Source organism: Cellulosimicrobium sp. GQ32, from assembly GCF_059758455.1.
The window spans coordinates 339,422-396,007 of record NZ_JCAXEP010000002.1 but is presented as its reverse complement, the minus strand read 5'-3'; the positions used below and the strand labels follow the sequence as shown (position 1 = coordinate 396,007).

56 protein-coding genes and 1 riboswitch (1 of these 57 running past the window's edge) are annotated in these 56,586 nt (G+C 74.0%); of the genes, 41 read left to right on the top strand and 15 right to left on the bottom strand.

The annotated features are described in order from the left end of the window. The 4 genes from AC6CH9_RS05520 to AC6CH9_RS05505 all read left to right on the top strand — a co-directional run. Positions 1-489, top strand: the 3' portion of a protein-coding gene (locus AC6CH9_RS05520) for a glycosyltransferase family 4 protein (protein WP_498154128.1). It extends 717 nt beyond the left edge of the window; 489 of the gene's 1,206 nt are visible here — the last part of the coding sequence; its start codon lies beyond the left edge, outside the window; it ends in the stop codon at positions 487-489. Next, positions 486-1,136: a hypothetical protein gene (locus AC6CH9_RS05515; RefSeq protein WP_498154004.1), complete on the top strand. Its 651-nt coding sequence runs from the start codon at positions 486-488 to the stop codon at positions 1,134-1,136. Before AC6CH9_RS05520 ends, AC6CH9_RS05515 begins: the two co-directional genes overlap by 4 nt. A 189-nt stretch (positions 1,137-1,325) precedes the next feature. Next, a complete protein-coding gene (pdxS, locus tag AC6CH9_RS05510; protein ID WP_498154127.1) occupies positions 1,326-2,267 on the top strand; it encodes a pyridoxal 5'-phosphate synthase lyase subunit PdxS in 942 nt (313 codons plus the stop codon). A gap of 59 nt (positions 2,268-2,326) precedes the next feature. Further along, a complete protein-coding gene (locus tag AC6CH9_RS05505) occupies positions 2,327-2,890 on the top strand; it encodes an NUDIX hydrolase (protein ID WP_498154003.1) in 564 nt (187 codons plus the stop codon). Positions 2,891-2,930: 40 nt separating this feature from the next. On the opposite strand, the gene AC6CH9_RS05500 is transcribed toward AC6CH9_RS05505, so the two are convergent. Then, the gene (locus AC6CH9_RS05500) at positions 2,931-3,620 is read right to left on the bottom strand and encodes a hypothetical protein (RefSeq protein WP_498154002.1); all 690 of its coding nucleotides are present in this window, start codon (positions 3,618-3,620) and stop codon (positions 2,931-2,933) included. Between the two features lie 64 nt (positions 3,621-3,684). On the opposite strand from AC6CH9_RS05500, the gene pdxT reads away from it, so the two are divergent. The 11 genes from pdxT to AC6CH9_RS05445 all read left to right on the top strand — a co-directional run bounded on the left by pdxT (position 3,685) and on the right by AC6CH9_RS05445 (position 15,822). Beyond that, the gene (gene pdxT / locus AC6CH9_RS05495; RefSeq protein ID WP_498154001.1) at positions 3,685-4,335 is read left to right on the top strand and encodes a pyridoxal 5'-phosphate synthase glutaminase subunit PdxT; all 651 of its coding nucleotides are present in this window, start codon (positions 3,685-3,687) and stop codon (positions 4,333-4,335) included. 6 nt (positions 4,336-4,341) lie between these two features. Further along, on the top strand, positions 4,342-5,103 hold the full coding sequence (locus AC6CH9_RS05490) for a YebC/PmpR family DNA-binding transcriptional regulator (protein WP_053370897.1): 762 nt from the start codon (positions 4,342-4,344) through the stop codon (positions 5,101-5,103). A gap of 222 nt (positions 5,104-5,325) precedes the next feature. Next, the gene (gene ruvC / locus AC6CH9_RS05485; protein WP_400574074.1) at positions 5,326-5,895 is read left to right on the top strand and encodes a crossover junction endodeoxyribonuclease RuvC; all 570 of its coding nucleotides are present in this window, start codon (positions 5,326-5,328) and stop codon (positions 5,893-5,895) included. Positions 5,896-6,049: 154 nt separating this feature from the next. Continuing rightward, on the top strand, positions 6,050-6,688 hold the full coding sequence (gene ruvA, locus AC6CH9_RS05480) for a Holliday junction branch migration protein RuvA (RefSeq protein WP_064316063.1): 639 nt from the start codon (positions 6,050-6,052) through the stop codon (positions 6,686-6,688). 26 nt (positions 6,689-6,714) lie between these two features. Then, complete coding sequence (gene ruvB, locus AC6CH9_RS05475; protein WP_374059068.1) at positions 6,715-7,767, top strand: Holliday junction branch migration DNA helicase RuvB; 1,053 nt, start codon at positions 6,715-6,717, stop codon at positions 7,765-7,767. A 186-nt stretch (positions 7,768-7,953) separates the two neighbouring features. Continuing rightward, complete coding sequence (gene yajC, locus AC6CH9_RS05470) at positions 7,954-8,406, top strand: preprotein translocase subunit YajC (protein ID WP_498154000.1); 453 nt, start codon at positions 7,954-7,956, stop codon at positions 8,404-8,406. Between the two features lie 81 nt (positions 8,407-8,487). Next, complete coding sequence (gene secD, locus AC6CH9_RS05465) at positions 8,488-10,485, top strand: protein translocase subunit SecD (protein ID WP_498153999.1); 1,998 nt, start codon at positions 8,488-8,490, stop codon at positions 10,483-10,485. Further along, positions 10,485-11,603, top strand: coding sequence for a protein translocase subunit SecF (secF, locus tag AC6CH9_RS05460; protein ID WP_498153998.1), 1,119 nt, complete (start codon positions 10,485-10,487; stop codon positions 11,601-11,603). Before secD ends, secF begins: the two co-directional genes overlap by 1 nt. After that, positions 11,600-12,205: an adenine phosphoribosyltransferase gene (locus AC6CH9_RS05455; RefSeq protein ID WP_498153997.1), complete on the top strand. Its 606-nt coding sequence runs from the start codon at positions 11,600-11,602 to the stop codon at positions 12,203-12,205. Before secF ends, AC6CH9_RS05455 begins: the two co-directional genes overlap by 4 nt. Positions 12,206-12,279: 74 nt before the next feature. Beyond that, positions 12,280-14,625, top strand: coding sequence for a RelA/SpoT family protein (locus tag AC6CH9_RS05450; protein WP_498153996.1), 2,346 nt, complete (start codon positions 12,280-12,282; stop codon positions 14,623-14,625). A gap of 90 nt (positions 14,626-14,715) precedes the next feature. Continuing rightward, positions 14,716-15,822, top strand: coding sequence for an ATP-dependent DNA ligase (locus AC6CH9_RS05445; protein WP_498153995.1), 1,107 nt, complete (start codon positions 14,716-14,718; stop codon positions 15,820-15,822). A 45-nt stretch (positions 15,823-15,867) separates the two neighbouring features. Here the strand turns inward: AC6CH9_RS05445 and ligD are convergent, their stop codons facing one another. The 4 genes from ligD to AC6CH9_RS05425 all read right to left on the bottom strand — a co-directional run bounded on the left by ligD (position 15,868) and on the right by AC6CH9_RS05425 (position 20,361). Then, positions 15,868-16,944, bottom strand: coding sequence for a non-homologous end-joining DNA ligase (ligD, locus tag AC6CH9_RS05440; RefSeq protein ID WP_498153994.1), 1,077 nt, complete (start codon positions 16,942-16,944; stop codon positions 15,868-15,870). Positions 16,945-16,954: 10 nt separating this feature from the next. Beyond that, the gene (locus tag AC6CH9_RS05435) at positions 16,955-17,587 is read right to left on the bottom strand and encodes a hypothetical protein (protein WP_498153993.1); all 633 of its coding nucleotides are present in this window, start codon (positions 17,585-17,587) and stop codon (positions 16,955-16,957) included. A 105-nt stretch (positions 17,588-17,692) separates the two neighbouring features. Beyond that, entirely contained in the window at positions 17,693-19,405 is a 1,713-nt protein-coding gene (locus tag AC6CH9_RS05430; RefSeq protein ID WP_498154126.1) for a DUF349 domain-containing protein, read from the bottom strand. A 197-nt stretch (positions 19,406-19,602) separates the two neighbouring features. Then, positions 19,603-20,361, bottom strand: coding sequence for a peptidylprolyl isomerase (locus AC6CH9_RS05425; RefSeq protein WP_498153992.1), 759 nt, complete (start codon positions 20,359-20,361; stop codon positions 19,603-19,605). Positions 20,362-20,571: 210 nt separating this feature from the next. On the opposite strand from AC6CH9_RS05425, the gene AC6CH9_RS05420 reads away from it, so the two are divergent. The 3 genes from AC6CH9_RS05420 (at position 20,572) to AC6CH9_RS05410 (ending at position 23,535) form a co-directional block, all read left to right on the top strand. Next, the gene (locus AC6CH9_RS05420; protein WP_498153991.1) at positions 20,572-21,357 is read left to right on the top strand and encodes an MBL fold metallo-hydrolase; all 786 of its coding nucleotides are present in this window, start codon (positions 20,572-20,574) and stop codon (positions 21,355-21,357) included. Between the two features lie 73 nt (positions 21,358-21,430). Beyond that, positions 21,431-22,819: a histidine--tRNA ligase gene (gene hisS, locus AC6CH9_RS05415; protein ID WP_498153990.1), complete on the top strand. Its 1,389-nt coding sequence runs from the start codon at positions 21,431-21,433 to the stop codon at positions 22,817-22,819. 47 nt (positions 22,820-22,866) lie between these two features. Beyond that, the gene (locus tag AC6CH9_RS05410) at positions 22,867-23,535 is read left to right on the top strand and encodes a peptidoglycan DD-metalloendopeptidase family protein (RefSeq protein ID WP_498153989.1); all 669 of its coding nucleotides are present in this window, start codon (positions 22,867-22,869) and stop codon (positions 23,533-23,535) included. Positions 23,536-23,565: 30 nt separating this feature from the next. Here AC6CH9_RS05410 and AC6CH9_RS05405 read toward each other — a convergent pair whose 3' ends face one another. The 3 genes from AC6CH9_RS05405 to AC6CH9_RS05395 are packed head-to-tail and all read right to left on the bottom strand — an operon-like array spanning position 23,566 to position 26,907. Then, a complete protein-coding gene (locus tag AC6CH9_RS05405; RefSeq protein WP_498153988.1) occupies positions 23,566-24,354 on the bottom strand; it encodes an energy-coupling factor transporter transmembrane component T family protein in 789 nt (262 codons plus the stop codon). Next, positions 24,351-26,207 carry an ABC transporter ATP-binding protein gene (locus AC6CH9_RS05400; RefSeq protein WP_498153987.1) on the bottom strand — a complete coding sequence of 619 codons (1,857 nt, stop codon included), beginning with the start codon at positions 26,205-26,207 and terminating at the stop codon, positions 24,351-24,353. Before AC6CH9_RS05400 ends, AC6CH9_RS05405 begins: the two co-directional genes overlap by 4 nt. Further along, complete coding sequence (locus AC6CH9_RS05395; protein ID WP_498153986.1) at positions 26,200-26,907, bottom strand: ECF transporter S component; 708 nt, start codon at positions 26,905-26,907, stop codon at positions 26,200-26,202. The genes AC6CH9_RS05400 and AC6CH9_RS05395 overlap by 8 nt, the downstream gene beginning before the upstream one ends. Before the next feature lie 109 nt (positions 26,908-27,016). Further along, positions 27,017-27,136, bottom strand: a riboswitch (TPP riboswitch). 155 nt (positions 27,137-27,291) lie between these two features. Between AC6CH9_RS05395 and AC6CH9_RS05390 the strand changes: the two genes are divergently transcribed. Genes AC6CH9_RS05390 through AC6CH9_RS05375 form a run of 4 tightly spaced genes read left to right on the top strand, consistent with a single transcriptional unit; the run spans position 27,292 to position 31,742 of the window. Next, a complete protein-coding gene (locus AC6CH9_RS05390) occupies positions 27,292-28,263 on the top strand; it encodes a hypothetical protein (protein ID WP_498153985.1) in 972 nt (323 codons plus the stop codon). Next, positions 28,260-28,832 (top strand): hypothetical protein, encoded by a 573-nt coding sequence (locus tag AC6CH9_RS05385; protein WP_498153984.1) that lies wholly within the window; start codon positions 28,260-28,262, stop codon positions 28,830-28,832. The genes AC6CH9_RS05390 and AC6CH9_RS05385 overlap by 4 nt, the downstream gene beginning before the upstream one ends. Continuing rightward, positions 28,820-30,049: a hypothetical protein gene (locus tag AC6CH9_RS05380; RefSeq protein ID WP_498153983.1), complete on the top strand. Its 1,230-nt coding sequence runs from the start codon at positions 28,820-28,822 to the stop codon at positions 30,047-30,049. Before AC6CH9_RS05385 ends, AC6CH9_RS05380 begins: the two co-directional genes overlap by 13 nt. A gap of 31 nt (positions 30,050-30,080) precedes the next feature. After that, entirely contained in the window at positions 30,081-31,742 is a 1,662-nt protein-coding gene (locus AC6CH9_RS05375) for an Rv2578c family radical SAM protein (protein ID WP_498153982.1), read from the top strand. Positions 31,743-31,815: 73 nt separating this feature from the next. Here the strand turns inward: AC6CH9_RS05375 and AC6CH9_RS05370 are convergent, their stop codons facing one another. Both AC6CH9_RS05370 and AC6CH9_RS05365 read right to left on the bottom strand, forming a co-directional pair. Further along, positions 31,816-32,130: a DUF1330 domain-containing protein gene (locus tag AC6CH9_RS05370; RefSeq protein WP_498153981.1), complete on the bottom strand. Its 315-nt coding sequence runs from the start codon at positions 32,128-32,130 to the stop codon at positions 31,816-31,818. 35 nt (positions 32,131-32,165) lie between these two features. Further along, positions 32,166-32,633 carry a PPOX class F420-dependent oxidoreductase gene (locus AC6CH9_RS05365; RefSeq protein WP_498153980.1) on the bottom strand — a complete coding sequence of 156 codons (468 nt, stop codon included), beginning with the start codon at positions 32,631-32,633 and terminating at the stop codon, positions 32,166-32,168. A gap of 234 nt (positions 32,634-32,867) precedes the next feature. Between AC6CH9_RS05365 and aspS the strand changes: the two genes are divergently transcribed. The 3 genes from aspS (at position 32,868) to AC6CH9_RS05350 (ending at position 36,784) form a co-directional block, all read left to right on the top strand. Further along, positions 32,868-34,682, top strand: coding sequence for an aspartate--tRNA ligase (gene aspS / locus AC6CH9_RS05360; protein ID WP_498153979.1), 1,815 nt, complete (start codon positions 32,868-32,870; stop codon positions 34,680-34,682). A 258-nt stretch (positions 34,683-34,940) separates the two neighbouring features. After that, entirely contained in the window at positions 34,941-36,401 is a 1,461-nt protein-coding gene (locus tag AC6CH9_RS05355) for a glycosyltransferase family 2 protein (RefSeq protein WP_498153978.1), read from the top strand. Next, a complete protein-coding gene (locus AC6CH9_RS05350; protein ID WP_498153977.1) occupies positions 36,398-36,784 on the top strand; it encodes a hypothetical protein in 387 nt (128 codons plus the stop codon). The genes AC6CH9_RS05355 and AC6CH9_RS05350 overlap by 4 nt, the downstream gene beginning before the upstream one ends. Here the strand turns inward: AC6CH9_RS05350 and AC6CH9_RS05345 are convergent. Further along, positions 36,760-37,518 carry a response regulator transcription factor gene (locus tag AC6CH9_RS05345; protein WP_498153976.1) on the bottom strand — a complete coding sequence of 253 codons (759 nt, stop codon included), beginning with the start codon at positions 37,516-37,518 and terminating at the stop codon, positions 36,760-36,762. The genes AC6CH9_RS05350 and AC6CH9_RS05345 overlap by 25 nt on opposite strands. A 104-nt stretch (positions 37,519-37,622) precedes the next feature. Then, positions 37,623-39,869 carry an MMPL family transporter gene (locus tag AC6CH9_RS05340; RefSeq protein ID WP_498153975.1) on the bottom strand — a complete coding sequence of 749 codons (2,247 nt, stop codon included), beginning with the start codon at positions 39,867-39,869 and terminating at the stop codon, positions 37,623-37,625. 125 nt (positions 39,870-39,994) lie between these two features. Between AC6CH9_RS05340 and AC6CH9_RS05335 the strand changes: the two genes are divergently transcribed. From AC6CH9_RS05335 to AC6CH9_RS05300, 8 genes are all read left to right on the top strand, one after another. Continuing rightward, positions 39,995-41,467, top strand: coding sequence for a replication-associated recombination protein A (locus AC6CH9_RS05335; RefSeq protein WP_498153974.1), 1,473 nt, complete (start codon positions 39,995-39,997; stop codon positions 41,465-41,467). Positions 41,468-41,662: 195 nt separating this feature from the next. Further along, the gene (rpsD, locus tag AC6CH9_RS05330) at positions 41,663-42,289 is read left to right on the top strand and encodes a 30S ribosomal protein S4 (protein ID WP_047234514.1); all 627 of its coding nucleotides are present in this window, start codon (positions 41,663-41,665) and stop codon (positions 42,287-42,289) included. A gap of 249 nt (positions 42,290-42,538) precedes the next feature. After that, positions 42,539-42,934 (top strand): DUF948 domain-containing protein, encoded by a 396-nt coding sequence (locus AC6CH9_RS05325; protein WP_498153973.1) that lies wholly within the window; start codon positions 42,539-42,541, stop codon positions 42,932-42,934. Then, positions 42,934-43,293 (top strand): hypothetical protein, encoded by a 360-nt coding sequence (locus AC6CH9_RS05320; protein ID WP_498153972.1) that lies wholly within the window; start codon positions 42,934-42,936, stop codon positions 43,291-43,293. Before AC6CH9_RS05325 ends, AC6CH9_RS05320 begins: the two co-directional genes overlap by 1 nt. Before the next feature lie 72 nt (positions 43,294-43,365). Then, entirely contained in the window at positions 43,366-46,053 is a 2,688-nt protein-coding gene (alaS, locus tag AC6CH9_RS05315; RefSeq protein WP_498153971.1) for an alanine--tRNA ligase, read from the top strand. Continuing rightward, positions 46,050-46,586 (top strand): Holliday junction resolvase RuvX, encoded by a 537-nt coding sequence (gene ruvX, locus AC6CH9_RS05310; protein WP_498153970.1) that lies wholly within the window; start codon positions 46,050-46,052, stop codon positions 46,584-46,586. The genes alaS and ruvX overlap by 4 nt, the downstream gene beginning before the upstream one ends. Continuing rightward, a complete protein-coding gene (mltG, locus tag AC6CH9_RS05305) occupies positions 46,583-47,737 on the top strand; it encodes an endolytic transglycosylase MltG (RefSeq protein ID WP_389270539.1) in 1,155 nt (384 codons plus the stop codon). The genes ruvX and mltG overlap by 4 nt, the downstream gene beginning before the upstream one ends. Then, entirely contained in the window at positions 47,734-48,612 is an 879-nt protein-coding gene (locus tag AC6CH9_RS05300; protein WP_498153969.1) for a shikimate dehydrogenase, read from the top strand. Before mltG ends, AC6CH9_RS05300 begins: the two co-directional genes overlap by 4 nt. 50 nt (positions 48,613-48,662) lie before the next feature. On the opposite strand, the gene AC6CH9_RS05295 is transcribed toward AC6CH9_RS05300, so the two are convergent. Beyond that, on the bottom strand, positions 48,663-49,358 hold the full coding sequence (locus tag AC6CH9_RS05295) for a prepilin peptidase (protein ID WP_498153968.1): 696 nt from the start codon (positions 49,356-49,358) through the stop codon (positions 48,663-48,665). A gap of 172 nt (positions 49,359-49,530) precedes the next feature. Here AC6CH9_RS05295 and aroC point away from each other — a divergent pair, with 172 nt between their 5' ends. From aroC to aroB, 3 genes are all read left to right on the top strand, one after another. Then, positions 49,531-50,748 (top strand): chorismate synthase, encoded by a 1,218-nt coding sequence (gene aroC / locus AC6CH9_RS05290; protein WP_498154125.1) that lies wholly within the window; start codon positions 49,531-49,533, stop codon positions 50,746-50,748. Next, positions 50,748-51,338 (top strand): shikimate kinase, encoded by a 591-nt coding sequence (locus tag AC6CH9_RS05285; RefSeq protein ID WP_498153967.1) that lies wholly within the window; start codon positions 50,748-50,750, stop codon positions 51,336-51,338. The genes aroC and AC6CH9_RS05285 overlap by 1 nt, the downstream gene beginning before the upstream one ends. 71 nt (positions 51,339-51,409) lie before the next feature. Continuing rightward, entirely contained in the window at positions 51,410-52,528 is a 1,119-nt protein-coding gene (gene aroB, locus AC6CH9_RS05280; protein WP_498154124.1) for a 3-dehydroquinate synthase, read from the top strand. A 40-nt stretch (positions 52,529-52,568) separates the two neighbouring features. Here aroB and AC6CH9_RS05275 read toward each other — a convergent pair whose 3' ends face one another. Together AC6CH9_RS05275 and AC6CH9_RS05270 are read right to left on the bottom strand one after the other, a co-directional pair. Continuing rightward, on the bottom strand, positions 52,569-53,354 hold the full coding sequence (locus AC6CH9_RS05275) for a glycerophosphodiester phosphodiesterase family protein (RefSeq protein ID WP_498153966.1): 786 nt from the start codon (positions 53,352-53,354) through the stop codon (positions 52,569-52,571). Next, a complete protein-coding gene (locus AC6CH9_RS05270) occupies positions 53,351-53,497 on the bottom strand; it encodes a hypothetical protein (RefSeq protein ID WP_498153965.1) in 147 nt (48 codons plus the stop codon). Before AC6CH9_RS05270 ends, AC6CH9_RS05275 begins: the two co-directional genes overlap by 4 nt. 119 nt (positions 53,498-53,616) lie before the next feature. Here AC6CH9_RS05270 and AC6CH9_RS05265 point away from each other — a divergent pair, with 119 nt between their 5' ends. The 5 genes from AC6CH9_RS05265 (at position 53,617) to nusB (ending at position 56,419) form a co-directional block, all read left to right on the top strand. After that, on the top strand, positions 53,617-54,063 hold the full coding sequence (locus AC6CH9_RS05265; RefSeq protein WP_498153964.1) for a type II 3-dehydroquinate dehydratase: 447 nt from the start codon (positions 53,617-53,619) through the stop codon (positions 54,061-54,063). 93 nt (positions 54,064-54,156) lie between these two features. Then, entirely contained in the window at positions 54,157-54,807 is a 651-nt protein-coding gene (locus AC6CH9_RS05260) for a hypothetical protein (protein WP_498153963.1), read from the top strand. Continuing rightward, positions 54,804-55,295, top strand: coding sequence for a hypothetical protein (locus AC6CH9_RS05255; protein WP_498153962.1), 492 nt, complete (start codon positions 54,804-54,806; stop codon positions 55,293-55,295). The genes AC6CH9_RS05260 and AC6CH9_RS05255 overlap by 4 nt, the downstream gene beginning before the upstream one ends. 112 nt (positions 55,296-55,407) lie before the next feature. Beyond that, positions 55,408-55,971 carry an elongation factor P gene (gene efp / locus AC6CH9_RS05250; RefSeq protein ID WP_021482610.1) on the top strand — a complete coding sequence of 188 codons (564 nt, stop codon included), beginning with the start codon at positions 55,408-55,410 and terminating at the stop codon, positions 55,969-55,971. A 28-nt stretch (positions 55,972-55,999) separates the two neighbouring features. Beyond that, a complete protein-coding gene (gene nusB, locus AC6CH9_RS05245; protein WP_047234233.1) occupies positions 56,000-56,419 on the top strand; it encodes a transcription antitermination factor NusB in 420 nt (139 codons plus the stop codon). Positions 56,420-56,586 lie beyond the last annotated feature (167 nt).

Sequence of the window (56,586 nt, the reverse complement as noted above, 5' to 3'; positions counted from 1 at the left end):
GAGGCGCTGGGGGAGCACGCCGGGTCCGTCGAGTTCCTCGGCGGCGTGAGCGACGAGGACAAGGCGAGCATGCTCGCGTCCGTCGACCTCTACATCGCGCCGCAGACCGGGGGCGAGAGCTTCGGCATCGTGCTCGTCGAGGCGATGAGCGCCGGCGCGTGCGTGGTCGCGAGCGACCTCGGCGCGTTCCGGCGCGTGCTCGACGACGGCGCGGCCGGGGCGCTGTTCGCCGTGGGCGACCCGGACGCGCTCGCCGCCGCCGTGCTCGACGTGCTCGCCGACCCGCCGCGGCGCGACGCCTACCGGGCCCGCGCGAGCGAGTTCGTGCGGCGCTTCGACTGGTCCGCCGTGACCGCCCAGGTGCTCGCCGTCTACGAGACCGTGCTCGCGGCGTCCGAGGCGGTCATCCCGGTCCACGAGGACCCGCGCTCGCGCCGGGGCGGACGCCTCCTGGGCCGGGCGCGTGACGACGAGGGAGGCCGCCCGTGACCTGGTCCGAGATCACCGTCCTCGTCCTGGTGGTCGCCGCGCTCGTGGCGTGGCTCCTGTGGGTCGCCGCGTCGCGGCTCGACCGGCTGCACCGCAAGGTCATGGCCTCCCGGCTCGCGCTCGACGCGCAGCTCGTGCGCCGGGCGTCGGCCGCCGTCGACCTGGCTGCCTCCGGCGAGCTCGACCCCGCCAGCTCGATCCTCGTCGCCGAGGCGGCGCACGCCGTGCTCGACGACGACGACGACACGAGCCGGCTCGCCGACCAGGTGCCGGGTCTGGCGGCCCCCGAGGGACCGCGGCCCCGGCGGCTCCTGGGCGGCATGGCAGAGTCTCGCGCCCTCGCCGAGAGCGACCTCACGGCCACGCTCCGCTCAGCCCTCGAGGACGCGGACGACGTGGCCGAGCTGCGGTCCGGGTCCGCCGGTGACGAGCTCCTCGGCTCGCTCTCTGCGGCCTGGTACCGCGCGCAGCTCGCCCGCCGGTTCCACAACGAGGCCGTCGCCCAGGCGCAGCGCGTGCGGCGCAAGTGGTGGGTGCGGCTCTTCCACCTCGCCGGGCACGCGCCGATGCCCGCGACGGTCGAGCTCGACGACGCCGCGCCCGACGTCCTCGTGCGCCCCGCCGCGTCGGCGGGCACGCCGGACTGACTCCTCGGCGGACCGCCCGCGCGGCTCTGCGCGCGGGTCGGGGGCGGTCTTCGGGCCGGGGTCGGGTGGACGCCCCGGCGATAGGATGGGAGCGCGTGGGAGCATGTGCCGTCGAGCCTGTTCGACGGCGTCCGTGCGCGTGCGCGCGACGTTCCCCTGACCTGAAGGTGTGAGGTACCGGTGACCAACGTGGCCGACCAGAACGTCCCTGCCGAGAGCGCCCCGGGCGCCGCGACCGCGGAGGGCGCCGGCGCCGTCGGCACCGCCAAGGTCAAGCGCGGGATGGCCGAGATGCTCAAGGGCGGCGTCATCATGGACGTCGTCACGCCCGAGCAGGCGAAGATCGCCGAGGACGCCGGCGCGGTCGCGGTCATGGCCCTCGAGCGCGTGCCCGCGGACATCCGCGCGCAGGGCGGCGTCTCGCGCATGTCCGACCCCGACATGATCGACGGCATCATCGAGGCCGTCTCGATCCCGGTCATGGCGAAGGCCCGCATCGGCCACTTCGTCGAGGCGCAGGTGCTCCAGTCGCTCGGCGTGGACTACGTCGACGAGTCCGAGGTGCTCACGCCGGCCGACTACGCCAACCACATCGACAAGTGGCAGTTCACGGTGCCGTTCGTGTGCGGGGCGACGAACCTCGGCGAGGCGCTGCGCCGCATCACCGAGGGCGCGGCGATGATCCGCTCGAAGGGTGAGGCCGGCACGGGCGACGTCTCCAACGCGACGACGCACATGCGCACCATCCGCGCCGAGATCCGCCGACTCACCTCGCTCCCGGAGGACGAGCTCTTCGTCGCGGCCAAGGAGCTCCAGGCGCCGTACGAGCTCGTCAAGGAGATCGCCACGACGGGCATGCTGCCCGTCGTCATGTTCACCGCCGGCGGCATCGCGACGCCGGCCGACGCGGCGATGATGATGCAGCTCGGGGCCGAGGGCGTGTTCGTCGGCTCGGGCATCTTCAAGTCCGGCAACCCGGAGCAGCGTGCCGCCGCGATCGTCAAGGCGACGACGTTCTACGACGACCCCGACGTGATCGCGAAGGTCTCGCGCGGCCTGGGCGAGGCGATGGTCGGCATCAACGTCGACGACATCCCCGTGCCGCACCGCCTCGCCGAGCGCGGCTGGTGACGGAGCGTCCCCCGGCACAGCCGTCCGTCGTCGCGCCGGCGACGGACGGCTGAGCCGTCGTGGCCGAGGCCGCCGGAGCGCCGTCGTCCCTGGGCCCCGACTGGGTGCTCGGGGACGACGGGCTCTACTTCCGCCGGGGCGCGCGCGTCCTCCTGCTGGACGACGCGGACCGTATCCTCCTGGCCCGCGGGCACGACGTGGACCAGCCGGAGCGCTCGTGGTGGTTCACCATCGGCGGGGGCGTCGACCCCGGTGAGAGCGACCGCGACGCCGCGCTGCGGGAGGTCCGCGAGGAGACCGGGATCCGGCTCGACCCGGGCACGCTCGTCGGGCCGGTCTACACGCGCAGCGCGATCTTCGACTTCTACCGCCAGCACTGCCGCCAGGACGAGGTGCTCTTCCTCGCGCGCGTTCCGGGCGTCGGGGGTGGGGGCGAGCTGAGTCGCGACGGGTGGACCGACGTCGAGCACGACGTCGTCGACGAGATGCGGTGGTGGGCGCTCGGCGACCTGCGCGGCGTCGAGATCGAGGTGTTCCCGGAGGGCCTGCCGGACCTCGTCGCCCCCCTGCTGGGCGGGTGGGACGGCGTGACGCACCACCTGGGGATCGCGCGCGAGGACTGAACCTCCACCGCGCGTCCCCTCCGCGCAGGACGCGCGGTCGCTACGACCGGCGCGCGACGACGCGCCACACGATCCCGCCGACGAGCAGCCCCAGGCCCACGATCACCCCGCCGATCGCGACGAACCACAGCAGGACCGTGCCGCCCACGGTCGCGAAGAACTCGCCGAACCTCCACCCCTCGGTGACGACGAACGTCGTCCCGGGCGAGGTGTCCCCCTGCGCGACGGACACCGTGCAGGTCTGGGCCGACGGCGAGGTCACCTCGGCGACGGTCGTCGCCTCGTGCGAGCCGAAGCCGGAGCTCCCCGAGACGGACGGCGCGCGCACCCCGAGGTCGCCATCCGGGCACGAGACGGTGACGTCGTCGGTGTCGAAGCCCTCGGCGCCGATCGGCACGACCGCCCACACGCTGTACGGCTGGTCGCCCGACAGCGCGACGTCCGCCTCGCCCGGGACGTCGCCGGACGCGAGGGCGGCCGAGCCCGGGGCGCCGGTGCCGTCGACCACGCCCGTGGGCAGCGCCCGCACGAACGTCGTGACACCGACGACGCCCGCGACGAGCGCGACCACGAGGAGGACCGCGCCGACCACGATCAGGACCGTCGCGCCGCGCGTGCTCCGCGGCGGACGGGGCGGGAGACCCGGGTACGGGGTCGAGGGCCCGGGGTACCCGGACGGCGGCCGCGTGGGGTAGGGCGGTGTGGGTCCGGGGCCGGGCGGTGTGGTCACGACGGCGAGGCTAGCAACAGGCCGGGACCGGGCGCGGGCGCAGACGGACGTATCATTCCCGTTCGTGACGATCACGATCGGAGTCCTGGCCCTGCAGGGCGACGTGCGCGAGCACCGCGCCGCGCTCGAGGCCGCGGGCGCGCGCACGGTCGGCGTACGGCGCCCCGAGGAGCTCGCCGCGGTCGACGGGCTGGTGCTCCCCGGGGGCGAGTCGACGACCATCGACAAGCTCCTGCGCATCTTCGAGCTCGACGAGCCGCTGCGCGCCAGCATCGCCGGGGGCCTGCCGGTCTACGGCTCGTGCGCGGGCATGATCCTGCTCGCCGACCGCATCCTCGGCGGGACCGCCGACCAGCGGACCCTCGGCGGGCTCGACGTGACGGTCCGGCGCAACGCGTTCGGCCGGCAGGTCGACTCGTTCGAGACGGACCTCGCCTTCACCGGCCTGGGCCCGCAGGAGGGCCGTCCGGAACGCGACGGCGGGGCCGGCACGGTGCACGCGGTCTTCATCCGGGCGCCCTGGGTCGAGGAGGTCGGCCCCGGCGTCGAGGTGCTCGCCCGCATCCCCGACCACGAGGCGCCCGGCATCCCCGCGGCCGCCGCCGGTAGGATCGTCGCAGTCCAGCAGGGATCGCTGCTCGCCACCTCGTTCCACCCGGAGATCTCCGGGGACGCGCGCGTGCACGAGCTGTTCGTCAGAATCGCGAAGGGGTAGGAACGCATGTCAGGGCATTCCAAGTGGGCCACGACCAAGCACAAGAAGGCGGCCATCGACGCCAAGCGCGGCAAGCTCTTCGCGAAGCTCATCAAGAACATCGAGGTCGCGGCGCGCACGGGCGGCGGTGACCCCGCCGGCAACCCGACGCTGTTCGACGCCATCCAGAAGGCGAAGAAGTCGTCGGTCCCCAACGACAACATCGACCGCGCCGTCAAGCGCGGGTCCGGCACGGGCGCCGACGCCGTCGACTACCAGACGATCATGTACGAGGGCTACGGCCCCAACGGCATCGCCGTCCTGGTCGAGTGCCTCACCGACAACAAGAACCGGGCGGCCTCCGAGGTCCGCCTCGCGTTCAGCCGTAACGGCGGCAACCTCGCCGACCCGGGCTCCGTGTCCTACCTCTTCTCTCGCAAGGGCCTCGTCGTCGTGCCGAAGGCGGACGGCGTGACCGAGGACGACGTCATGCTCGCCGCGCTCGAGGCAGGCGCCGAGGAGGTCACCGACTCCGGCGAGGTCATCGAGGTGCTGTCCGAGGCGAGCGACCTCGTCGCCGTGCGCAGCGCGATCCAGGAGGCGGGGATCGAGTACGACTCCGCCGACTCGATCTGGCACCCGTCCATGGAGGTCGAGGTCGACGCGGAGGGCGCGCGCAAGATCCTGCGCCTCATCGACGCGCTCGAGGACAGCGACGACGTGCAGAACGTCTACGCGAACTTCGACGCGTCGGACGAGGTCATGGCGGAGCTCGAGAACGACGACTGATCCCGTCGGCTCGGTCACCGAGACCGACGACGTGGTCCCCCTGGGTGGCGGGGCGGGTGAGGCGCGCGCGGTCTACCATCCGCGGTGCTCGTCCCTCGCGCCGCTCCCGCCAGGCCCGCCACGACCGCGCGCACCTCACCCGCCCCGCCGGTGTCGGCTCGCCGTGGTCGGCGGCCCGCGAGGCGGACGGGTTCCGTGGTCGGGTCGTGGGAGGGTACTGGGGTGCGCGTTCTCGGTGTGGATCCTGGGCTGACCCGGTGCGGTGTCGGGGTGGTGGACTCCGCGCGGGGGCGGCGGGCCGAGCTCGTGGCCGTAGGCGTGATCCGGACAGACCCGGACCTCAGCGTGGACCTGCGGCTCCTGCGGATCGCGGAGCGGCTCGACGCGTGGTTCGACGAGCACGTGCCGGACGTCGTCGCGGTCGAGCGCGTCTTCGCCCAGCACAACGTCGGGACCGTGATGGGCACGGCCCAGGCCGCGGGTCTGGCGATGGTCGGGGCGGCGAAGCGGGGCGTCCCCGTCGCGCTGCACACGCCGTCCGAGGTCAAGGCCGCGGTCACCGGGAGCGGGCGCGCGGGCAAGGAGCAGGTCCAGCGCATGGTCGCGAGCATCCTGGGGCTCGCGGAGCCGCCGAAGCCCGCGGACGCGGCTGACGCGCTCGCGCTCGCCATCTGCCACCTGTGGCGGCCGTCGGGTGCGCTCCAGGGCGGCGAGCGGCACGAGCTGACCCCGGCGCAGCGCGCCTGGGCCGCGGCGGAGCACGCGGCGAAGGGCCGGCGGGCACCGCGCTGACGGCTCCCGTGTCGCTCGGCCGGGGCGTGGGCGCACCTTGCTAGAGTGACCGCGGTCGTACGGGTGTTCGACGCACTCCTCGGCGCCGATCGAGGTCGTCGGACCGGCGGACCAACGGACCAGGTCGGCGCTGCCGACCGGAAGAGGAGCCTGGGTGATCGCGTCGCTGAGCGGAGTCGTGGCGAGCGTCCAGCTCGACCGCACCGTGCTCGAGGTCGGGGGTGTGGGCTACCTCGTGCATGCCACGCCCGCCACGCTCGCGGGTCTGCGCGTCGGCGAGGACGCCCGGCTCGCGACGAGCCTCGTGGTCCGCGAGGACTCCTTCACCCTCTACGGGTTCGCCGACGACGACGAGCGCAGCGTCTTCGAGACCGTGCAGACCGTCAGCGGCGTCGGGCCGCGGCTCGCGCTCGCGATGCTCGCCGTGCACACGCCCGACGCGCTGCGCCGCGCCGTGGCCGGCGCCGACATCGCGGCCCTCGTGCGCGTCCCCGGCATCGGGAACAAGGGCGCGCAGCGGATCGCGCTCGAGCTGGGCGACAAGCTCGGGCCGCCCACCGGTGCCGACGCCCCCGAGGCCGGCGCGACCGCCGTCGGGACCGGGCCGCGTCAGGTCGACGACCGACGCGACCAGGTGGTCGAGGCGCTCGTGGGCCTCGGCTGGAACCTCAAGGCCGCGGACGACGCCGTCTCCACCGTGCTCGCGGAGGCGGGCGTCGACGTCGTCGAGGCGCCCGACGTGGCCGGCGCGCTGCGCGCCGCGCTCCGTGTCCTCGGCGGACCGAGGGGCTGACCGTGGCGAACTTCGACCAGGTGGGCGTGGACGGGTTCGGCGGGGACGGGACGTTCTCGTCCGAGCGGATCGTCGCGGCGGGTGCCGACGACCTCGAGCGTGCCGCCGAGGCTGCGCTGCGCCCGCGCCGGCTCGAGGAGTTCGTCGGGCAGGCGGTCGTGCGCGACCAGCTCTCGCTCGTGCTCCAGGCCGCGCTCGCGCGCGGGAGCTCGCCGGACCACGTGCTCCTGTCCGGGCCGCCCGGGCTCGGCAAGACGACGCTCGCCATGATCATCGCTGCCGAGCTCGGGACCTCGCTGCGCGTGACGTCCGGCCCGGCGATCCAGCACGCGGGCGACCTGGCAGCCGTGCTCTCCTCGCTCGAGGAGGGTGAGGTCCTCTTCATCGACGAGATCCACCGCCTCGCACGGCCGGCGGAGGAGCTCCTCTACATGGCGATGGAGGACTTCCGGGTCGACGTCGTCGTGGGCAAGGGCGCGGGCGCGAGCGCGATCCCGCTCTCGTTGCCCCCGTTCACGGCGGTCGGCGCCACGACGCGCGCGGGGCTGCTGCCCGCGCCGCTGCGCGACCGCTTCGGCTTCACCGGGCACCTCGACTTCTACTCGAGCGACGAGCTCGAGCGCGTGCTCTCCCGGTCCGCCGGGCTGCTCGGCGTGGCGCTCGACCCGGACGCCGCGCGCGAGATCGCGGGCCGCTCGCGCGGCACGCCCCGCATCGCCAACCGCCTGCTGCGGCGCGTGCGCGACTGGGCGCAGGTCCGCGGCGACGGGAGCATGGACCTCGCGGCCGCGCGGGCGGCGCTCGAGGTCTACGAGGTCGACCCCATCGGGCTCGACCGCCTCGACCGGGCGGTCCTCACGGCGCTGTGCACGCGGTTCAACGGCGGTCCGGTCGGGCTGACGACGCTCGCCGTGACGGTCGGCGAGGAGGCAGAGACGGTCGAGACGGTCGCCGAGCCGTACCTGGTGCGCGAGGGGTTGATCGGGCGGACCCCCCGGGGGCGCGTCGCCACGCCGGCCGCGTGGGCCCACCTCGGGCTCACCCCGCCGCGCGAGGGAGGCACCCTGTTCGACGCCTGACGACCGGTCCGTCGCGGGCCTCCTGGCGGGCCCCGTGACGGCGGTCACAGGCGCGCCGAACGTGGTCCTAGAATGGTCGGGACCCGAGCGGGCGGAACTCCGCGGCGAGACGGCTCGTTGGTGAACCGTGCGCGCACGCCTAGACTGCGCGCAGATCCCGCACAGAACAGGACACGAGACTCCGTCATGGATATCAGCTTCATCCTCATCCTCGCCCTCGCGGCGGGTGCGATGTTCCTCATGACGAGCCGCACCCGCAAGCAGCAGCGCGAGGCCCAGAACTTCCGGGCGACCCTCGCCCCCGGGCAGGAGGTGATGACGGGTTCGGGCATGTTCGGCACGATCGTCGACGTCGACGACGAGGCCGACGTCATCACGATCGAGTCCACGCCGGGCAACCAGTCCCGGTGGCTGCGCGCGGCCATCGCGAAGCTCGTCGACCCGCCGGTGGAGACCGAGGAGCCGGAGACGGACGAGTCGTCGGAGCCCGCGGCCGTCTACGGCAGCGCGGACGCCGACCCCAGCACGTCGAAGGGGGACGTCGACGACCTCGTCGTCCCCGACGACCTGTCCGGTCTGACCGACGACGGGTCGGAGAAGGACCGCGGGCGCCGGGAAGACGGCACCGACACCAAGTGACCCTATGCCGGTCGCTGCCGCGACCGGTCTGACGCGGTGGGCCGCGAGGCCCACCGCACACGCACGAGAAGAGACGGACAGTTGGCCACCAGCAGCACACGAGCGAGGCCCGTACGGACCCTCGTCACCCTGGGAATCCTCATCGTCGTCCTCTTCGGGTCCCTCTTCGCGGGCACGAAGCTCGACCCGAAGACCGAGGACAACCCGGGCGGGGCGAGCCTGACCCCGGGCCTCGCGCTCGATCTCGAGGGTGGCACGCAGATCATCCTGCGGCCCGTCACCACCGACGGCTCGCAGCCGACGGCCGAGGACATCAACCAGGCGATCAACGTCATCCGCCAGCGCATCGACGCGCAGGGTGTCTCCGAGGCGGAGATCACGAGCCAGGGTCAGAACAACATCGTCGTCGGGATTCCCGGGCAGCCCTCGCAGGAGACGATCGACCTCGTCAGCACGTCGGCGCAGATGCGCTTCCGGCCCGTCCTGACCGTGGGCATGCCGACCGCGACGCCGACCGACGAGGCGACCGACGCGGCCGCGGGCGACGACGCCGCAGCCGAGGACGCGCCTGACGCGACGGAGTCCGCGGACGCGGCCACCGACGGTGCGACGGACCCTGCGGCCGAGGACGGCGCGGACCCGGCGGCCGACGCAGCGACGGACGCCCCGGCGGACGACACGGCGACGGACCCGGCACCGGAGACGACGCGCCCGGAGAACCCGAGCGACCTCGCGCAGATCACGCCGGAGCTGCAGGCGCAGTTCGACGCGCTCGACTGCACGCTCCCCGAGAACCTCGTCGGTGGCGACAGCGGTCCGACGGACTCCGCGTTCGTCGCGTGCGCCGACGACGGCTCTGCCAAGTACATCCTGGGCCCGGTCGAGATCGAGGGCACGGACATCTCGAACGCCAGCTCCGGCCTGCGGGTCGGCCAGAACGGCGTCGTCACCAACGAGTGGGTCGTCAACATCGAGTTCGACTCCGAGGGCACCAAGGCCTTCCGCGACGTCACGACGCGTCTCACGTCGCTCCCGTCGCCGCAGAACCAGTTCGCGATGGTCCTCGACGGCCTCGTCATCTCCGCGCCCGTGTCGCAGACCCCGATCCCGGACGGCAAGGCCGAGATCTCGGGCAGCTTCACGCGCGACAGCGCGGCGACGCTCGCGAACCAGCTCAACTTCGGCTCGCTGCCCCTGACCTTCGAGGTGCAGAGCCAGGAGCAGATCTCCGCGACGCTCGGCTCCGAGCAGCTCGAGAAGGGCCTCCTCGCGGGCGCCATCGGCATGCTGCTCGTCGTCATCTACTCGCTCTTCCAGTACCGGACGCTCGGGCTCGTGACCGTCGCGTCGCTCGGTATCGCCGCCATCATCACGTTCGGCGTCATCTCGGTCCTGTCGTGGACGATCGGGTACCGCCTGTCGCTCGCCGGCGTCGCGGGACTCATCGTGGCGATCGGTATCACCGCGGACTCGTTCATCGTGTACTTCGAACGCATCCGCGACGAGCTGCGCGACGGCCGGACGCTGAACTCGGCGGTCGAGAAGGGCTGGCAGCGCGCGCGCCGCACGATCCTCGCCTCCGACGCCGTGAACTTCGTCGCCGCGATCGTCCTGTACTACCTGGCGGTCGGTGGCGTGCGCGGCTTCGCCTTCACGCTCGGTCTGACGACGCTCGTCGACCTCGTCGTCGTGTTCCTCTTCACGCACCCGCTGATGCAGCTGCTGGCGCGAACCAAGTTCTTCGCCAACGGGCACCCGGCCTCGGGGCTCGACCCCCGGCGCCTGGGCGTGCGGACCGCGCGCTATGCGGGCCGCGGTCGCGTCGTCGGTGCGACCTCCGCGGAGGGCGCACCGGTGGCGGGCGCGGAGCCCGAGGACGCGCCGGTGACGGACGCCCCCGAGCCCACGCGCGCGGCGCCGGTACGGGAGACCGTCGGCGCCGGCGTGGGCCGCGCCGACGGGCCGCGCATGACCATCGCCGAACGCCGGGCGGCCGAACGGCGCGCCGCCGCGGCGTCCGGCGACGACGGGTCCCCTTCCGCTGACGCGGCGGGCGACGAGAACGAGGAGAAGCACTGATGGCCAGCGGTTTCGCCCAGTGGGGCAACGACCTGTACACGGGTCGCCGGTCCTACGCCATCGTCGCCAAGCGACGCACCTACTTCGTGGTGGCGCTCGTCCTGGTCGTTCTCTCCCTCGGCATCATCGGGGTCCGGATCGCCGGTGACGGGCTCAACCTCGGCATCGAGTTCCGGGGCGGGTCCGAGTTCACCGTCTCCGGTGTCTCGGACACCTCGCAGCAGCCGGCGCTCGACGCCGTCGCGGCGGTCGCCCCCGAGGAGGTGCCGCGCGTCACCTCGGTGGGCTCCAGCACCGTGCGGGTGCAGACGGCGCAGCTCAGCAACGCGCAGGTGGAGCAGGTAGCGGTCGAGCTGGCGAGCGCGTACGACGTCTCCGAGGGGGAGGTGACGAGCTCGTACATCGGCCCGACCTGGGGCAAGGACGTCTCGCAGAAGGCCGTCGTCGGCCTCGTCGTGTTCCTGCTCCTCGTCAGCCTGGTCATGACGATCTACTTCCGGAACTGGCGCATGGCGCTCGCTGCGGTCATCGCGCTGTTCCACGACCTGATCGTCACGGTCGGCATCTACGCGCTGATCGGCTGGGAGATCACCCCGGCGACGGTCATCGGGCTCCTGACGATCCTCGCGTACTCGATCTACGACACCGTCGTGGTGTTCGACAAGGTGCGGGAGAACACCGCGGGCGTCCTCGACCAGACACGCAGCACCTACGCCGAGCGGGCTAACCTCGCGATCAACCAGACGCTCGTGCGCTCGATCAACACCTCGATCGTCGCGCTGCTCCCGGTCGCGGGCATCCTCTTCATCGGTGCGTTCCTCCTCGGAGCCGGCACGCTGCGCGACATCGCTCTCGCGCTGTTCGTCGGCATGGCCGTGGGCGCCTACTCGTCGGTCTACCTCGCGACCCCCCTCGAGGTCGCCCTGCGCGAGCGCGAGAAGCCGATCCGGGACCACACGACGAAGGTGCTCGCGCTGCGTGCCGAGCGCGTCGAGGCGGCGGGCGACGACGAGGACGCCGCGCTCGCGGCGGCCGGCGTCGGTGCGGGGCACCGCCAGCTCCAGCCGGGCGAGCACCTGGGCAACAAGGCGCAGCCGCGCCGCCGTCGTCCCCGATGACGGACCAGCACCACACGCCGACCGGCGAGGTGGACGGCCTGCGGGCCGTCGGCCTCGCCGGTCTCGGCGCGCAGCGGGCGTCCCGCGTGCTCGAGCTCGTCCGCGCCGTGCCCGACTACCCCGGGCCGGGCATCACCTTCCGTGACATCACCGGGCTCCTCGCCGACGGCGAGGCCTTCGGGCACGTCGTCGAGGCGCTCGGGGACGTGGCGCGCGCGGCGGGCGATATCGACCTCGTCGCGGGCATGGAGGCGCGGGGCTTCCTGATCGGCGCTCCGCTCGCGACGCACCTGGGCGTCGGGTTCGTGCCGTTGCGCAAAGCGGGCAAGCTGCCGCCGCCCTTCGACGCCGTGACGTACGACCTCGAGTACGGGACCGCGACGATCGAGCTGCGGTCGGGAACACTGCCGACCGGTGCGCGTGTTCTGGTGGTGGACGACGTGCTCGCGACCGGGGGCACGGCGGCCGCAGGTGCCGAGCTCGTCGAGCGCGGGGCAGGCGTCGTCGTCGGCCTCGCGTTCCTCCTCGAGCTCGAGGGCCTGGGTGGGCGTGAGCGGCTCGCGGGCCGTGACGTGACCACTCTGGTCCACGTCGAGTCGTAGGATTGCCACTCCGGTCGTCTCGGCTGGTCGTCGGCACGGTGTCGGCGATCGCCGGCCTGCGGAAGGAGGCGCGCATGAGCGAGAACACCCGGACGTCGCGCGCCCCGGAGAAGGCGGGCGCGCAGCCCACCCCCGGCCAGGGCGGCTCGGGCGGTCGCGGGGTGCGGTCGCGCCTCGTGCGCTTCGGGGCCCGTCCGAACGCGGGCAGCCCTGCGCTCGAGCCCGTGCTCCAGGCCGTCCGCACCAACCATCCCCGGACCGACCTCACGGTCATCGAGCGCGCGTACGAGACCGCGGAGCGCGCGCACCGGGGGCAGCTGCGCAAGAGCGGCGACCCGTACATCACGCACCCCGTCGCCGTCGCGACGATCCTCGCCGAGCTCGGCTTCGACGGGTCGACGCTCGCCGCCGCGCTGCTGCACGACACGGTGGAGGACACCGACTACTCGCTCGCGCAGCTCACCGAGGAGTACGGCGAGGAGATCGCCATGCTCGTCGACGGCGTGACCAAGCTCGACAAGGTGACGTACGGGGACGCTGCGCAGGCCGAGACGGTGCGCAAGATGGTCGTCGCCATGGCGCGCGACATCCGCGTGCTGGTCATCAAGCTCGCCGACCGGCTGCACAACGCGCGCACCTGGAAGTACGTCTCGTCGTCGTCGGCGGGCCGCAAGGCGCGCGAGACGCTCGAGATCTACGCGCCGCTCGCGCACCGTCTCGGCATGAACACGATCAAGTGGGAGCTCGAGGACCTCTCGTTCCAGGCCCTGTACCCCAAGGTCTACGACGAGATCGTGCACCTCGTGGCCGAGCGGGCACCCGCGCGCGAGGAGTACCTCGCGGTCGTGCGCGAGCAGGTCACGGCCGACCTGCGCAGCGCGAAGATCAAGGCGACCGTCACCGGCCGGCCCAAGCACTACTACTCGATCTACCAGAAGATGATCGTGCGTGGCCACGACTTCGCGGAGATCTACGACCTCGTCGGCGCGCGCGTCCTGGTGGACAGCGTCCGGGACTGCTACGCGGCGCTCGGTGCGCTGCACGCGCGGTGGAACCCCGTGCCCGGGCGGTTCAAGGACTACATCGCGATGCCCAAGTTCAACATGTACCAGTCGCTGCACACGACGGTCATCGGGCCTGGTGGCAAGCCGGTCGAGATCCAGATCCGCACGCACGAGATGCACCGGCGCGCGGAGTACGGCGTCGCCGCGCACTGGAAGTACAAGGAGACCGCGAAGTCGGGCGGGAAGACCACGAAGGACGACACCGCGGCGAACGACATGCGCTGGTTGCGTCAGCTCGTCGACTGGCAGCGCGAGACGGCGGACCCCGCGGAGTTCCTCGACTCGCTGCGCTTCGAGATCGGCGGCGCCGAGGTCTACGTCTTCACGCCCAAGGGCGACGTCATGGCGCTGCCCGCCGGCTCGACCCCGGTCGACTTCGCCTACGCGGTGCACACCGAGGTCGGGCACCGGACCATGGGCGCGCGCGTCAACGGGCGCCTCGTGCCGCTCGACTCGACGCTGGAGAACGGCGACTCGGTCGACGTCCTCACCTCGAAGTCCGAGAACGCGGGGCCCAGCCGCGACTGGCTCGCGTTCGTCAAGAGCCCCCGTGCGCGCAACAAGATCCGCCAATGGTTCTCCAAGGAGCGCCGCGAGGAGGCCGTCGAGCACGGCAAGGACGCGATCGCCAAGGCGATGCGCAAGCAGAACCTGCCGATCCAGCGCCTGCTGTCGCACGAGTCGCTCGTGGCGCTCGCCAACGAGCTCCGCTTCGCCGACGTCACGGCGCTGTACGCCGCGATCGGCGAGGGTCAGGTGTCCGCGGCGAACGTCGTCTCCAAGCTCGTCCAGGCGATGGGCGGCGAGGAGGGCACGGTCGAGGACGTCGCGGAGACCGCACGCCCCGGGCACACCGCGCGCCGCGTGCGCACGGGGGACCCCGGCGTCATGGTCAAGGGCGTCGACGACATCTGGGTCAAGCTCGCCAAGTGCTGCACCCCTGTCCCGGGCGACGAGATCATCGGCTTCATCACGCGCGGCCAGGGCGTGAGCGTGCACCGCGCGGACTGCGCGAACGTCGTGGGGCTGCGCAACCAGCCCGAGCGCATCGTCGACGTCTCGTGGACCACGGGCAGCAACGCGATGTTCCTGGTCCAGATCCAGGTCGAGGCGCTCGACCGGGCGCGCCTGCTCTCCGACGTCACGCGCGTCCTGTCGGACAACCACGTGAACATCCTCTCGGCGACCGTGTCGACGTCGAACGATCGCGTCGCGATGTCCCGCTTCGTCTTCGAGATGGCGGAGCCGGCCCACCTCGCGCAGGTGCTCAGCGCGGTCCGCAAGGTCGACGGCGTGTTCGACGTCTACCGCATCACCGGGACGAAGGCCGCAGAGGCGACGCAGCTCCCCGCCTGACACGTCGCGCCCGCGCGGCGCGAGCGGCCGTGCCTGGCGAGCCGGACGTGTCGTCGTGCCGCGCGCTGCGGCCGGTGGCAGCATCGGCACATGGACCTGCCCGTCATGCCTCCCGTGCTGCCCATGCTCGCGAAGTCCGTGCCCGACGTGCCCGAGCCCGACGCCGTGGAGGGCGGGTACGTCTACGAGCCCAAGTGGGACGGGTTCCGCGCGATCGTGTATCGCGACGGCGACGAGGTGCGCCTCGACAGCCGCAACGCGCGGCCGATGGAGCGCTACTTCCCGGAGGTCGTCGAGGCGGTGCTCGCGACCCTCCCGCCACGCTGCGTCGTCGACGGGGAGATCGTCGTCGCCCGGGACGGGCGTCTCGAGTTCGAGGTGCTCCAGCAGCGGATCCACCCTGCGGCCTCCCGGGTCCGTCTGCTGTCGGAGCAGACGCCCGCCGCGCTCGTCGTGTTCGACGTGCTCGCGCTCGGTGACGACGACCTCACGGGCGAGCCGCTGGCGCGCCGTCACGAGGTGCTGGACTCGCTCGGTCTCGACGGCCCCGCCGTGCACGCCACCCCCCGCACCCGTGACGTCGCGGTCGCGCGCGAGTGGTTCGACACCTTCGAAGGAGCGGGGCTGGACGGCGTCGTCGCGAAGCCGCTGGACGGGACGTACCAGCCCAACAAGCGCGCGATGCTCAAGATCAAGCACGGGCGAGAGGCGGACGTCGTGCTCGCGGGGTACCGGCTGCACAAGACGTCGACGCCCGCGAAGCCGCTGCTCGGTTCGCTCCTGCTCGGGCTGTACGACGACGGCGGTCAGCTCCAGTTCGTGGGCGTCGCCGCGTCCTTCCCGGCGGCGCGCCGGGCCGCGCTCGTGACCGAGCTCGCCCCGCTGGTCGTCGAGCCGGGCACGCCGGAGGCCGACGCGCACCCGTGGTCGGGATGGGAGAATCCCGCGGGCGAGCGGATGCCGGGCGCGGTGTCGCGGTGGAGCTCTGGCAAGGACCTGTCGTTCACTCCGCTGCGCGTCGAGCGCGCGCTGGAGGTGGCGTACGACCACATGGAGGGCACGCGGTTCCGGCACACGGCGCAGTTCCGGCGCTGGCGCGACGACCGCGACCCGGCGTCGTGCACCTACGACCAGCTCGAGGAGCCCGTGCGCTACGACCTCACCGACATCCTCCCGGGCGCTCCGGGCGTCGTCTGACGCGCGGGACGCGCTGCGGCCCGCGCCGGCCGGGGACGCCGGCCGCTAGGCGTGGGGCCGGTCGCGGTCCTTGCTCGGCTGCACGCGCTTGGGCTCGCCCGGCATCTTCGGGTACTCCGGGGGATAGGGCAGGTCTCCGAGCCCGTGCTCGGCCTCGTCGCGCCGGGACAGCTCCAGGGCGGGCTCGAGCGACGCCCCCGGGTCGTCACGGTCGGCGCGCAGCGGCGCGAACAGGTCGCCGACCTCGGCGAAGCGCGCAGGCATCGACAGCACGTCGAAGTCGTCAGGGTGGACGTCACCGAGCTCCTCCCAGCGCAGGGGAGCGGACACGGTCGCACGCTGGTTGGAGCGGATCGAGTATGCCGAGGCGATGGTGCGGTCGCGAGCCATCTGGTTGTAGTCGACGAAGATCTTGGCGCCGCGCTCCTCCTTCCACCACTTGGTGGTGACCTGCTCCGGGAGGCGACGCTCGAGCTCGCGACCGATCGCGATCGTCGCGCGGCGTGCCGCGACGAAGTCCCACTCCGGTGCGATCGGCACGAAGACGTGGATCCCGCGCCCTCCCGACGTCTTCGGGTACCCGGGAAGGCCCAGCTCGTCGAGCACCTCGCGCAGGTGCGGTGCGACGCGCACGGCGTCGTCGAAGTCGGTCCCGGGCTGGGGGTCGAGGTCGATGCGGAGCTGGTCCACGGCCTCGACGTCCTCGCCTCGCACGGGCCACGGGTGGAACGTCAGGGTCCCCAGGTTCGCGGCCCACACGACGACGGCGAGCTCGGTCGGGCACACCTCGTCGGCGGTCCGTCCGCTCGGGAAGGCGATGCGTGCGGTGCGCACGTAGTCGGGCGCGCCCTTGGGGATGCGCTTCTGGTAGAACGCGTCGCCGGTGTTGTCGGTGCGGGTGCTCATCCGCGCCCCCTCGAACACGCCCTTGGGCCAGCGCTCGAGCGTGGTCGGGCGGTCGACCAGGGCACCGAGGATCCCGTCCCCGACGCTGAGGAAGTACTGCACGACGTCGAGCTTGGTCACTCCTCGCGCGGGGAAGACGACGCGGTCCGGGCTCGTGACGCGCACCGTCCGACCTCGGACGTCGAGCTCCACAGGAGGTGTCGTGGCTGCGGCCATGCCGACCAACCTAGACCGGGTCGTCCTCCCCGGCGAGCAGGAGCGCGAGGGTACGTCGCGCTCGCGGCCGCTCGGCCCACCGGTGGCGCAGCTCGAGCGAACGGGCCGCGAGCCGGGGTTCGAGCCCGCACACGTGGCGCAGTCGGCGGAGGATGCCCAACGCCTCGTCGGTCTCGCACCGCGTCGCGACGTCGAGGGCGGTGCGTACGACCGACGTGACCAGCACCCCCGCGACCAGGGTCCGGTCGTCGCGCAGCACGTGCGACTGGCGCAGCGCTCGGCCCGCGAGCGGTGCGGGGCGGTGCCGACCCGGCGGGTACACGACGTCGAGCACGCGCGGCGCCGGCGAGCCGCACAGCACCCAGGCCGCGGCGCTCCCGGCGAGGACCGTCCCCTGCGGAACCAGGTCGCGGACGGCGACCGCGCGGAGGGTCGGCGTGTCCGGCACGCGCGCGGGCGCGGCGACGTCGCCCCAGAGGGCTCGGAGCGCGCCGGACCTCACGAGGTCCTGGAAGGCCGCGCGCCCGCCGACGTCGGCCGGTACGACCAGGAGCCCCACGTCGGAGCTGCGCGGCGTGAGGAGGTGCGCCAGGGTTGCGGCGGCTCCGGTGGCGGGTGCGGTGGCGCGAGGGGCAGGCAGCATGCGCACACCGTGCACCCTCGGCCCCGGTACGCGAAAGGGGCCGGCGCTCGCCTGTGGACGAGTGCCGGCCCCTCCGGGCCGAGCAGATGGTGAAGGACGGCGGCGTCAGCCGCGCGAGTCCTCCGCCGCACGCACGACCTGCTCGAGCCAGGCACGACGCGCGGTCAGCGCGGTCTCGAGGTCCTTGACCGCGCGTGCGTCGCCGCGGCCCTGCGCGGCCGCGAGGTCCGCCTCGAGCCCTTCGATCGCGGACTCCAGCTGCGCCGCAGCGCCCTCGGCGCGCGCACGCGTCTCGGGGTTGGTCCGCGTCCACTGCGCCTGCTCGGCGTCGCGGACGGCGTTCTCGACGGCGCGCAGGCGGCCCTCGACGCGCTGCAGGTCGCCGCGCGGCACGCGGCCGGCCTCCTCCCAGCGCTCCTGGAGGTCGCGCAGCGCGGCCTTCGCCGCCCCGAGGTCCTTGACCGGGACGAGCTTCTCCGCCTCGGCCAGCAGCGCTTCCTTGACCTCGAGGTTCGCGGCGTACTCGGCGTCGGTGGCCGAGTTCACCGCGTCACGAGCCTGGAAGAACGTGTCCTGCGCGGCGCGGAACCGGGCCCACAGCGCGTCGTCGTCCTTGCGGCTCGCGCGACCGGCGGCCTTCCATCGCGCCATGAGGTCGCGGTACGCGCCGGCCGTGGGCCCCCAGTCAGTGCTCGACGAGAGCGCCTCGGCCTCGGCGACGAGCTTCTCCTTGGCGGCCTTGGCGGAGGCGTTGCGCTGCTCGAGCTCGGCGAAGTAGTGCCGGCGCTCGCGGTCGAACGCGGTCCGGGCGTGGCTGAACCGCTTCCAGAGCGCCTCCTCGCTCGCCCGGTCGATGCGCGGGCCGGAGCGCTGCGCCTCCTTCCAGCGGTCGAGCAGGCCGCGAAGCTCCTCGCCGGCGGGCCGCCACTGCATGCGGCTCGGGTCGGTCGCGGCGATCTTCTCGGCTGCCTCGATGATCTCGGTCCGGGCCTCGAGAGCGGCCGCCTTGGCGGCGGCGCGCTCCGCCTCGAGCTGGCCGCGGCGCTCGGCCGCGGCACCGCGCAGCGACTCGACGTGTGCGCGCAGGCCGTCGAGGTCGCCGACCGCGGACGGCTCGGCGGTCTCCTCGGTGAGACGGGCGATCGTCTGGTCGATCTCCTTGACCGACAGGTCGGTGCTCGTCAGACGCGCCTCGAAGAGCGCGACCTTCGCCTGCAGGTCGAGGTAGCGCCGCACGTACAGCACGAGCGCCTCCGCGGTGTCGACACCGGGGAACTGACCGACGGAGCGCTCGCCCGCGCTCTCGCGGACGTAGACCGTGCCGTCCTCGTCCACGCGGCCGAACTCCGCGGCGGCCTTCGCTGCCGCCGAGTCGTCGGCGAGCGCGGGGACCGCAGGCACCTCGGGCGCGGACGCCGGGGTGGCCTGGACGCCCGCTGCCGCCGGGGCGGGCTTGCGCGGCGGGTGGGGCACGGCGGACGGCTTGGGGCGGGGGCCCGGTCGCGGAGCGGCGGGCTTCGGCACCGCCGCGGCCTCGGTCTCGGCGGCGTCCGTGTCGGCGGCGGAGGGCGCTGGGTCCTCGGCCGCAGGGCTCTCGGCGTCGTGCGCCTCGGCAGGCTCGGTCTCGGTGACGGGCTCGGCGGTCGGCTCCGTGTCGGCGACGGGCGCGTCAACAGTCTCGTCGGCGGGCTCGGCGACGGCCGGAGCAGTCTCCTCGGCGCTCGCCGCGGCGTCCGCGTCTGCGGCCGCATCATCTGCTGCTGCTTCCGGCGACGCCGCATCGGGCTGCTGCTCGGTAGCGGAGTCCTCGGCGGGCAGCTCGGCGGCGGACTGCTCGGCCGTGGGCGACGGCGTCTGCGGCGTCGAGACCTCGGTCGCGTCGGCGGCCTCGGAGGTCGCGTCGGTGGCGGCGGGGGCGTCCGTCGGCTCCACGTCTGTCGCGTCGACCCGTCCGGTCTCGCTCGCCTCCGCGGGCTCCGGTGCCGGCGTGCTCGCCTGGTCCTGGGCGGGATCGCTCACTGGGTCTCAACTCCTTCGATGGTGACCGGGGTGGCGGGGGAGCCGTCGCCGGATCCGTCCTGCGTCCCCGCGTCAGCGACTGCCTGGACGACGTCCAGGCCGGACGTGATGGTGCCGAACACCGTGTAACCACCCGCCGCGTCGGACGGGATGGTCGAGTCCTCGTAGACGAGGAAGAACTGGGAGCCCATCGACTCGGCGTTCCCGCCCTGGCGCGCCATGGCGACGGTCCCCGCGGGGTACACGTCGTCGGACGGGGCGTTCTCGATGGGGCCGAACGAGTAGCCCGGGTCGCCGGTCCCCGTGCCGGTCGGGTCGCCGCACTGGAGCACGTAGATGCCCGACGTCGTGAGACGGTGGCACGACGTGCCGTCGAAGTACCCGGACTCCGCGAGGGACACGAAGCTTGCGACAGCCTGCGGGGCCGCGGCGCCGTCGAGCGTCAGCGTGAGGTCGCCCGCGCTCGTCGTGAGCGTCGAGGTCCACTCGCGCCCCTCCGCCGCGGACGCGGGAGGCAGCGTGTGCTCGCCGGAGGCCGAGGGCGCCGTCCCGTCGCCGGTGCCACCCGCGTCGGTGCCCGGCGCCTGGGTGGCGGACAGCGCCCACCACACGGCGACGCCGATCACCACGAGCGCCGCGACGACGCCGACGATCGACCAGGCCCGCTGGCGCTTCGCGCGGAGCTGGGCCACGTGACGGTCCCACTTCTCCTCACGACGGCGCGCCTGCTCGCGCTCGCGACTCTTCGTCGACACCCCAGCTCCTTCGTCCGGCGCCGTCGTGGCGCGCACGGTCGACCCCGGTGCGGCCGCGGTCGGTAGGGGACAGTCTAGGCACCGAGCGCCCTGGTGGCGGGTGGATTTGCCGTGCGCAGGTCACGGTCCGGTATCGACCGGCCGGGTGCCCCGCAGGTCCCGAGCCCGCGGACGGCGACCCGCTGACGCCCGCGGGCTACGCTCGGGCGCGTGGACCGACCCTCCGGCACGACGCCGCAGCCCCCGCCCGACGACGCGGCGGGCGCCCCCGCGGTGACGCTGCACGTCGTCGTCGCGCCCGTCTTCGGGACCAACTGCACGGTCGTGGGCGCGCCGAGCGGCGACTGCGTGGTGGTCGACGCGGGCGCGGGGACCGCCGACGACGTCGCGGCGCACGTCGCCTCGTCCGGCCTCGTGCCGCGGGCCGTGCTCGCGACCCACGGGCACGTGGACCACACCTGGGACGCGGCGGTGCTCGCGGACCGGTTCGACGTGCCCGTCGTCCTGCACGTCGCCGACGCGTACCGGCTCGCCGACCCGTTCGGCAGCCTCGAGCACGGATCGTCCACCGGCGACCGCGGCGAGCGCTCGCTCGTCTCGGGTCCGCTCGGCGCGGCGCTCGCCGCGGCCGGGGCCCGTCCAGAGGACTATCGCGAGCCCGCGCGCGTGGAGACGTTCGACCTCGCGGCGGGCGAGGAGGGGGAGCTGCGCTGGGGCGACCTCGTCCTGCGCGGGGTCGGCGCACCGGGCCACACGGAGGGGTCGACCCTCTACGTCGTGGGCGAGCCGGGCGCGGGGATCGTGCTGAGCGGTGACGTCCTCTTCGCGGGGTCCGTCGGTCGCACCGACCTGCCGGGCGGGGACGGCGCGACGATGGCCCGCACGCTGCGCGACGTCGTCGGGCGCCTCGACCCCGCCTGGGACGTGCTGCCCGGCCACGGCCCCGCGACGACGGTCGCGCGCGAGCTCGCGACCAACCCCTTCCTCGCCGGTTGACGTGCGCGGTCCGGCCCGTCCGTCGGCCGGGACGATGCGGACGACCGTGCCCGGGTCTGGGAAGATCTGACCCATGGCCAGGCCCACACCCCTCTCAGGTTTCCCCGAATGGCTCCCCGACGGACGGATCGTCGAGCAGCACGTCCTCGACACCCTGCGGCGGGTGTTCGAGCTGCACGGGTTCGGCGGGATCGAGACGCGCGCGGTCGAGCCGCTCGACCAGCTCCTGCGCAAGGGCGAGACGTCCAAGGAGGTGTACGTCCTGCGTCGCCTCCAGGAGGAGGCCGGCGAGACGGAGGGTGCCAGCAGGAGCGACAAGCAGCTCGGCCTGCACTTCGACCTCACGGTCCCGTTCGCGCGCTACGTGCTCGAGAACGCCGGGCACCTCGCGTTCCCCTTCAAGCGGTACCAGATCCAGAAGGTGTGGCGCGGCGAGCGCCCCCAGGACGGGCGCTTCCGCGAGTTCACGCAGGCGGACATCGACGTCGTCGGCGCGGGTGAGCTGCCCTACCACTACGAGGTCGAGCTGCCGCTCGTCATGGCGGAGGCGCTCGGCGCGCTGCGCGAGATCGGTGTGCCCGAGGTCCGCGTCCTGGTGAACAACCGCCGCGTCGCCGAGGGCTTCTACCGCGGCCTGGGGATCGGTGCCGTGGACGAGGTGCTGCGCCAGATCGACAAGCTGGACAAGATCGGCGCCGAGAAGGTGGCGGCGCTCCTCGTCTCGGAGGCAGGCACCACGACCGAGCAGGCCGAGGCGTGCCTCGCCCTCGCCGCGATCAGCGGGAGCGACGCGGGCGTCGTCGACCGCGTGCGGGCGCTCGCTACCCAGCACGGCGTGGAGAGCGACCTGCTCGAGACCGGGCTCGGCGAGCTCGGCGCGCTGATCGAGGCCGCGAGCGTGCGCGCCCCGGGCGTCGTCGTCGCGGACCTCAAGATCGCGCGCGGGCTCGACTACTACACGGGCTCCGTCTACGAGACCGTGCTCGTGGGCCACGAGCAGCTCGGGTCGATCTGCTCGGGCGGCCGGTACGACACGCTCGCGTCCGACGGCGCGAACACCTACCCCGGCGTCGGCCTGTCGATCGGCGTGTCCCGCCTCGTCTCCCGACTGCTGTCCGCGGGCCTGGTCCGGGCGACGCGCTCCGTGCCGAGCGCCGTCGTCGTCGCGGTCACGAGCGAGGAGACGCGCGGTGCGTCCGACGCCGTCGCGTCCGCCCTGCGGTCACGGGGCGTCCCGGTCGAGGTCGCGCCGGCCGCCGCCAAGTTCGGCAAGCAGATCCGCTACGCCGACCGGCGCGGGATCCCGTTCGTCTGGTTTCCCGGGCGCGTCGAGGAGGACGGGACGCGCTCGCCGGACCAGGTGAAGGACATCCGCTCGGGCGAGCAGCTGGACGCCGACCCGGCGACGTGGGAGCCGCCGGCCGAGGACCGTTTCCCGCGCGTGGTGCCGGCGGCCGACTGACCGACCGACGACGGCGGCCCGCACGCCCGGGCGCGAGGGGAGGCGACGTGACCGGACCGGTCGAGCTCGCGCTGCCCTTCACCGGGACCTGGCTCGTGCAGAACAGCCCGGCGCGGCGCGTCCCGAGCCACGGCACGCACCTGTTCGCCACGACGTACGCGATCGACTTCGTCGCGGTCCGCGGCCGGCGCACCGCGGACGTGCGCGACTGGCGCACCGTGCTCGGCACCGAGCCGCCGGAGCGGTTCCTCGCGTTCGGCCTGCCCGTCCTCGCCCCCGCCCCTGGCACCGTCGTCGCGGTGCACGGCGACGAACCCGACCACGAGGCCCGGCGCTCGCCGTCCGCGCTGCTCGGGTACGCGCTCACGCAGGCGTCCCGAGCACGCGCGGGCGGCGCGGCGCTCGCGGGCAACCACGTGGTGCTCGCGCTGGGCACGCCAGGGGTCTTCGTGGTGCTCGCCCACCTGCGGCGCGGGTCGGTCGCGGTGCGCCCGGGACAGCGGCTCACGACCGGCGACGTGGTGGGACGGTGCGGGAACTCGGGGAACTCGACGCAGCCGCACGTGCACGTCCAGGTCATGGACGGCCCCGACGCCCACGTCGCGCGGGGCGTGCCGCCCGCGTTCCGCGCCTACCGCGAGCACGGGCGGCATGGCCGGACGGGCACGGTCGAGATCGGGGTCCCGGCCGAGGGAGCGGTGGTCGAGCGCGCCTGAGGCTGTCCGGGCCCGCCCGACGCGCTCGCCTCAGGCGGTGAGCGCGCCGATCCCCGTGACCCACCCCGCCAGGACGCCGATCGCGACGAGCGCCCCGGCGAGGGCGAGCACCGCGCCCGCCGCGGCGACGTCGGGCGCGCCCAGGGTCACGGGGCGCGACGTCGACCGAGGGCCGGCGCCCAGGCCGCGCGACTCGAGCGCGACCGTCAGCCGCTCGGACCGGCGCACCGCTCCGACGAGGAGGGCGAAGGCCGCCGCGCTCAGCGACCGCGGGGATCGGGGGAGCCGGCCGCCACGTCGCCGGGGGTCGCGCACCGCCTGGGCGCAGCGGATCGTGTGCCAGGCGTCGGGAAGCTCGACGAGGAGCCGGTGCGCGGCGAGCACCGCGAACGTCCAGGTCGCCGGGAGGCGAGCGTGCTGGTGGAGGCTCGTCATGAGGCGCACGGGGTCGGTCGTGAGGACGAGCACGAGCGACAGCGCCCCGACGAACAGCGTGCGCAAGGCGAGCGCGGCACCGATCGTGACGCCGTCCGCGCCGACGGTGAGCGGCCCGAGCGCGACGTCGTCGCCGCCCGGGCGGGTCACGACGTTGACGACGAGAAGGCTCGCCGCGAAGACCCCGAACGGGACGTGGGCCAGCGCGAGCGTGCCCACCGGCACTCGGCCGAGCACGAGCAGGGCCGCGACCGTCAGCAGCCAGGCGGTCGCGGGGGTGACCGGGTCGGTGACGAGCAGCGCGCCGGTGGACAGGAGGAGCACGGTGGCGAGCTTCACCGTCGGGTTCCAGCGCTCGAGGACGGACGGAGGGAGCGCGGTCACGGGGCCACCTCCGCGGGGACGAGGGCCCCGGGTTCCGGTACGCCCGGACCTCCGGTGCTCGCTACGGCGTCGCGCGCCGCGTCGCAGGCGGTGTCGAGAGCGCGTACGAGCGCGCCCGGGTCGACGCCGCGCGCACGACCGGTCCGTGCCCACCAGTCGAGCAGCGGGGTTCGGCGCAGTCCCGCGAGCGCGCACAGCGCGTCGTCGGCGAGGACCGCGGGCGGCTCCGCGACCGTGGCGAGCGCGCCGTCCACGACCACGGCGACCCGGTCGGCGATCGCCGCGACGAGCGAGAGGTCGTGCGAGACGAGGACCACGGCGCCTCCCGCGTCGGCGCGGTCGCGCAGGACGCGGGCGGCCGCGTGGGCCTGGGCACGGTCCAGGCCGAACGTCGGTTCGTCGGCGAGGAGGACCGGCGGGTCGAGCACGGTCGCCGTCGCGAGGGACAGACGCCGCTGCTCGCCGCCCGAGAGCCGGTACGGGTTCGCGTCGGCGAGGTGCGCGAGCCCGAACGCGGCGATGGTCGCCTCGACGCGCGCGGCGACGTCGGAGAGGCGGGCGAGGCGCGCCGACCAGGCGACCTCCTCGCGCACGGTGCGGGCGACGAGCTGGTGCTCGGGGTCCTGGAAGACCATCGCGACGGGATCGCCCGTCGCGGTCGCGACCTCGCCCGTGGTGCGCTCGAGCCCCGCCAGGCCGCGCAGGAGCGTCGACTTGCCGCCTCCGTTGGGCCCGACGACGGCGAGCACCTCGCCCGCGCGGACGTCGAGGTCGACGTCGCGCACGACGGGGTGCTCGCCCCGGCGGGTGCGTCCCGCGCCGAGGCCGCCTCGGTGGACGGCGAGCCCGCGCGCCCGGAGCACGACCGGGCGCGTTGCCGCAGGGGCCGCGTCCAGAGGGCGGTCCGTGGTCGTCGAGCGCACCGGCGAGGCGTGCACGAGGTCGACCAGCCAGTCGTCGGTCTCGGGCGAGCCGAGCGGCTCCGGGGCGCCCGCCTGCTCCAGGCGGACGGCGAGCGGCAGCCAGCACCCCAGGTCGGCGAGGTCGCGCGCGTGCTCGCGCAGGACGCGGTGCGTGGGGCCGTGCGCGACGACCCGCCCGTCGCGGCCGAGCGCCAGGGTCGCGTCGGGCAGCGCGCCCAGGTCGTCCAGGCGATGCTCGACGAGCACGACGGAGCGGTGAGGGGACCCGTGGGACGACCCCTCGCCGTCGGGCCCGGGTGCCCGGGCGAGGCCGGCGACGAGCGCCCCGACCTCGTGGGCGGCAGCGGGGTCCAGGAGCGCGGTGGGCTCGTCGAGGACGACGAGCTCCGGGTCGGCGACGAGCGCGGCGGCGACCGCGACGCGCTGCGCCTCGCCGCCCGACAGGGCGTGGGTCGGGCGGTCGTGCAGGTGCGCGGCGCCGACCGCGGAGAGCGCGGCGACCGCGCGGTCGTCCATGGTGCGGGGGTCGGCGCCGCGGTTCTCGAGCGCGAACCGCAGCTCCTCGTCCACGCGCGCCAGGCAGAGCTGGTCGCCGGGCCGCTGCTGGACGAGGCCCACGCGGGCCGCGAGCACGGGCGGCGGCACCTCGCGCGGGTCGAGGCCGGCCACGCGGAGCCCGCCCGCGACGGTGCCCGGGAGCGTGTGCGGCACGACGCCGACGAGCGCACGCAGGAGGGTCGACTTGCCGCACCCGGACGGGCCGAGCACCAGCAGGCTGGACCCGGCCGGGACGGTGACGTCGACGCCGTCGAGCACCAGGGCACCGTGGTGCCCGAGGTGCACGGTCACGGCCTCGGCGGTGACGGCGTCGCCCGGGGCGACGTCCGGAGAGGCGGTCTCGGGTGCGTCGGGGGCGGCGCGCTCAGCCACGGTGGGCAGCGCCGATCGCGAACGCGTCGAGGGCACCCGTCCGGGCGAGCGCGTCGCCGAGGACGCGGGCCGCGAGGCCGCACAGCACGACGCACGACACGACCTGGACACCCAGCCGGAGCATCGCGTAGTCCTGTCCGAGCCAGCCGAAGCGCACCGCGTTGAAGGCGAACGTGACGAGCGCGGCGCTCACGCCGGACGCGACGAACACCCACCAGCCGAACCGGCGGTAGCGCGTGAGCGCGAACGGCAGCTCGGCGCCGAGGCCCTGGACCAGGCCCACGACGAGCAGGAGCGGCCCGGCGGGGGAGGCGAGGAAGACGACCTCGACGAGCGCGGCCAGGGTCTCGGCGAGGATGCCGACCCCCGGCTTGCGCACGATGTACGTGGTCAGCGGGCCGACGACGATCCACGCGCCCGCGAGGACGTTCGCGGCGAGGTCCGCGAGCGGGCCCATCGCGAGCTGCAGAGGGGCCCAGAGCTGTACGAACGCCCAGTACACGAACCCGAAGACGACCCCGAGGACGGCGACCAGCACCGTCTCGTGCAGGGTCAGGCCTCGGCGGCGCGCGGCACGCGGGGGCGTCGCCGGGAGGGCGCGGACCGCCGTCCCGGTGGTCGGGTCGTCGGTCGTCCCGACGGCCGCCCCGGGGGCGGCGCTCGGGGTCGTCTGCTGCGGGGTGGTGCGGGGCTCGGCCATGCGGTTCCCTCCGTCGGGCCCCCGGGGCGAGGGGTGCACGACGGCGCGCCACCGCCTCGGTCCGCACGCACGGCCTCGCGCGGGGCGCGCGGGCACGAGCGCGCAGGGGACGGTGACGTCGGCCCTGCTCCCTTCGCTGGTACGAACCAGATCAGGTTCCACGGGTCTGCAGGGGGGACGGGTGTCCGGCCTGCACTCTCAGCGCTCGTGCGCTCCCCGGGGGCTGTGTACCCGCGACCCTAGGGCCTGGGCCGCGCGTCGACAAGCACGGCGGCCCGGTGTGACGTCAGCAACACCGCGCCTGCTACTCTGCGTCCGCTCGTGCGAGAGAGCCGCCAGGTCGGGTGCCGGGTGGGAGCGCGCACCGTGTCCGGAGAAGGTGCCATGACCAGCTCGTCCGCCGGGGCCCCCACCCTCGGTCCGCCGATCGTCGACGCCTTCGACGCGGTCCCCGTGCTGGCCCCGTTCCGGGAGACGGCGCGCCGTGGGGACTGGGACGCCCTGCGATGCATGCTCCACGGGGTGGGCAGCGTCGACGACCTGGTGGCGGTCGTCGAGCACCTGGCACGACTCGACGGCATCGAGTCAGGGCTGGAGCGCAGCGTGGCGGACCGTCCGGACGACGTGCTGGTCACCCTGCTCGCCGCCCGCTACGTGCGGGCGGGGTGGGAGGTCCGCACGCGAGACCGTGCACGGCACGTCTCTGCCGCCCAGTTCGAGCAGTTCCACGCGATGCTCGGACGCGCCGAGCGGCTGCTCGTCGACGTGTGCGCACGGCGGCCCGACCTCGCCCCGGCGTGGAGCACGCGGCTGGCCACGGCGCGAGGGCTCGAGCTCGGGCACGGTGAGGCGCGGCGGCGGTATCGCCGCCTCGCGGCTCACCATCCGCACGTCTTCGCCGCACAGGCGCAGCTGCTCCAGCAGCTGTGTCCCAAGTGGGGCGGCACGTGGGAGGACGCCTTCGCGTTCGCACGGGAGTGCGCGGCCGGCTCCCCCAGCGGCTCCCCGGCGGGCGCCCTGGTCGCGACGGCGCACCTCGAGCGCTGGGCCGACTCCGACAGCAGGTCCGGCCGGGCGCACCTCGCGTCCGCGGCCGTCCGGGACGAGCTGCGAGAGCACGCCGCACGATCGGTGCTGCACCCGGACGCCTCCCTCGGCGTGCAGGGGGCCGAGGCTCACGGAGCCTTCGCGCTCGTCTACTCGCTCGGCGGGCACGCGGCCGCCGCCGCACCGCACTTCCGCGCGATGGGGGAGCGGGTGCCCCCCGAACCGTGGGACTACCTCGAGGACCCGGCGGGTGACCTCGTGCGCTTCCGAGAGGCAGCGTTCCGCAGCGAGACACAAGGAGAAGCATGAGCACGGCACCGAGCGGCACGAGCCCGTCGGCGCCCGGGAACGACGCGGCCGGCCTGACCGACCTCGCGGGCTTCGTGGGGTCGACGACGGTCGACGGCGTGCCGGTGCTGCTCGCCCCACGCCGGGGAGACGTGACGGCAGGGCTCGTGTTCCGGGTCGGCCGGGCGGACGAGACGCTCGCGACCTCGGGCATCACCCACCTCGTCGAGCATCTTGCGCTCTTCGACCAGAACCTCACCGAGGTGCACTCCAACGGCCTCACCGCCGACACGTACACCCTGTTCCACGTCACGGGGACTCCCGACGAGGTCGTGCGATTCCTCGGTGGGGTCTGCTCCGCGCTGCGCGATCTGCCCACCGACCGGCTCGAGGTCGAGAGGGGGATCCTACGGACCGAGGCCGCGGGCCGGTCGGGGGCCCGGCGCGGGCGATGCGGGTCTGGCGCTACGGAGCGCGGGGATACGGCCTCGCCGGGTACGACGAGCTCGGCGCAGCGCGCGTCACCGCGGAGGACGTCCGTGCCTGGGCCCGGGAGCGGTTCACGCGCGACAACTGCGTGCTCTTCCTGACCGACGACCGAGTCCCTCCCGGTCTCGCGATCGATCTGCCCGCGGGTACGCGGTTCGCCACCCCGGCGCCGACGACCGCGCTACCGACGACCCCGGCGTCGTTCGTCGGGCAGGACGGCTCCATCGTCCTCGACGCGGTCGTGCCGCGCACCGCGGCAGCGACGGCGTTCGCGCAGGTCGCCGGCCGAGCGCTCTTCCGCGACCTGCGCCAGGACGGCGGCTACTCCTACACCGCCGACGCGGACTACACGCCGCGCGACGGCGAGCACGCCACGATCACGCTCTACGCCGACACGCTTCCCGACCAGCAGGACGCCGCCGTCGGCGCGTTCGTGGACACCTTGGCGCGCCTGCGCGCGGGGCGGATCGAGCAGGACGAGCTCGACGTCGTGCGCTCGCGCATGCTGCGCGAGCTCGACGCGCCGGAGCTGGCAGCGCAGATGCTGCCCGGCTACGCGTTGAGCCTCCTGTACGGCCGCCCGCTGGAGCACCCGGACCACGGCCGGGCGGAGATCGAGGCGCTGTCGGTCGACGACCTGCGCGCCGTGGCCCGCGAGGTGTGGTCCGACGCCCTGGTCCAGGTGCCCGCCAGGACGCTCGAGTGGGCAGGTCTCGACGCAGCCCCGTCCTGGTCCGAGGCCGTGCTCGTGGGCAGGAGGTTCCCGCGTGCGGGATCGCCGGTCTTCCTGGTGGTGGCTGACGTGGGCGTCAGCCTCGTCACCCCGCAGGGGGCGTCGACGGTCCTGTTCGACGAGTGCGAGGTCATGACGTGCCGTCCCGACGGGGCGCGGTTCCTCACCGGGGCGGACGGGTTCACCGTCCCCGTCGAACCGACCTTGCACCCCGGGCTCACGCGCGACGTGGTCGCCACGGCGATCGACGCGCGCGTCCGCGCCGACGTCGTCGTGAACCTGCCGGCGCGCGACCCCGACGTCGTTCCTCGCCCGCCCGACCCGTCCGCACCGACGGCGCGCGTGCGGACGGCGCTCGCCGACCTCGGCGCCCGGGCGCGCGGGTGGCTGGCGCCGCGGTTCGGGTACGTCGTCAGGGTCTTCGTCGGTGTGTCGGCTCTCGTCGTCTGGCTCCTCGGCCGTGCGCTCATCGCCGCGGGCGAGGCCTCGACCACCGACCTCGTCGTCGTCCTGACGACCGCGATCGCCCTGGCCGCGATCCCGTGGATCGCCCGCTGGTGGCTGCGCCGGGAGCTGCGTCGTTGACAAGGATTCGAACATCTGTTCGAATCAGTGCGTGCGGTGGGACGGACAGACGCTCGGTGCGGACGACGGCGCGCTCCCGGGGCTGGAGCGCGTCGGCCTCGTGCGCAGCGTCCGCACGCCAGAGTTCGCAGGCATCACCTTCCACGAGGTGACCGCCAAGAGCGCGCTGTCCAAGGTCCCGGCGATGTCGCGCATGCCGTTCCGCTGGACGGTCAACCCGTACCGGGGATGCAGCCACGCGTGCTCGTACTGCCTCGCCCCGTCGACCCCCGTGCTCCTGGCCGACGGCCGCCAGCGCCCGATCGCTGAGCTGCGTGTCGGCGACGAGATCATGGGGACCGTGCCGCACGGCGCGTACCGGCGGTACGTGCGCACGCGGGTGCTCGATCGCTGGACCACCCGCAAGCGCGCCTACCGCGTGACCCTCGCGGACGGCACGCGCCTCGTCGCGAGCGGCGACCATCGGTTCCTGACGGAGCGCGGCTGGCGCCACGTCGTCGGCGGCGCGGGCCGCCGCGCCCACCTCGCTCTCGGCGACGTGCTCGTCGGCCCGGGCGCCGCGGCGCTCGCTCAGGAGGGGGCGGCGCTCGAGGGGCGCGACGTCACGGGCGGCGACGCACTGCGCGTCGACTCGCTGGAAGCCCTCGACGGGCCGGGGGAGGGGACCGAGCTCGTCGACATCACGACCGGCACGCGCGACTTCGTCGCGGCGGGGGTCGTGAGCCACAACTGCTTCGCGCGGCCCACGCACGAGTACCTGGACCTGGACGCGGGCGAGGACTTCGACCGCGAGGTCGTGGTCAAGGTCAACGTCGACGAGGTGCTGCGCGCCGAGCTCGGCCGGCGGTCGTGGGACCGCGACGCTGTCGCACTCGGGACCAACACCGACCCCTACCAGCGGGCCGAGGGTCGCTACCGGCTCATGCCCGGCATCATCGAAGCCCTCGCAGGGTCCGGCACGCCGCTGTCCGTCCTCACCAAGGGGACGCTCCTGCGTCGCGACCTGCCGCTGCTCGCCGACGCCGCTTCGCGCGTCGAGGTCGGGATCGGCGTCTCGCTCGCGCTCCTCGACCCGGCGCTCCAGGCGAGCGTCGAACCCGGCACCCCGTCGCCCCGCGCCCGGCTCGACCTCATCCGGGCCGTCCGCGAGGCAGGGCTGCCGTGCGGCGTCATGGTCGCGCCCGTGCTGCCCTGGCTGACCGACTCGACCCGCGCGCTCACCGACCTGCTCGACGCGGTGAAGGACGCCGGCGCGACGGGCGTCACCGTCCTGCCCTTGCACCTCAAGCCCGGCACGCGCGAGTGGTACATGGGCTGGCTCGCGCGCGAGCACCCGCAGCTCGTGCCGGGGTACGAGCGCGTCTACGCGCGCGGGACCTACGCCTCGAAGGCCTACCGGTCGTGGCTGTGGGACCGCGTGCGCCCGATGCTCGAGGCGCGTGGCTTCGCGGTCTCCGGGCACCGTGGCCCCGCGGGCGTCGAGGGCCGGTACCGCCGGGGCGAGCTCGGCGGTCTCGGCGACCGTCACCACGACGCGGGGCCGCCGACGGACGGCGCCTACCCGACCGGGAGCCTCGCCGGGGTGCCTCCGGAGCCCGACCGGCACGGTCACGACGGCGCCCTCGCGGGCATGCCGGTCGACGGCGGGGGCCTGGACGTCGTCGGCGGGGGAGTCGAGCAGGTGCTTTTCTGACCAGGTGGCACCGACCGGGCGTCGCGGACCCTGTGACGCCGGGACCGCGGTCCCGGCGGGTCCCGTGGTCGAGTCAGGAAGGCTGGTCGCGGTGCGGGACGGCACCGACCCGGACGATGTCCGTCCGTGCCACGGCCCTGGCCCGGACGTCGGCGAGCGCCACGCGGGCGGGGTCGGCCAGGTACGCGGCGAGCGCGTCGTCGTCGGGCATCTCGATGACCTGGACCTCGGTCGGCAGCGAGGCATCCTGGCCGGGTAGCGCCCGCACGCGCGACAGCAGCCGACCGCCGTGGACCGGCACCAGGGCGAGGACGTCGTCCTCATACTCGCCCAGCAGGTCGGCGTTACCCTCCGTGGGCCACAGCAGGACGCACAGCGTGATCGGCATGGTCGGCACGCTACGCCGCCGCGCCGCCGGGAACGTCAGCCGTCCGCGAGGCGCGCCGGGAAGCCGCCCGTCGCGACCGGGCCCCAGCGCGTGATCGTCAGGCGCACGAGGGACTTGCCCTGCGCGACCATCGCGGCGCGGTACTCGTCCCAGTCCGGGTGCTCGCCACTGATGGAGCGGTAGTAGTCGACGAGCGGCTCGACCGAGTCCGGCAGGTCGATCACCTCGGCCTCGCCGTCGACCTGCACCCACGGGTCGGAGAAGCGCTCGCCCAACGAGAGCAGCGACGCGCGCGGGTCGCGGCGCACGTTGACGACCTTCGCGCGCTCCGGGTAGGTCGACACCACGATCCGGCCCGCGTCGTCGACCCCGTACGTCACCGGGCTGAGCTGGGGCCGGCCGTCGGCGCGCGTCGTGACCAGGACGCCGTCGTGGCGGGAGCGCAGGAACTGTTCGAGCTCGTCGCGCTCGACGCGCCGGTTCGTCGCGATGGTGCGTGCCACAGGGTCACCCCTCCTCGTGCGGACGGCGGGCCGGTCGGCGCACGCCGGTGCCGCTCGCCCGAGCGCGGGCTCCGGACGCAGGTCCCGGACGCACGACGCGGGCGGCGCCCTGGCGGCGCGGCGGCACCGTCACGGTATCCGGTCGAGCCGCCCGCCCGCCCGCACTAGACTCGTCCGGACGCGCGACCGCCCCCGGGAGCGCGAACCCCACCGCCCACCTGGAAGGAACCCTCCGTGCTGCGCACCCGAACGGCCGGCTCACTGCGGGCCGAGCACACCGGTCAGACCGTCACCCTCACGGGCTGGGTCGACCGTCGGCGCGATCACGGCGGCGTCGCCTTCATCGACCTGCGGGACGCCTCCGGGATCGCCCAGGTCGTGATCCGCGACGAGGCCGTCGCGCACCCGCTGCGCAACGAGTTCGTGCTCCAGGTGACCGGCGAGGTCTCGCGCCGCCCCGACGGCAACGAGAACCCGTCCCTGCCGACGGGCGAGATCGAGGTCGTCGCGACCGACGTCGTCGTGCTCAACACGTCCGAGGCGCTGCCGTTCCAGGTCTCCACGGCGCTCGCGGACACCGAGACGATCGGCGAGGAGGCGCGCCTCAAGCACCGCTACCTCGACCTGCGCCGCCCCGCCCCCGCGCACGCTCTGCGCCTGCGCGCCAAGGTCAACCAGGCCGCACGCCGCGTGCTGGACGCCGAGGAGTTCGTCGAGATCGAGACGCCGACCCTGACGCGCTCGACGCCCGAGGGCGCGCGCGACTTCCTGGTCCCCGCGCGCCTCGCGCCGGGCTCCTGGTATGCGCTGCCGCAGTCGCCGCAGCTCTTCAAGCAGCTGCTCATGGTCGCGGGCATGGAGCGCTACTACCAGATCGCGCGCTGCTACCGCGACGAGGACTTCCGCGCCGACCGCCAGCCGGAGTTCACGCAGCTCGACGTCGAGATGAGCTTCGTCGAGCAGGACGACGTCATCGCGCTCGCCGAGAAGATCCTCGTCGCGCTGTGGGAGCTCGTCGGGTACACGATCCCGACGCCGATCCCGCGCATGACGTTCCACGACGCGATGCGCCTCTACGGGTCGGACAAGCCCGACCTGCGCTTCGGCAACCCGCTCGTCGAGCTCACGGACTACTTCAAGGACACGCCGTTCCGCGTGTTCCAGGCGGAGTACGTGGGCGCGGTCGTCATGGCGGGCGGGGCGTCGCAGCCGCGCCGCCAGTTCGACGCGTGGCAGGAGTGGGCCAAGCAGCGCGGCGCCCGCGGGCTCGCGTACGTCACGTTCCAGGAGGACGGGACGCTCGCCGGCCCGGTCGCCAAGAACCTGTCCGACGCCGAGCGCGAGGGCCTGCGCGACGCGACCGGCGCGCAGCCGGGTGACGCGGTGTTCTTCGCCGCGGGCAAGACGTCGGACTCGCGCGCGCTGCTCGGTGCGGCGCGCCAGGAGATCGCGAAGCGCACGGGTGCCATCGACGAGGACGCCTGGGCGTTCGTCTGGATCGTGGACGCGCCGCTGTTCAAGCCGACGGGCGAGGACGATGACGTCGACCTCGGTCACTCGGCCTGGACCGCCGTGCACCACGCGTTCACGTCGCCCACGCCCGACTGGGTCGACACGTTCGAGCAGAACCCGGGCGAGGCGCTCGCCTACGCGTACGACATCGTCTGCAACGGCAACGAGATCGGCGGCGGCTCGATCCGTATCCACCGCCGCGACGTGCAGGAGCGCGTGTTCGACGTCATGGGCATCGGGCCCGAGGAGGCGCAGGAGAAGTTCGGCTTCCTCCTCGACGCGTTCAAGTTCGGCGCGCCGCCGCACGGCGGGATCGCGTTCGGCTGGGACCGCATCGTCGCGCTGCTGACGAAGTCGGACTCGATCCGCGACGTCATCGCCTTCCCGAAGTCGGGCGGCGGGTACGACCCGCTCACGCAGGCCCCCGCACCGATCACGCCCGAGCAGCGCAAGGAGGCCGGCGTCGACGCGAAGCCCGCCGCCCCGGCGCGCGACGGCGGCCAGGGCGACGACGCGACCGGGCGCACGGACGCGTAGCCGCAGCCCGCACGACGCCGAGGGCGCGCCATCCCCGCCGGGTGGCGCGCCCTCGGCGCGTCCGGACGCCGCCGGCCCGAACCCCGTCGCAGCGAGGCACGACGCCCGGACCGGTCGAGGCCGGCGCCCACGCCCCCGCCAGGCGTCCCGCCCGGATCTTGAGCAGATCCTGAGGTTTCGCTGCGCCGACGCGGCGGGTGCCTCGCGCCGGGGCGCGCAGGATCGTGCTCGTTGAACCCCACGACGAACGAGGCACTCATGACCGCCCTGCTCACCGACCGCGACCCGGTCGACGTCGACGAGCCCGCGCCCTTCGGTACGGAGCTCGACCGCTACCAGTTCACGCCCGACGAGGTCGTGGTCCAGGCCCCTGTCCGCCGCGCGACCATCGGCGCGATCATCCCCGCCTACAACGAGGGATCGACGATCAAGTCCGTGCTCAAGGGCATCCTGCGCCAGACCCGCCTGCCGGACGTCGTGCACGTCGTGGTCAACAACACGAGCGACCGCACCTTCGCCAAGGCATCCAAGCTCGCCGGGGAGCACACGACGCGCCGCCGCGGTGTCGAGCAGACCACGCGCGTGTACGTCCACGACCTCGGCCTCCTGGCCGACAAGAAGGTCGGCGCCCTGAACTACGGCTACCGGCTCGTGCACGGCGCGGACTACCTCCTCGGCGTGGACGGCGACACCGTGCTGGCCAAGGACGCCGTCGAGCGCCTCGAGGCCGAGATGTCGTCCGACCCGCGCATCGGCGGCATCTCCGCCATCTACACCGTCGACAACGTCACGCCCCGCGGTCCGCTCAGCCGGTTCCTGCTCACCGGCCAGCGCGCCCAGTTCGCCGCGTTCAACATGCAGAATCTCCTGCGCGGCCGGAACATGGCCGTCCTCGGCGGCCAGGCCTCGCTGTTCCGCATGTCGGCGCTCGAGGCGGTCATGCTCGCTCACCACCAGCGCGACCCGTGGGTCTCCGACTCCGAGGTCGAGGACTCCCTCCTCAGCCTCCAGATCAAGTCGCTCGGCTACTCGACGAAGATCTCGGCGACCGCGCGCGCGACCGTCGGCGGCATGACGACGCTGCGCGCGCTCGACGGCCAGCAGGTCAAGTGGAACTACGGTGCCATCGACCTGATGTGGCCCGGGCAGCGGGGCGACACGCGGGGCCAGCCCTTCCATCCCAACCTGCGACTGCGGTGGATGGAGAACGTCGGCATGCTCGTCAACGCCGTCACGCGCCTGCTCTTCGGCCTTCTCGTCGCCGGAGCGCTGAGCATCCACGCCTTCGAGTTCTCGCCGGTCTGGCTCGTCCCGCCGGTCGTCGCCGTGGCCCTGAACGTACGGACCGCCCTCTCGATCAAGGACCGCACGTGGCGCGACGTGCTGTTCGCGGCCACCCTGGTGCCCGCCGAGCTCTACATGTGGATCCGGGTCGGGCACTTCGCGCGCGCGTGGGCGAAGTTCCTCGCGCGGTCGCGCACGGACAACTGGGCGGCGCAGGCGAAGGCGGAGCGCGGAAGCGGCTGGGCGTTCCTGAGTCCCTTGCTCGTCGCCCTGGTCGGGCTGGCCTCCGTGCTCTGGGCCTGGACGATCCTTCCGCCGGACGCCCGGTCCTCGGTGCTGGCCGTCGGATGGCCGGTCCTCGGGATCGTCACCATCGCCCAGACCGTCTTCATGCTGCGGCGGCTGGTGCGGCGCCATCACGGACTCCTCGCGTGAAGGACGACCTGCGCAGGGCCTGGACTGCGCTCGCGGACGACCTCGACGGGGACGCGCACGCGGTCCGACGCTTCTTCGTGGCCTACCGGGACCTCCTGGTCCCGCGGATCGAGGCCGCGGCCGGCGCGCTGGCCCGCGGTGACGAGAGGGAGGCGCGCAGCACGCTCCTGACGGTGCGGTCCACGTCGCTCATGGTGGGTGCCGAGGAGGTGGGCGCGGCGGTCACCCGGGTGCTCGACCGGAGCGGCGTGCGCCGCGTCGCGGACGAGCGCCGGGCGCTCGACGAGCTGCGTGCCGTCGCCCGCACCGTGATCGAGGAGGTGACCTGGCTGCTGAGCGACCCGCCGACGGCGCTCGGTCAGCCCGTCGGGTCGAAGCGGTAGCCGACCCCGCGAACCGTGCGGATCCATCGCGGCGCCGTCGGACCGTCGCCGAGCTTGCGGCGGAGGTTGGCGACGTGGACCTCCACGCTGCGGCGGTCGGCGTCCGTGACGTAGGTACCGGCGTCGTACTCCTCTCCCCACAGGACCCGGACGAGCTCGTTCCGGCTCACGACACGGCCCGACGCCTCGACGAGGGCACCGAGGATGTCGTACTCGCTGCGCGTGAGGTGGACCGGCGAGCCGTCGACCGTGGCGGTCCGCCGTGGCACGTCGAGCAGGAGGCCGTCCGCGCCGACGAGGGCCGGCTCGTCGGGCGGCAGGGCCGTGCGCGGCCGGTCCACGCCTTCCGCGGGCAGGCCATGGCGCGGCCGCCGCAGGAGAGCCTCGATGCGGGCGCGCAGCTCGCGCGGCCGGAACGGCTTGGTCTGGTAGTCGTCGGCGCCGGCGTCGAGACCCAGGAGCGTGTCGATCTCGTCGGTGCGCGCGGTGAGCATGACCACGTACGTGTCCGACACGCGGCGGATGCGACGGCAGACCTCGAACCCGTCGATGTCCGGGAGGCTGACGTCGAGGGTCGTCACCACAGGGTTGGTACGACGGACGAGCTCGACGCCCTCGACGCCTGTCGCCGCCGCCTCGGTCGTGAATCCCGCCTGCCCGAGCACCGTCTGCAGGAGTTCACGGATCTCCGCGTCGTCCTCGACGATGACCGCGGTGCGGTTGTCGTCCGCCATCCGTCTCCCCCCGTGTGACCCGAGTGCTGCCGACCACCGTAACCGCAGGTGGCGGAGCCCGCGCACGAACGACACCCGACAGGGCCTCGTCCGGGCGGGTGATCTCAGTGCGTGATCGCGAGCCTGCGGTGCAGCCGGCGCAGCGGGCGGGGCGCCCACCAGTTGAACCGGCCGAGCAGCGTCATCGTCGCGGGGACCAGGAGCAGGCGGACGATCGTCGCGTCGATGAGCACCGCGACGGCGAGCGCGAAACCGACCTCCTTGATGACGAGGAGGTCGCCGAGCACGAAGCCTGCGAAGACGACGATGATGATCGCCGCCGCGGACGTGATGATCCGACCGGAGCGCTGGAGCCCCAGGCGCACCGCCTCGTCGTTGGGGTGCCCGGCGTCGTAGAGCTCCTTGACGCGCGCGAGCAGGAACACCTCGTAGTCCATGGCGAGGCCGAACGCGAAGGCGACGACGAGCGCGACCACGTACGTCTCGATCCCCCCGACCGAGGAGAAGTCGAGCAGGCCCTCCAGGTGCCCGTCCTGGAACACCCAGACGAGCACCCCGAGCGATGCCGCGAGCGAGAGCGCATTCGTGAGGAGTGCCTTGACCGGCACCACGACGGAGCCGGTCATGAGGAACAGCAGCACGAGCGTCGCGCCGACGACGATCCCGACGGCCCACCACACGCGCTCGCCGAGCGCGTCGAGGAAGTCGACCTGCCCGGCCGCCTGCCCCGTGACCCATACGTCGAAGGCGCTGTCGGTCGCCCGCACCTCGCGCACCACCGACACCGCCTCCGGCCCGCCGGCGTCGTCCGCGTCGACGTGCACGCCCACGACGGCGTAGTCGCCGAGCGGTGCCGCGGGGTCGACGCTCGCGACGCCGTCGAGCCCCGCGACCTCGTCCGCCCACGCCTGTGCCTCCTCGACGCTCGCGTCGACCACGGCCACCACCTGGGCGCTCTCGCTCGAGGGGTACTGCGCGGCGAGCTCGTCGACGAACTCGCGCTGCGGCGACCCCTGGGGGAGCAGCTCGATGCCGGAGTTGCGCATGTGGAGGCCGAGGACGGGCAGCGCGAGGACGACGAGCACGACGACCGTCGTGAGGAGCACCCACACGGGGTGGCGCTGCACGCGTGCCGCGAGGCGGGAGAACGCGCCCTCGTCGGACTGCACGTCCGCCGTCCGGGCGAGCACGCGGCGCAGGCCGGGGACCCGGCCGAGCAGACCGGGCTTCGCGAGGCGGCGGCCCGAGAACGCGAGCAGCGCGGGCACGAGCGTGAGCGCCGTCGCGACGGCGACGAGGACGACGCCGAGGCCGCCGGCGCCGACGGACCGCAGGATGTCGGGGCGGAACACCATGAGCCCGGCGATCGAGATCGCGACGGTGAGCGCGGAGAACGCGACGGTGCGGCCCGCCGTCTCCATCGTGCGCACGAGCGCCGCGTGGACCACGCCGTCCCCGCGTCGTCGCCGCAGCGCCGGGTCGTCGCCGGCCTCGACGAGACGGTGCAGCTCCTCCCGGAACCGCGAGACGACGAGCAGCCCGTAGTCGATCGAGAGCCCGAGCCCGAGCAGGGTGACGACGTTGACCACGGACGCGTCGACGTCGAGCACGTACGTGAGGCCCAGCAGCACGCCGAGCCCCGTGCCGATGGAGGCGACGGCCCCCGCCATCGGCATCGCGGCCGCGAGGAACCCGCCGAAGACGAGCACCATGATGAGCAGGGCGACCGGCAGCGCGACCTTCTCGCCCGTCGTCAGGTCCTCCTCGACCTGGCCCGTGATGGCGTCGACGATGAGCGCGTTCGAGCCCACCAGCCCCGTCGCCTCCCCGGCGGCGTCGGGCGCCGCCTCCGCGAGGACGCCGGGCACCGCCTCGAGCTGCTCGACGACGCGCTCGGCCACGGCGTCCGTGCGCTCGGCGTCGAGGTCGGTGCGCAGCGTCACCACGGTGAGGAACCCGTCCCCGTCGCTCGCGACGAGCGACTGCGCGGCGGGGTCCTCCACGCCGCCGGGGATCACGTACGGGTTGATGACCGTGTCCACGCCCTCGATCGCCACGAGGTCTGCGTTCACCTCGGTCATGGCCTCCACCACCTGCGCGTCCGCCGGGTCGACCTGGCTCACCAGGAGCGTGATCTCCGGGCCGCCCTCGTCGTTCTCGGCGAGGATCTCCGTCGCGCGCTCGCTGTCCGAGCCGGGGATGGAGGGCGCCCCCGTGGTCACGCGGTCGAACACGCTCTCGCCGTGCACGCCGAACAACGCGAGCGCGAACCCGAGCCCGGTGAGGACGACCCACACGACGACCGTGAGGCGGGGATGGCGGGCGACACGACGACCGAGGCTCGAGAACACGAGCGCCAGCATCCCATCCGCCCGCGCCGCGTGTCAGATCCCTCGCGACGCTGTGGACGACGTTCACCCGACCTCCCCACACCGGGGCGTCCGGGAGCGTGGGAGGCGGTGCGTAGGCTCGGGGCATGTCCACCGGTGATCTGTTCGGCGGCGACCTCTTCGGCGCCGCCACCTCCGGCGCGCAGGGCACGCCGCGACCCGGACCGGGGGCCCCGCTCGCCGTGCGCATGCGTCCCGCCGCCCTCGACGAGGTCGCGGGCCAGGCGCACCTGCTCGTCCCCGGCTCGCCTCTGCGGCGCCTCATCGAGTCGGACGCGTCCGGCGGCCGAGCCGCTCCCGGCTCCGTCATCCTCTGGGGCCCGCCCGGCACCGGCAAGACGACGCTCGCCTACCTCATCGCGACCGCGTCCGGCCGGCGCTTCGTCGAGCTCTCCGCCGTCACCGCCGGGGTCAAGGACGTGCGCACCGTCGTCGAGGACGCCCGCCGCCGCCTCGCGACCGGGGGCGAGGAGACCGTCCTGTTCATCGACGAGGTGCACCGCTTCTCCAAGTCTCAGCAGGACGCGCTCCTGCCGAGCGTCGAGAACCGCTGGGTCACGCTCGTCGCGGCGACCACCGAGAACCCGAGCTTCTCCGTGAACTCGCCCCTGCTCTCCCGCTCGCTCCTGCTCACGCTCCAGCCCCTCGGGGACGACGACGTCCGTGCCCTCGTGCGCCGCGCCGTCGCCGACGACCGGGGGCTCGGCGGCCTCGTCGCGCTCACCGACGAGGCGGAGGACCACCTCGTGCGGCTCGCGGGCGGCGACGCGCGCAAGGCGCTCACCGTGCTCGAGGCCGCGGCCGGCGCCGCGCTCTCGGACTCCCCGGTCCCTGTCGCCGCGGCAGCCTCGGAGGACGCGGCCGCCGACGGGGACGGCGAGCCCGGGACGGACCGCGCGTCGTCCGGCCCCGTGAGCGTCGACCTCGAGGCCGTCGAGCGCGCCGTCGACGTCGCCGCCGTGCGCTACGACCGCGACGGCGACCAGCACTACGACGTCGTGTCCGCGTTCATCAAGTCGATGCGAGGCTCGGACGTCGACGCCTCCCTGCACTACCTCGCGCGCATGATCGCGGCGGGGGAGGACCCACGCTTCATCGCCCGGCGCATCGTCATCGCGGCCGCGGAGGACGTCGGCATGGCCGACCCGTCCGCGCTCCAGACCGCAGTCGCCGCCGCCCAGGCCGTCCAGCTCATCGGCATGCCCGAGGGGCGGATCGTCCTCGCGGAGGCCGTCGTGCACCTCGCGACCGCGCCCAAGTCCAACGCCGCCTACCTCGGGATCGACGCGGCGCTCGCGGACGTGCGCGCCGGGAAGGCCGGGTCCGTCCCGACGCACCTGCGCGACGCGCACTACCCGGGCGCGAAGCAGCTCGGGCACGGGACCGGGTACCGGTACGCCCACGACGCGCCCCACGGCGTCGCGGCGCAGCAGTACCTGCCCGACGCGCTCGTGGGGTCGCGGTACTACACGCCGACCGACCGCGGGTACGAGCGCCAGGTGTCCGACCGCCTCGGGAGGATCCGGGACATCCTGGCGCAGGACGAGCCGGCGCGCTGAACCGGGGGATCGGCGCCCCGCGGGTGCGGTAGACTTCTCAGGTTGCCTTCACGGCGACCACCTGGGACCTCGGCCCCGACCCGCCGTCTCTCCTCCGGAGAGGCACGTGGTCCATCGGCTGGTCCCGCACCCGGACCCGACTCCTCGGGACCAGGTGTGACGTCAGTTCACACACGACAGGAATGAGATACCGCTGTGACGTCTGTCAAGCGCTCGCGCCGCCAGGTCCGCCTGAGCCGCGCCCTGGGCATCGCCCTCACCCCGAAGGCCGTCAAGCACTTCGAGAAGCGCCCGTACCCCCCGGGTGAGCACGGCCGCGCCCGCCGCCGCACCGAGTCGGACTACGCGGTCCGTCTCCGCGAGAAGCAGCGTCTGCGCGCCCAGTACATGCTCCGCGAGAAGCAGCTCGCGCGTGCGTACGAGGAGGCCCGCAAGGACAAGGGTCTGACCGGTGAGGCGCTCGTCGAGAACCTCGAGACCCGCCTCGACGCGCTCGTGCTGCGCGCCGGTTTCGCCCGCACCATCCTGCAGGCGCGCCAGGCCGTCACGCACCGCCACATCCTCGTCGACGGCAAGATCGTGGACCGCCCGTCGTTCCGCGTGAAGCCCGGCCAGACCCTCCAGGTCAAGCCGAAGAGCCAGGCGACGACGCCGTTCCAGGTCGCCGCCGCGGGCGCGCACCGCGACGTGCTCCCGGCCGTCCCGGGCTACCTGGACGTCCAGCTCGAGAAGCTGAGCGCGATCCTCACGCGTCGCCCGAAGCGCGCCGAGGTCCCCGTGCAGTGCGAGGTCCAGCTCGTCGTCGAGTACTACGCTCGCTGACCTTCGCTCCGGACGCCTCGCTCACCGCTTCGTCGGCGAGCGAGGCGTTCGTGCGTCCGGACGTGTGCGCACGCCGCACCGCAGCGACGCCGTCGTCGTGTCGTGCCCGACGGCGGTCCCCGCCCTGGTGCGGGTAGTGTTTCGCGAAGTCGTGGGCACGTCCGCGAGGACCCCGCGACGAGATGGACCGTCCCGCGCACGACGCGCGACGTCCGCGCACAAGGCACCGTGACTGGCACTGGAGGAAGAATGTCCCTGGGAGACGTGGCCGGCCTCATCGCAGCCATCGCGTTCGTGCTGCTCGTCGGCCTGCTCGCGGTGCCGCTCCTCAAGCTCGGCCGCGTGCTCGACGAGGCGCGCGCGAGCATCAAGGAGGTCACGGACCACTCGGTCCCGATCCTCGACGAGGCCGCGACGACCGTCGCCACGACCAACAGCCAGCTCGTCAAGGTCGACACGATCACGACGTCGGCCGCCCAGGTGAGCGAGAACGTCTCGGCGCTCACGGGGCTGTACGCCGCGACGTTCGGCGCCCCGCTGGTCAAGGTCGCCGCGTTCACCTACGGCGTGCGCCAGGCCGCCGCCCGGTCGTTCGGCGGTCGCCGCTCGTCGGACGGCCCCGGATCCGCCGGGGGGTCGCGCTGATGCGCCGCGTCTTCTGGGTCGGCGTCGGGGTCGCGATCACGGTCGTTGTCGTCGTCCGCGGCAAGAAGATCCTCGCGCGGTACGCGCCCGCGTCGCTCGTGGACCAGGCGACGGAGCAGGTCAACGGCCTGGGCGAGAAGGTCGTGGCGATCGCCCGCGACTTCCGCACCGAGTTCACGCTCGCGCGCGACGCGCGCGAGCAGGAGCTCATGGCGGCGCTCCTCGCCGAGGGCCAGGAGGACCCGGACGTCGTCCGAGCGCGCCGCGCGGCCGGCCGCCACACGCGCCCGGCCGCGGGAGACCCCAGCCCGTTCGACGACACGGACGACGTCGAGGACCTCCTCGGTTACTCCTTCTAGGACGCGCGGCCCGGCCGCCGCGACTCACAGCACGCACCCCCGCACGACCCACCGACTGCCCCGAAGGACATCATGCGCACCGCCGAGATCCGCAAGCGCTGGCTCGACTACTTCGCCGACCGCGACCACACCGTCGTGCCCTCGGCGTCGCTCGTCTCCCCGGACCCGTCCACGCTGTTCACCATCGCGGGCATGGTCCCGTTCATCCCGTACATGACGGGCGAGCAGACCCCGCCGTGGGACCGTGCGACGAGCGTCCAGAAGTGCGTGCGCACGCTCGACATCGACGAGGTCGGCAAGACGACCCGTCACGGCACGTTCTTCCAGATGAACGGCAACTTCTCCTTCGGGGACTACTTCAAGGAAGGCGCGATCACCTACGCCTGGGACCTCGTCACGGGCTCGCGCGAGGAGGGCAAGTACGGGTTCGACCCGGAGACCGTCTGGGTGACCGTCTACCACGACGACGACGAGGCGCGGCAGCTCTGGAAGCGCATCGCCGGCCTGCCGGACGAGCGCATCCAGGCGCGCGGCAAGAAGGACAACTACTGGTCCACGGGTCAGCCCGGTCCCGCCGGCCCGTGCTCGGAGATCTACATCGACCGCGGCCCGGAGTTCGGTCAGGAGGGTGGCCCCGTCGTCGACGAGGACCGCTACCTCGAGATCTGGAACCTCGTGTTCATGCAGTACGCGATCGACGACGTGAAGTCGAAGGAGGAGTTCCGGATCGTCTCGGAGCTCGCGCGCAAGAACATCGACACGGGCATGGGCCTGGAGCGCGTCGCCTACCTGCTCCAGGGCAAGGACAACCTCTACGAGATCGACGAGGTCTTCCCCGTCATCGCGGCCGCCGAGGCGCTCTCGGGCCGGCGCTACGGCGCGAACCAGGAGGACGACGTGCGCATGCGCGTCGTGGCCGACCACGTCCGCTCCGCGCTCATGATCATGAGCGACGGCGTGCGTCCCTCCAACGAGGGCCGCGGCTACGTGCTGCGCCGCCTGCTCCGCCGCTCCGTGCGCGCGATGCGTCTGCTCGGCGTCGAGGACCGCGCGATGCCCGCGCTGCTCCCCGTGAGCCGCGACGCCATGGCCCCGTCGTACCCGGAGGTCGCGACCGACTTCGAGCGCATCTCGAACGTCGCCTACACCGAGGAGGACGCGTTCCGCCGCACCCTCACCTCGGGGACGACGATCCTCGACACGGCCGTGTCGAAGGCCAAGACGGCCGCGGGGGCCGGCGGGGTGCCGGTGCTCGGCGGCGACCAGGCGTTCGCCCTGCACGACACGTACGGCTTCCCGATCGACCTCACGCTCGAGATGGCCGCCGAGCAGGGCGTCCAGGTCGACGAGAAGGCGTTCCGCGCGCTCATGACCGAGCAGCGCCAGCGAGCGCGTGCCGACGCGCTCGCCAAGCGCTCGGGCGGCGTGGACACCGCCGCCTACGAGTCGCTCGCGGGCGAGCTCTCGGCGCCGGTGGAGTTCCTCGGGTACACCGAGTCCTCGGCGGCCGTGCGCGTCGCGGGGCTGCTCGTCGACGGCGTGCCCGCGCCCGCCGCGACCGCGCCTGCCGACGTCGAGGTCGTGCTCGACCGCACGCCGTTCTACGCGGAGGCCGGCGGCCAGCTCGCCGACCACGGCACGATCGTGCTCGACGGCGGCGCGACCATCGAGGTCGACGACGTCCAGCGCCCGATCAAGGGCCTGTCCGTGCACCGTGGCCGCCTCGTCGAGGGGACCGCGGCGCTCGGCGACCCCGGCACCGCGACGATCGACCGCGACCGCCGCAAGGCGATCAGCCGCGCCCACTCGGCGACGCACATGATCCACAAGGCCCTCCAGGAGTCGCTCGGCAAGGACGCGACCCAGGCAGGTTCGGAGAACGCGCCGAGCCGCATCCGGTTCGACTTCCGTCGCTCGTCGGCCGTGCCCGCGGGCGCGCTGTCGGAGATCGAGGAGCGCGTCAACGTCCAGCTCCAGGAGAACCTCGAGGTCACGGACCAGCTCATGCCGATCACCGAGGCGCGCGCCCTGGGCGCGATGGCGCTGTTCGGCGAGAAGTACGGCGACGTCGTCCGCGTGGTGTCGATCGGCGGCGACTGGTCCCGCGAGCTGTGCGCGGGCACGCACGTGCAGCAGACTGGCCAGCTCGGCCTCGTGACGCTGCTCGGCGAGTCGTCGATCGGCTCGGGCGTGCGGCGCGTCGACGCGCTCGTCGGCGACGGCGCATACGGGTTCCAGGCCAAGGAGCACGCGCTCGTGGGTCAGCTCACCGGCCTGCTCAACGTGCGGACCGAGGAGCTGCCGGACCGCGTGGGCGCGCTCGTGTCCCGTCTGCGCGACGCCGAGAAGGAGCTCGCGCAGCTCCGGCAGGGCCAGCTCCTCGCGGTGGCCGGCACGCTCGCCGCGGGCGCGGAGCTCGCGGGCGGTACGCGCGTCGTCGTGCACGACGCCGGTGAGGTCGCCTCCGCGGACGACCTCCGCGCGCTCGCGCTCGACGTGCGCGGCCGCCTCGGCGAGTCCGAGCCCGCTGTCGTCGCCGTCGGCGGCGTCGCGAAGGGCCGCCCGCAGGTGGTCGTCGTGACCAACGCGTCGGCCCGTGCCGCAGGCCTGCGTGCCGGCGTGCTCGCCAAGGCCGCCGCCCAGACGCTGGGCGGCGGTGGCGGCGGCAAGGACGACATGGCCCAGGGCGGCGGCACGGACGTGTCCGCGCTGCCGGCCGCCCTCCAGGGCGTGCGTGACGGCGCCGCGGTCGCCGCGTGACGGCCGTCCCCTCGCTGCCCGGTGACGACGAGCGTGCCCCCCTCGCTCGGGGGGCGCGCCTCGCCGTCGACGTCGGCAGCGTGCGTGTCGGGCTCGCGGCGAGCGACCCCGACGGGCTCGTGGCGACCCCGGTCGAGACGCTCGCGCGCGACACGCGCACCGGCGTTGCCGTCCCTTCGGACATCGCGCGGATCGCGGCCGAGGCCGAGGAGCGCGGGGCCCGCGTGGTCTACGTGGGTCTTCCTCGTCACCTCTCCGGGAGCGAGGGTGCCGCTGCCCAGGGTGCGCGGGCGTACGCTGGACTGGTGGCACGCGTCGTCGCACCGGTGCCGGTGCACCTCGTCGACGAGCGGATGTCTACCGTCAGCGCTCACCAGGCGCTGCACGCGTCGGGGCGCGCCGGCAAGAAGCACCGCAGCGTCGTCGACCAGGCCGCCGCCGTTATCATTCTGCAATCCGCTCTCGACGCCGAGCGGGGCGCGGGGGTGCGCGCCGGAGAACCTGTAGACCCGACAGGAGACCACCGACCGTGACCGACCTGTTCGAACGGCCCGCCGTCCAGGGCGAGCAGCAGCCCGCGCGCTCGTCGCGCTCGGAGCAGCGCGCCCGCCGAGCGGCGAAGAAGCGACGCCAGCGCCGGCGTCGCCGCGCCCTCGTGGTGCTGCTCGTCTCTCTCCTCGTGGTGGGCGGCGCGGGGTACCTGTTGCTGAACAACGCCTCCGACCTCTTCGGGTTCGACAACCCGCTCGAGGCCAAGGACTTCGAGGGACCGGGCACCGACCCCGTCGACGTCGTCATCGAGCCCGGCTCGACCGGCCGCGACATGGGGGCGGTGCTCACCGAGGCGGGCGTCGTCGCCAGCTCGGCGGCGTTCGCCAAGGCGTTCGAGGAGAACCCCAACGCGGGGAAGATCCAGCCGGGCACCCACACCCTGCTCCTCGGCATGCCCGCGAAGGACGCCGTCGCGCGCCTCGTCGCGAACGACTCGCGCGTCGAGACGAAGATCACCATCCCCGAGGGCTTCACGGTCAAGCAGATCCTCGAGCGCTCGTCGTCCGTCACCGGTATCCCGGTCGCGGACTTCGAGGCTGCGATGGCCGACACCGCCGCCACGGGTCTGCCCGCGGAGGCGAACGGCAACTACGAGGGCTGGCTCTACCCGACCACGTACGTCCTCGAGCCGGGAGACGTCAACGCCACGGGCATCATCCAGGGCATGGTCAGCCAGACCACGAGCGAGCTCGCCGACCTCGGCGTCCCTCCGGAGCGCTTCCAGGAGGTGCTCACGATGGCGTCGATCGTCGAGTGGGAGGGCAAGAACGCGGAGCAGCGCGGGATGGTCGCGCGCGTGATCTACAACCGCATCGAGGACGGCATGCCGCTGGGCATGGACGCGATCGACGTCTACGGGCTCGGCAAGCCGGCAGACCAGATCACGACCGAGGAGTTCCAGAACTCCGACCTGCCCTACGCGTCGCGCGTCCACCAGGGCCTGCCCCCGACGCCGATCGGCAGTCCGAGCCGCGAGAGCGTGGACGCGGTCATGAATGCCCCCGCCGGGCCGTGGCTCTGGTACGTCACGGTCAACCTGGACACCGGCGAGACGAAGTTCACCGACAACTACGCGGAGTTCGAGCAGTTCAAGCAGGAGTACCGGCAGTGGCTCGCGGAGAACGGCGGGTGAGCGCGAGACGCGCGCCGCGGCGGGCGGCCGTCCTCGGCCACCCCGTCGCGCACTCGCTGTCCCCGGTGCTGCACCGGGCCGCGTACGACGCGCTCGGCCTCGACGGCTGGACGTACGAGGCGATCGACACGACCGAGGAGCAGCTCCCGGCGCTGGTCAACGGGCTCGACGCGTCGTGGGCGGGCCTCAGCCTCACCATGCCGCTCAAGCACGCGGTGATCCCGCTGCTCGACCACGTCGACCCGCTCGCGAACGTCGTCGGCGCCGTGAACACGCTCGTCGTGCAGCCCACGGGCGGCCGGCGCCCGACCTTCGTCGGGACGAACACCGACGTGCACGGGCTCGTCGCCGCGCTCCGCGAGGGACTGGGGGAGCAGGACGCGAGGACCGCCGTCGTGCTCGGCGCGGGCGCGACCGCCGCGTCCACGCTGGCCGCCCTCGCCGAGCTCGGCTGCACCGCGCCGACGGTCCTGGTGCGCTCGCTCGGGCGCACCGGCACGCTGCAGCGTGCCGCGCACCGCATGGGCGTCGAGCCGCGCTTCGAGATCCTCGACGCGTCGTCCCGGGCTCTCGTCGATCGCCTCGGGCAGGCCGACGTGGTCGTCGCGACCCTTCCGTCGCGCGCGGCCGACCCGGTCGCGGAGGCGCTGGCACAGGCTCCCACGCCGGTCGCGGGCGTGCTGCTGGACGTCGTCTACGACCCCCGTCCCACGGCGCTCTCCTCGGCGTGGGTCTCGGTGGGCGGCATCGTCGTGGGCGGCGAGCGCATGCTCCTGCACCAGGCGGCCGAGCAGGTGCGCCTCATGACGGGAAAGGTGGCCCCGCTGGCCGCGATGGACCAGGCGCTCGAGGCCGCGCTCGGCGTCGCGGCCTGACGGCCGGGTCGCAGACCGTCGGTCAGGGTCGCGCGCGCCGGACGCCGCGGTCAGGCGATCGCGTACGCCCGGAGCGCCGCGTCGCCGAGCACGGCGGCGACCCCCGCCCCGACGACCATGAACGGGCCGAAGGGGACCGCGGTGTCACGGCGCGCGCGCCGCGTGACGACGAGCGCGAGCGCCCACACGCCGCCGAGCACGAACGGCAGGACGAGACCGGCGACGAGCTCGCCCCACCCGAGCCAGGCGAGCGGCGTGCCGAGCATCCCGGCGAGCTTCACGTCGCCGAAGCCGAGGCCCGGCGGGTGCGCGATCCGCAGCGCGGCGTAGGCCCCGAAGCCCAGGAAGCCACCAGCGAGAGCGCGACCGAGGGCGGCACCGTCACCGGTACCGAGCGCGGCCACACCGAGCAGGAGCACGGCGCCGAACCACGTCGGCAGGACCAGCACGTCGGGCAGCCGGTGCGTGCGCGCGTCGATCACGGCGACGAGCGCTCCCGCCGCCGCAACGAGCACGAGGGCCGGCGTGGCCCACGACGGACCCGACCACCACGCCGTGCCTGCCGCGGCGACCCCTGCGAGCGCGGACCCGAGCAGCCCGGAGAGCCGGAGCTCGCCGACCAGGTCGTCGCCGCGGCGTCGCGCCCAGGGCCGCTCGACGTCGGCCACCACGCGTTCGACCGCCGCCCGTGCGGTGCCCCGCGCCGGTGCGCCGCCCGTCCTCGTGCCGTCCCCCTGCTGGACCATGCGCGGCACCGTAGCGCGCCCGCGACCGCGCGCGCCGCCGTCGTCCACAACGCGCCGGACCGCGCCTCCCCGAACCCGGGGTCCCGGCGCGCCCGGATGTCCGTCCGCGACCGCCGGTCCGTACTGCGGGCGCCCGCCGGGACGTGCGTGCCGACGTGGGAGGATGGCGATCATGCTGCGTTGGTTGACATCGGGTGAGTCGCACGGTGAGGCGCTGGTCGGGATCCTCGACGGGCTGCCCGCGGGCGTCGCGCTCACGACGGACGACGTGAAGGCCGCGCTCGCGCGCCGTCGCCTCGGGTACGGGCGCGGCTCGCGCCAGAAGTTCGAGCAGGACGTGCTGCGCGTGCTGGGCGGGCTGCGTCACGGTGTGACCCAGGGCGGCCCGCTCGCGCTCGAGATCGCGAACTCCGAGTGGCCCAAGTGGGTCGACGTCATGTCCGCCGACCCGGTGCCGCCCGAGGCGCTGCTGGTCGACGCCGGCACGGGGGACGTGCGCGAGATCGCGCGCAACCGGCCCCTCACCCGCCCGCGCCCCGGCCACGCCGACCTCGTGGGCATGCGCAAGTACGGGTTCGACGACGCCAGGCCCGTGCTGGAGCGGGCGTCGGCGCGCGAGACCGCGACACGCGTTGCCCTCGGCGCCGCGGCGGCGAAGTTCCTCGAGCAGGCGCTCGGCGTCCGGCTCGTGTCGCACGTCGTGGGCATCGGCCCCGTCGAGGTGCCCGAGGACGCCGCGGTGCCCGGTCCGGACGACGTCGCCGCGCTCGACGCCGACCCGGTGCGCTGCTTCGACGCGGCCTCGTCAGCGGCGATGGTCGCCGAGATCGACGAGTGCCAGAAGGCGGGCGACACGCTCGGCGGCGTCGTCGAGGTGCTCGCCTACGGCGTCCCGTCGGGCCTCGGAACCTACGCGCAGAGCGACCGTCGCCTGGACGCCCGGCTCGCCGCCGTGCTCATGGGCATCCAGGCGATCAAGGGCGTGGAGGTCGGCGACGGCTTCCGCACCGCGCGCCGCCGCGGGTCCGCCGCGCACGACGAGATCGAGCGCGGCACCGACGGGCGCATCCACCGCCTGAGCAACCGGGCCGGCGGCGTCGAGGGCGGGATGTCGAACGGCGAGGTCGTGCGCGTGCGCGCCGCGATGAAGCCCATCTCCACCGTGCCGCGCGCGCTCGCGACGGTCGACGTCGTGACGGGCGAGGTCGCCAAGGCCCAGCACCAGCGCTCCGACGTGTGCGCCGTCCCGCCGGCGGCCGTCGTCGCCGAGGCGATGGTCGCGCTCGTGCTCGCGGAGCAGGCGCTCGAGAAGTTCGGCGGCGACTCCGTCGCGGAGGTCCGCCGCAACGCCGAGGCCTACCTCGCCGCGATCCCGGAGCTCCAGCGCTGATGACGCCCGTCCCCCCGGGCACGCGCCCGGTCGTCGTCCTCGTCGGCCCGCCCGGGAGCGGCAAGTCGACCGTCTCCCGGCAGCTGGCCGACCTGCTCGGCCTCGCGCAGCGCGACACGGACACCGACGTCGAGACCGCGGCGGGCAAGCCCGTCGCGGACATCTTCGTCGACCACGGCGAGCCGCACTTCCGCGAGCTCGAGCGCGAGGCCGTGACGACGGCGCTCGCCACCCACGACGGCGTGCTCGCCCTGGGCGGCGGCGCCGTCCTCGACGAGCACACCCAGGCCGCCCTCGCGGCCTACGTCGCGGCGGGCGGCGCCGTCGTGTTCCTCGACGTGAGCCTCGCGCACGCGGCCCCGCGCGTCGGGCTCAACCAGTCCCGCCCGCTGCTCCTGGGCAACCCCCGCGCGCGGTGGGCCGCGCTCATGGAGGCGCGGCGCCCCGTCTACGAGCGGGTCGCGACGTTGCACGTCGTCACCGACGCGCGCACGCCCGCACAGGTCGCCCAGGAGATCCGGGCGCACCTCGACGACGGCGCCGCGGTGCCCGCCCCCGCCGACACCCCGGCCGAACAGGAGAACGCGTGAGCGACACGACCCCCGCCCCGGACACCGAGCCCGTCGCCGGGCCGACGGACGAGCGCCCCGCGCCGACGCGCGTGCGGGTCGCCGGGGACCAGCCGTACGACGTCGTCGTGGGCCGGCACCTGCTCGGCGAGCTCCCCACCATGCTCGGTGACCGGGTGCGCCGCGTGCTCGTGGTCCACCCCGCGGCCCTCGCCGCCACGGCCGAGGTCGTCCACGAGGACCTCAAGGCCTCGGGCTACGAGGCGTACGTCGCCGAGGTCCCGGACGCGGAGGAGGCCAAGACCGCGCAGGTCGCGGCGTTCCTGTGGGGCGTGCTCGGGCAGCTGGACTTCACGCGCACGGACGCGGTCGTCACGGTCGGCGGCGGCGCGACGACCGACCTCGGCGGGTTCGTGGCCGCGACGTGGCTGCGCGGCATCCGCGTGGTGCACGTGCCGACGACGCTGCTCGCGATGGTCGACGCTGCCGTCGGCGGCAAGACGGGCATCAACACCGCCGAGGGCAAGAACCTCGTCGGGTCGTTCCACCCGCCCGCGGGCGTGCTGTGCGACCTCGCGGCGCTCGAGTCCCTCGGGCGCTGGGACTTCGTCGCCGGCATGGCGGAGGTCGTCAAGACGGGCTTCATCGCGGACGAGCGCATCCTCGAGCTCGTCGAGGAGCACGCGGACGCGCTGAGCGGCTGGGGCACCCGCCCGACGACGGACGAGACGTGGGCTGTCGTCGCCGAGCTCGTGGAGCGCTCGATCGCGGTCAAGGCACGCGTCGTGGGGGAGGACCTCAAGGAGGCGGGCCTGCGCGAGATCCTCAACTACGGGCACACGCTGGGCCACGCCGTCGAGCTCACGGAGCGCTACCAGTGGCGCCACGGCGCCGCGGTCTCCGTCGGCATGGTGTTCGCAGCCGAGCTGTCGCGCCTCGCGGGGAAGCTCGACGACGCGGTCGTCGAGCGGCACCGCGCGATCCTCGGCTCGCTCGGCCTGCCGCTCACGTACCGCGGCGACCGCTGGGAGCAGCTCCTGTCCGCCATGCGCCGCGACAAGAAGTCGCGTGGCGACCTCCTGCGCTTCGTCGTGCTCGACGACGTCGCGCGCCCCACCCGGCTCGAGGGCCCGGACCCGACGCTCCTCGCGGCGGCCTACGCCGAGATCGCGGCCGACGCCCCGGTGGGACGCGGCCCCGTCGCGCTCTGACGCGCCGCGTCCGCGCGTCGGTCGGCGCGGGCCGGTCCGGTCACGCCCACAGCCCTCGCGCGCGGAGCACGTCGCGCAGCAGGTCGGCGCGGTCGGTGACGATCCCGTCGACCCCGAGGTCGAGCAGCCGGTGCATCGTCGCGCGGTCGTTCACCGTCCACGCGTGCACCGCGACACCTGCCCGGTGCGCGGCCCGGACGAACCCCGAGTCGACGACGCGCACCCAGCCCCCGCGCACGGGGACCTGCAGGCAGTCCACCGACCGGGCCGCGCGGCGGGCCAGAGCGTCGGCCCGCGCTCGACCGGCGAGGAGCATGCCGACCACCGCCCCGCGCGCGCCCGAGACCGTCACAGGGCGCGACAGCCGCGCCACGGTCGCCTCCCGGCGCGAGGCCGCGAACGACGCGACGCACACGCGGTCGTGCGCACGTGTGCGCTCGATCGCCCGGGCGACGGGCTCGGCGGCCGCCGCCGACTTCACGTCGACGTTCACCCGCAGGTCCGGCCACGTGCCCAGCACGTCCTCGAGCGACGGCACCGGCTCCGTCCCGCCGATCCGCGCCGCGCGCACGGTGCGCCACGGGAGGTCGGCCACGAGCCCGTGCGCGTCCGTCGTGCGGTCCAGCGACGCGTCGTGGAGCGCGACGGCCACGCCGTCCGACGTCGCGTGGGCGTCCGTCTCGACGTACCGCAGCCCGAGGTCGCGAGCGGCGGCGAACGCCGCCATCGAGTTCTCCAGGCCCTCGCGCGAGAACCCGCGGTGCGCGAGCGCGACGAACGGCGCCTCCAGGTAGCCGCTGCCGGAACGGCTCGTCGCGGCGCTCACGCCGGCCCCCGGGCGGTGCGGTCGACGAGCCTGCTGACGCCCGCGGTGCCGCCCGGGCGCCGCACCGGAAGCCCGAGCGGCTGCCGCCCCGCGGTGGGCACGTGCCGGACCCGGCGGGCACGGGGGACGGCGGAGAGGCTCACCCGGCCAGCGTGCACGACGGCGCCGCCCGACGCTCGTCGAGCGGCGCCCGCCCCGTGGTCCGGTCACGGGACGAGCCCGCGCGGCACGGACGGAGGCTGCGCCGCTAGGCTCGGGCGCCATGGAACGCGTGCTGGTCCTCAACGGACCCAACCTCGGCCGGCTCGGTGTGCGCGAGCCGGAGATCTACGGCTCGGCATCGATGGCCGACCTCCAGGAGTCCGCCCTCGCGTGGGCGAGCGCCCTCGGCCTCACGGTCGACGTGCGGCAGACCGACGACGAGTCCGAGCTCGTGGGATGGCTCCACGAGGCCGTCGACGCCCGCGCCCACGTGGTGCTCAACCCGGCCGCGTTCACGCACTACTCCTACGCGGTGCGCGACGCCGCGGCGCAGGTCACGACCTCCGGCCTCCTGCTCGTCGAGGTGCACCTGAGCAACCCTGCGTCGCGCGAGGCGTTCCGCAGCCACTCCGTCGTCGGGGCGGTCGCGACCGGCACGATCGCGGGGTTCGGGTTCGACTCGTACCGGCTCGCGCTCGAGGCGCTCGCGGCTCGCCTGCGCGGCTGACCGGGCGATCTCGTCGGCTCCGCGTGTCCTTGATCTCGTCTTATCAAGTCCTCATGCTTGATCTGTTCATCTCAAGGGTTTAGCCTGGATCTCATGTTCGTCCTGACCGTCGACCAGCGGGGGAGCACCGGTCACCGCGACCGCGTGCCCGAGGTGCTCGCGCGCCTCGAGGTGCTCCTGGCCGGTCGGCCCGGGCTCGTGGTCCCGTTCGACCGGACGGTGGGCGACGAGGTCCAGGGCGTGCTCGACGACCCGGCGACGGTGGTCGACGCGGTGCTCGACCTGCTGCGTGACGGCGGCTGGAGCGTCGGCGTCGGTGCGGGGGCCGTCGACCAGCCGCTGCCCGCGGTCTCGCGCGAGGCGTCGGGCGAGGCGTTCGTGCGGGCGCGCGAGGCGGTCGAGCAGGCCAAGTCGCGTGCGGCCACGGCGCCCGTCGCCGTCCGCGGCGAGCCGGCCGCGCGTGCCGCCGAGGTCGAGGCGCTCCTGCGCCTGCTCGCCGCGGTCGTGGACCGGCGGACCGCGCCGGGGTGGGAGGCGGTCGACACGCTCGCGCGTGTGGGCGGCACCCAGAAGGATGTGGCCCGTGCGCTCGGGGTGTCCGAGCAGGCGGTCAGCCAGCGGCTGCGTGCGGCGCTGTGGCCCGAGGAGGCGGCGGTGCGGCCCGTGGTCGCGAGGCTGCTCGGCGAGCTCTGCCCGAGTCGTCGGGGCGAGCCGCCGGAGGAACGGCGGGAGGACAGGGAATGACGGACCCGGTGTCGGTCGTGCTGGTGGTCGTGGTGTGGGTCGTCGCGCTCGCCGCGAGCGTGCTCGGGGGAGGCCTGGTGACGCAGTGGGTGCTGCGTGCCGCGGCGCGCGCGGGCGACCCGGCCCGTCGGCGCCCCGGCCGCGCCGCGCGACCCCGGGCCGCGACGGGTGCCGCCGACCCGGCGGCCGTCCCGGTGCCCCCGCCCCCGCCGCCGGCGACGGGGCCCATCGGGACGGAGGCCGTCAAGGCGCTGCGGGGCGGCACGTGGATCGGGATCCTCGAGCGGTTCGCGATCACGGGCTGCCTGCTCGCCGGCGAGCCCGGCGGGATCGCCTTCGTCGTCGCGATCAAGGGCCTGGGGCGCTACCCGGAGCTGCGCGAGCACCCCGTCGCGTCCGAGCGCTTCGTCATCGGGACGCTCGCCTCGATGTGCTGGGCGGCGACGGTCGGCGTCGCGGCGAACGCGGTCCTCGTCGCGCTGGGGTAGGACGCTCCGGTAAGATCGTCAAGGCCCATTTCCCGCTCCGCCCTCGTGCGCCCGGTCGACTCGCGTCGTCCGGTGCCGCGGAGCCCGTAGACCCTCCGACAGGAAGACGAACGTGGCGACCACCAACGACATCAAGAACGGCACCGTGCTGCGACTCGACGGCCAGCTGTGGACCGTGATCGAGTTCCAGCACGTCAAGCCCGGCAAGGGTGGCGCGTTCGTCCGCACCAAGATCAAGAACGTCATGACGGGCAAGACGATCGACAAGACGTTCAACGCCGGTCTCAAGATCGAGACGGCCAACGTCGACCGCCGCGACTTCCAGTACCTGTACCAGGACGGCGCGGACTACGTGTTCATGGACACCTCGACGTACGACCAGATCACGGTCGGGGCCGAGATCGTGGGCGACGCCAAGGACTACATGCTCGAGAACCAGAACGTGCTCATCGCGTCCAACGACGGCCAGCCGCTCTACATCGAGCTCCCGGCCTCGGTCGTCCTCGAGATCACGTACACCGAGCCCGGCCTCCAGGGTGACCGCTCCACGGGCGGCACCAAGCCGGCGACGCTCGAGACGGGGGCGCAGATCCAGGTCCCGCTCTTCCTCGAGCAGGGCACCAAGGTCAAGGTCGACACGCGCGACGGCTCGTACCTCGGCCGCGTGAACGACTGACCGCCGGCACGACGGGCTGACGACACACATGGCCGCACGCACCAAGGCGCGCAAGCGCGCGCTCGACGTCCTCTTCGAGGCGGAGCAGCGTCAGGTGGACCCGACGACCCTCCTCGCGGAGCGCGTCGCCGACCCCGGCACCGCGCAGACCGCCCTGCCGCAGTACGCGGTCGACATCGTCGAGGGCGTGCTCGCGCACCGCGACCGCATCGACGAGCTCCTCGAGACGTACTCCCACGGGTGGACGCTCGAGCGGATGCCGGCGGTCGACCGGGCCCTGCTGCGCATCGGCGGGTGGGAGATCCTCTTCAACGACGACGTCCCGGACGTCGTCGCGATCGACGAGGCCGTCGACCTCGCGCGCTCCCTGTCGACCGACGACTCGCCGTCGTTCGTCAACGGGCTGCTCGCACGCATCGTCGAGATGAAGCCGACGATCACGGCCTGAGCGTTCCACGGCCCCGCTGCGGGGTCGGCACGACCTCTCGACGCGGCGTCGGTCACGGGTGTGACCGACGCCGCGTCTTATCCGGCGGGACGCGTACCCGCCGCCGCGGCGCGCGGCGGTAGGGTGGGTGACCGTCAGACATCCTTTAAGGCCCGTCCCGTGAGGCG

Excerpts from the sequence above, each read along its gene's own strand:
- AC6CH9_RS05490 (WP_053370897.1), top strand. The coding sequence starts at position 4,342 with ATGTCAGGGCATTCCAAGTGGGCCACGACCAAGCACAAGAAGGCGGCC.
- yajC (WP_498154000.1), top strand. The coding sequence starts at position 7,954 with ATGGATATCAGCTTCATCCTCATCCTCGCCCTCGCGGCGGGTGCGATG.
- secF (WP_498153998.1), top strand. The coding sequence starts at position 10,485 with ATGGCCAGCGGTTTCGCCCAGTGGGGCAACGACCTGTACACGGGTCGC.
- AC6CH9_RS05455 (WP_498153997.1), top strand. The coding sequence starts at position 11,600 with ATGACGGACCAGCACCACACGCCGACCGGCGAGGTGGACGGCCTGCGG.
- AC6CH9_RS05450 (WP_498153996.1), top strand. The coding sequence starts at position 12,280 with ATGAGCGAGAACACCCGGACGTCGCGCGCCCCGGAGAAGGCGGGCGCG.
- AC6CH9_RS05445 (WP_498153995.1), top strand. The coding sequence starts at position 14,716 with ATGGACCTGCCCGTCATGCCTCCCGTGCTGCCCATGCTCGCGAAGTCC.
- ligD (WP_498153994.1), bottom strand. The coding sequence starts at position 16,944 with ATGGCCGCAGCCACGACACCTCCTGTGGAGCTCGACGTCCGAGGTCGG.
- AC6CH9_RS05435 (WP_498153993.1), bottom strand. The coding sequence starts at position 17,587 with ATGCTGCCTGCCCCTCGCGCCACCGCACCCGCCACCGGAGCCGCCGCA.
- hisS (WP_498153990.1), top strand. The coding sequence starts at position 21,431 with ATGGCCAGGCCCACACCCCTCTCAGGTTTCCCCGAATGGCTCCCCGAC.
- AC6CH9_RS05395 (WP_498153986.1), bottom strand. The coding sequence starts at position 26,907 with ATGGCCGAGCCCCGCACCACCCCGCAGCAGACGACCCCGAGCGCCGCC.
- AC6CH9_RS05390 (WP_498153985.1), top strand. The coding sequence starts at position 27,292 with ATGACCAGCTCGTCCGCCGGGGCCCCCACCCTCGGTCCGCCGATCGTC.
- AC6CH9_RS05385 (WP_498153984.1), top strand. The coding sequence starts at position 28,260 with ATGAGCACGGCACCGAGCGGCACGAGCCCGTCGGCGCCCGGGAACGAC.
- AC6CH9_RS05370 (WP_498153981.1), bottom strand. The coding sequence starts at position 32,130 with ATGCCGATCACGCTGTGCGTCCTGCTGTGGCCCACGGAGGGTAACGCC.
- AC6CH9_RS05355 (WP_498153978.1), top strand. The coding sequence starts at position 34,941 with ATGACCGCCCTGCTCACCGACCGCGACCCGGTCGACGTCGACGAGCCC.
- AC6CH9_RS05345 (WP_498153976.1), bottom strand. The coding sequence starts at position 37,518 with ATGGCGGACGACAACCGCACCGCGGTCATCGTCGAGGACGACGCGGAG.
- AC6CH9_RS05335 (WP_498153974.1), top strand. The coding sequence starts at position 39,995 with ATGTCCACCGGTGATCTGTTCGGCGGCGACCTCTTCGGCGCCGCCACC.
- AC6CH9_RS05325 (WP_498153973.1), top strand. The coding sequence starts at position 42,539 with ATGTCCCTGGGAGACGTGGCCGGCCTCATCGCAGCCATCGCGTTCGTG.
- AC6CH9_RS05320 (WP_498153972.1), top strand. The coding sequence starts at position 42,934 with ATGCGCCGCGTCTTCTGGGTCGGCGTCGGGGTCGCGATCACGGTCGTT.
- alaS (WP_498153971.1), top strand. The coding sequence starts at position 43,366 with ATGCGCACCGCCGAGATCCGCAAGCGCTGGCTCGACTACTTCGCCGAC.
- AC6CH9_RS05295 (WP_498153968.1), bottom strand. The coding sequence starts at position 49,358 with ATGGTCCAGCAGGGGGACGGCACGAGGACGGGCGGCGCACCGGCGCGG.
- aroC (WP_498154125.1), top strand. The coding sequence starts at position 49,531 with ATGCTGCGTTGGTTGACATCGGGTGAGTCGCACGGTGAGGCGCTGGTC.
- AC6CH9_RS05285 (WP_498153967.1), top strand. The coding sequence starts at position 50,748 with ATGACGCCCGTCCCCCCGGGCACGCGCCCGGTCGTCGTCCTCGTCGGC.
- AC6CH9_RS05265 (WP_498153964.1), top strand. The coding sequence starts at position 53,617 with ATGGAACGCGTGCTGGTCCTCAACGGACCCAACCTCGGCCGGCTCGGT.
- AC6CH9_RS05260 (WP_498153963.1), top strand. The coding sequence starts at position 54,157 with ATGTTCGTCCTGACCGTCGACCAGCGGGGGAGCACCGGTCACCGCGAC.
- AC6CH9_RS05255 (WP_498153962.1), top strand. The coding sequence starts at position 54,804 with ATGACGGACCCGGTGTCGGTCGTGCTGGTGGTCGTGGTGTGGGTCGTC.
- nusB (WP_047234233.1), top strand. The coding sequence starts at position 56,000 with ATGGCCGCACGCACCAAGGCGCGCAAGCGCGCGCTCGACGTCCTCTTC.